We start from the raw sequence: 55,102 nt of genomic DNA on the forward strand, positions 1-55,102 counted from the left end.
CCCGCCCGAATCCGCTTCCTCGCCCCCTCATGTTTCGCCATGATCGGGCGACACCGCAAAAGGATGACCCCAGACGCATGACTATTCCGGCGGATCACGTTGTCCTGGCAAGGGATCTGGTGAAATCCTTTCAGACCGCAGGCGGTCAGGTGGCGGTGCTGAACGGCGTCGACCTGACGCTGCGGCGCGGCGAAAGCCTTGCCGTCACCGGCGAATCCGGCAGCGGCAAAAGCACGCTGCTGCATCTGATCGCGGGGCTGGATCTGCCCGATTCGGGGCAGTTGACCGTGCTGGGGCAGGACATCGCCCGGGGCGATGCCCGCGCCGATGATCGCACGCGGGCGGCGTTGCGGCGCGACCAAGTGGGCATGATCTTTCAGCAGTTCAACCTGATCCCCTCGCTGACCGTCGCCGCGAACCTGAGTTTTCAGGCGCGGCTGGCGGATCGCCACGACCCGGCGCGGCAGGCCGAACTGGCCGAGGCGCTGGGTCTCTCTGCCCTTCTCGACCGCTACCCCGAGCAGTTGTCCGGCGGCCAGCAGCAGCGTGTCGCCATCGGCCGCGCGTTGGGCGGCCAGCCGCCGCTGGTGCTGGCCGATGAGCCGACCGGCAACCTGGACGAGGCGACGGGCGACGCGGTGGCGGCGCTGATGCTGGCGCTGGTCCGCCAGCAGGGCACCTCGCTGGTGCTGGTCACCCATTCGCAGCGCCTCGCCGCGCTCTGCGACCGCCGCGTCCACCTGAGCGCCGGGCGTCTGGCGTGAGGCGCGCGGCGCTGATCGCGGGTGCGCTGATGTCGCATTGGCGGCGCCATCCGCTGCAACTGGCGATGCTGCTGGCCGGGATCATGCTGGCCACGGCGCTGTGGTCGGGCGTGCAGGCGATCAACGCCGAGGCCCGCGCCAGCTATGCCGCCGCCGCCGCGCAACTGGACGACAGCGCGCTCGACCGGTTCGAGGCCGCGCCGGGGCAACGCCTGACCACCGGCGATTTCGTGGCGCTGCGGCGGGCCGGCTGGCTCGTCTCGCCGGTGATCGAGGGGCAATTGACGGACAATACCGGGCGCGTCTCGGTTCTGGGCATCGAACCCGTCACCCGTCAAGCGGCGGGGACCGGCGGCCCGGCCGGGGCCATCGCGCCGGGCGATCTGCTCGCCTTCGTCGCCCCGCCGGGGCTGGGCTATGCCGACAGCGCCACCGCCGCGCGTCTGGCGGGGCAGGCGCTGAACGGGGTACAGGTCGCGGTGCGCGAGGGCGTGCCGCCCGGCACTCTGATCGTCGATGTCGGCATTGCGCAGGAATTGCTGGGGCTGGGCGACAGGCTGACCGCGCTGACCATTCTGCCCAACCAGCCCGACGGGCTGCTCGCCGCCACGCAAACCCTCCCACATCTGGTCCGCCGCGCCGCCGGCGAGCGCGCCGATCCCGCCGCGCTGACCGCGAGCTTTCACCTCAACCTGACCGCCTTCGCGCTGCTGTCCTTCATCGTCGGGCTGTTCATCACGCAATCGGCCGTCGGCCTCGCCTTCGAGCAGCGGCGCGGCACGGTCCGCACCTTGCGCGCACTGGGCGCGGCGCGGTCGCAGGTGCTGGCGGTGATGGCGGCAGAGCTGGTGATCCTCGCCCTCGTCGCCGGGGCGGCGGGGATCGTGCTGGGCTGGGCGATGGCGGCGGCGCTGATGCCGGACGTGGCGGCGACGCTGTCGGGCCTCTATGGCGCCGATGTCGCCGGCAGCCTGGCGCTGCGGCCGGTCTGGGTGCTGTCGGGGCTGGGCATGGCGCTGGCCGGGACGGCGGTGGCGGGGCTGCGCGGGCTGGCGCAGACGGCGCAGATGCCGCTGCTGGCGGCGGGGCAGTCGGCCCCTTGGGCGCTGGCCGCCGCGCGCGGGCTGCGCTGGCAGGCGGGCGCGGCGCTGCTGTTGCTGGCCGCGCTGCCGCTGGCCCTGCTGGCGGGCGGGCTGGTCGGCGGCTTTGTGGCGCTCGCCTGCGGTCTGCTGGCCGCCGCCCTGCTGCTGCCGGTGCTGCTGGACGCGATGCTGCGCGCCTCGGCACGGCTGGCGCGGGGGGTGCTGACGCAGTGGTTCGTGGCCGATACGCGGCAGCAGCTGGGCGGGCTGTCGCTGGCGCTGATGGCGCTGATGCTGGCGCTGGCGACCAATATCGGCGTCGGCACCATGGTCAGCAGCTTTCGCGGCACCTTCACCGGGTGGCTCGATCAACGGCTGGTGGCCGAGCTTTACGTCAACGCCCGCTCGGACCCCGAGGCCGCCGCGATCCGCGACTGGCTCGCCCCCCGCGCCGATGCCGTCCTGCCGATCTGGAGCGTCGATGCCCCCCTGCGCGGCCAGCCCGGCCGCATCTTCGGCGTGGCCGACCACGCCACCTATCGCGAGCATTGGCCGCTGCTGTCGGCGCAGGACGATGTCTGGGACCGGGTGGCGGCGGGGACGGGCGTCCTGATCAACGAGCAACTGGCGCGGCGCGAAAAGCTGGCGTTGGATCAGCAACTGGACCTGCCACAGGGCGCGCTGCCGGTGGTGGGCGTCTATTCCGATTACGGCAACCCGAACCCGCAGGCGATCATCGGGCTCGACGATTTCCTGCAACGCTTCCCCGACGCGCCGCGGCTGAACCAGGCGGTGCGCGTCGCGCCCGAGCGTGCGCAGCCGCTGGCCCAGGCGCTGCGGGCGCAGTTCGATCTGCCCAGCGGCGCGGTGACCGATCAGGCCCGCGCCAAGGCCGTGTCGCTGCAGATTTTCGAGCGCACCTTCGCCGTCACCGCAGCGCTGAACGTGCTTACGCTGGGGGTGGCGGGGATCGCGCTGCTGACCGGGCTGCTGACCCTCGCCTCGATGCGGCTGCCGCAACTGGCGCCGGTCTGGGCGGCCGGGCTGACGCGGGCGCGGCTGGCCCGGCTGGAGCTGGCGCGGACGCTGGTGCTGGCGGCGCTGACCGCGGCCTATGCGGTGCCGGTGGGGCTGGCGCTGGCCTGGATGCTGCTCGCGGTGGTCAATGTCGCAGCCTTTGGCTGGCGGCTGCCCATGCAGCTGGCGCCGGGGCTGATCCTGAACATGGGGCTGGCGGCGCTGGTGACTGCGCTGGCCGCCGGGGCCCTGCCCGCGCTGCGGCTGGCCCGGATCACGCCCGCGCAATTGCTGAGGGTTTTCGCCGATGAACGCTAGCTGGCTGCTCGCCCTGTGCCTCGCCGCCCTGCCCGCCGCCGCGCAAGAGCGCGGCTTTGCCGGGCTGGGCGCCGAATCGAGCGGTTTCGCCATCCCCGACCCCGCCCGTGCGCCGATTTTCCCCCGCGACCACGGCCCGCATGAGGATTTCCGGATCGAGTGGTGGTATCTGACCGCGAACCTGCAGGGCAGCGACGGGCGCGATTACGGGGTGCAATGGACGCTGTTCCGCTCGGCCCTGTCGCCGCAGGGGGCAAGCGAGGGCTGGGCCAGCCCGCAGGTCTGGATGGCCCATGCCGCGCTGACGACGCCCGACGCGCATCACGTCGCGGAACGCTTTGCCCGCGGCGGGATCGGACAGGCCGGCGTCACAGCCCAGCCCTTTCGCGCCTGGATCGACGAATGGTCGATGCAGGCCATGCCCGACTCCGACGGCATCGGCGATTTGACCCTGACCGCGCGCGGCCCCGATTTCGCCTATGATCTGACCGCGACGGCGGACGGCCCGCTGGTCCTGCACGGGCAGAACGGCTACTCGGTCAAGGGTCCGGGCGGGCAGGCGAGCCGCTATTACAGCCAGCCCTTTTACCGCGTCACTGGCCATCTGGCGCTGCCGCAGGGGGCGGTCGAGGTGACCGGGCAGGCGTGGCTGGACCGCGAGTGGTCCTCGCAACCGCTCGACCGCAGCCAGAGCGGCTGGGACTGGTTCGCGCTGCATCTGGACGACGGCCGCAAGCTGATGGCGGCCCGCGTGCGCGGCGAGACGCCCTTTGTCTTCGGCAGCCTGATCGAGCCCACCGGCGCGGTGATCCCGCTGGACGGAGAGACGCTGTTGATGACCCCGGATGCGGGCGCGCCGCCGGTGTCGTGGCGGATCGGGGTGCCGGATCAAGGGGTGGATGTGACGGTCACGGCGATCAACCCGCGCAGCTACATGACCACCTCGGTCCCCTATTGGGAGGGGCCGGTGACGGTCAGCGGATCGGTCGCGGGCAAGGGCTATCTGGAGATGACGGGGTATCCGGCGGAGTAGGACGAATGCGCGACCGGTCCTCTGCTGACCGATCTGTTCGGCACCGGGCTGGCGGTCAAACAGGTCAGCGGCCGGGATCTGGTGGTGCCGGCGTAGCCACCATCCCGGCGCCAGCAGTCAGAGGTCCCCTAACCCGCTTGCCCTGACCGGGCCGGGGCCTGTAACACTCGGTGGCGCGGGGCAGTCGCTGGCGAAAGGGCCGACCCATGTCGAAGACGATCTACATCCTGAACGGGCCGAACCTGAACCTGCTGGGGCAGCGAGAGCCAGAGATCTATGGCCACACCACGCTGGCCGATGTCGAACGCGCCTGCGCCGCCATTGCCGCCCAGCAGGGGTTTCAGCTCCGGCTGTTCCAGTCGAACCACGAGGGCGCGATCATCGACAGCATCCACGAGGCGCGGGCATCCGCCTGCGGCATCGTCATCAACCCCGGCGCCTTTACCCATACCTCCATCGCCATCCTCGATGCGCTGAACACCTTCGAGGGGCCGGTGATCGAGTGCCACATCTCGAACATCCACAAGCGCGAGGCGTTCCGCCACCACTCTTACGTCTCGCTGCGGGCCGATGGGGTGCTGGCCGGGATGGGGGTCGAGGGGTATGAGCTGGCGGTGCGGCGCATCTGCTCGCTCTGCGCCGCAAGCTGACGGGGCCCAGGGCGTCCCGGCTGGAACGAAGGCACCACCCCTCGCGTTCCCTGCAGACACCCCACAGCAAGCCGGAGGCGACATGTCCAAATTCTCGGTCGGCGACCATGTCAGCTGGAATTCCGAGGCCGGTCGCGTCTCGGGCAGGATCATCAAGGTCCATCACAGCGATTTCGATTACAAGGGTCACACCCACCGCGCGTCCAGGGATGACCCGCAATACGAGATCAAAAGCGACAAGACCGACCATATCGCAGCCCACAAGGAAACTGCGCTGACGAAGATCGACTGATGGTCGCGGCGTTCACCACCATCGGCCATTCCAACCGCAGTCTGGACGAGTTCATCGCCATGCTGACCGAGGCCGGGGTGCGGCTGCTGGTCGATGTGCGGTCCTTTCCGCGCTCGCGCACGAACCCGCAATTCAACACCGACAGCCTGCCCGACGCGCTGTCGCTGTATCAGATCGGCTATCGCCACATGCCGGATCTGGGCGGGCGTCGGCCGAAACAGCCCGAGGTCGATGACTGCCTGAACGACACCTGGCGCAACCGCAGCTTTCACAATTACGCCGACTATGCGCTTGGCGACAGCTTCGGCGCCGCGTTCGCCGAACTGCTGGAACTGGGCGCCGAACAGCGGGTCAGCCTGATGTGTTCAGAAGCCGTGTGGTGGCGCTGTCACCGGCGGATCATCACCGATTACCTGCTGCTAAGCGGGCATCCGGTCGACCACCTGATGGGGCCGGGCACGATCACGCCCGCCAAGCCCACGCCCGAGGCGCGGCTGACGAGCGATGGCCATGTCATCTATCCCGACTCGGACAATCACTGCGCGCCCGCAAGCAATCTGGTCGCGGGCAACTAACCGGCCCCGCCAGCGACCCCGTCAGCGGTTCAGATTGCGGGCGCGGTCGCGCAGCATGTATTTCTGCACCTTACCGGTCGAGGTCTTGGGCAATTCCTCAAAGATGAAGGTCCGCGGCACCTTGAAGCCCGCCATGTTCTCGCGGCAAAAGCGGATCAGATCGTCCTGGGTCAGGCTGCGGCCCGGCTTCAGCGTGACGAAGGCGCAGGGGCTTTCGCCCCACTTCTCGTCCGGGCGCGCGACCACGGCGGCTTCCAGCACGTCGGGATGACGATACAGCACATCCTCGACCTCGACCGAAGAGATATTCTCGCCGCCCGAGATGATGATGTCCTTCAGCCGGTCCTTGATCTCGATATATCCGTCCGGATGGACCACCCCCAGATCGCCCGAAGCGAACCAGCCGCCGCGGAACGCCTTGGCGGTGGCTGTGGGGTTCTTCAGATAGCCGCGCATGACGTTGTTGCCGCGCATGAAGATCTCGCCCATCGACTTGCCGTCCGGCGCGACCGGTTCCAGCGTCTCGGGGTCGGCGACCATCAGCCCTTCCAGCGCAGTATTCGGCACCCCCTGCCGCGCCTTCAGCCGGGCGCGCTGATCGGGATCCAGATCGTCCCATTTCGCCTGCCAGGCGCTGACGACCGAGGGGCCATAGGTCTCGGTCAGGCCATAGACCTGCGTCACCTCGACGCCCATCGCCTCCATATTGGCGATGACGGTGGCGGGGGGCGGGGCGCCGGCGGTCATCACCTTGACCGGGTGCGAGAAATCCTTGAACTCGGCGGCGGCGTTGACCAGCATGTTCAGCACGATGGGGGCGCCGCAGAAATGCGTCACCCGCTCGTCCCGGATCAGGCGGAAGATGTCGTCGGCACGCACCGCGCGCAGGCAGACGCTGATCCCGGCATTGGCGGCGATGGTCCAGGGAAAGCACCAGCCGTTGCAGTGGAACATCGGCAGCGTCCACAGGTAGCTGGCGTGATGCGGCATCCCCCAGGTCACGATGTTCGAGCTCGCGTTCAGCGCCGCGCCGCGATGGTGATAGACGACGCCCTTGGGATCGCCCGTCGTCCCCGAGGTATAGTTCAGGCTGATCGCGTCCCATTCATTCTCGGGCAGCTTCCAGTCGAATTCGGGGTCGCCCTCGGCCAGCAGCTCGTCATAGCTCAGCCGCCCGATGCGCTGCCCGCCCTCGAATGAGGGGTCGATGATGTCCACCACCAGCAGATCGGGCCGGTTCGCCATGCGCACGGCGCGGGCGACGGTGTCGGAAAACTCGGGATCGACCAGCAGCACGCGCGCCTCGGCGTGATCGAGGATGAAGCCGATCGCCTCGGCGTCGAGCCGGGTGTTGATGGTGTTCAGCACCGCGCCGGACATTGGGACGCCGAAATGCGCCTCGAACATCTCGGGGATATTGGCGGCGACGATGGACACGGTATCGCCGCGCCCGATCCCGCGCTGCGCCAGCGCCGAGGCCAGACGCCTTGTCCGGGCATAGGTCTCGCCCCAGTTGCGCCGCACCTCGCCATAGCTGACGGCGGGCAGGTCGGGATAGATCGCGGCGGTGCGCGCGATATAGGACAGCGGCGAAAGCTGCACGAAATTCGCGTCATTCGCGTCCAGTGCCAGATCGAAAATCGTCGGTTGTCCGGTCATCGGCCCTGCCCTTCCTGAAACGAATCGCCTGCTGACAGCATCCACGAAGCGCGCGCCATGACCAGACCGGATGTGACCCCACCCTGCGACCCGCCGCCGCGGCGTCAGACGCCCAGATAGCGGTCGCTGAGGTCGGCGGTCAGGTCGTCGATGGGTCCGGCCCAGGCGCTTTCGCCGCGTTCCAGGATCACCGCGCGGTCGGCCACGGCGCAGATTTCGCGCAGGGATTTGTCGACCAGCAGGATCGACAGCCCCTGCGCCTTCAGCGCGCGGACGCCGTCCCAGATTTCCTGCCGCACGACGGGGGCCAGCCCCTCGGTCGCCTCGTCCAGCACCAGCAGGCGCGGATTGGTCATCAGCGCGCGGCCGATGGCCAGCATCTGCTGCTCGCCCCCCGACAGCGTGGCCGACACCTGACCCATCCGCTCGGCCAGGCGCGGGAACAGCGTGCAGACGCGGGCCATGTCCCAGGGGCCGGGGCGGGCGGCGACGATCAGGTTCTCGGCCACGGTCAGCGGCGCGAAACAGCGCCGCCCCTCGGGGACCAGCCCGACCCCCAGCCGCGCGACGGCGGGGATGCTGAGACGCGCGATGTCCTGTCCGGCCACGCGAATGGTGCCGCCGGTCAGGGGCAGCAGGCGGCTGATGCAGCGGATGGTGGTGGTCTTGCCCATGCCGTTGCGGCCCATCAGCGCCACCACCTGCCCCTCCTCCATCCGCAGCGAGACGCCGAACAGCGCCTGCACCGGGCCATAACCGGCAGTGATCCGCTCGATCTCCAGCAGCGGGCTCATGCCTCTTCCCCCAGATACGAGGCGCGGACCTGCGGATCGGACCGGATCTCGGCCACGCTGCCCTGCGCGATGATCTGGCCGTAAACCAGAACCGAGATGCGGTCGGCCAGCGCAAACACCGCGTCCATGTCATGTTCGACCAGCAGGATCGGCGCGTCGGATTTCAACGCCGACAGGATCGCGGTCAACTGCCGCCCGCCTTCGGCCCCCATGCCCGCCATCGGCTCGTCCAGCAGAAAGGCGCGCGGCCGCAGCGCCAGCGCCATGGCGATTTCCAGCTTGCGCCGCTCGCCATGGGACAGCTCGGCTGCGGGGCTGTGGGCGCGGTCCTCCAACCCGGCATGGGCGATGTGATAGAGCGCGGGCGCGGTCAGGGCGTCATCGGCCAGCGCCGGGCGAAAGAAGCGAAAGACGTGGCCATCGGCGCCCGCCACGGCCAGCATGACGTTTTGCAGCACGCTGAAATCGGGAATGATGCTCGACACCTGAAAGCTGCGCGCCAGCCCCAGACGGGCGCGCGCCGCCCCGTCCAGCCGGTCGATCACCTGCCCGTCAAAGCGGATGGTGCCGGCATCGGGGCGGATCTCGCCCGTGATCTGCTTGATCAGCGTAGATTTCCCCGCGCCATTCGGGCCGATCAGGGCGTGGATCTCGCCCGGGCGCAGGGTCAGGCTGACATTGTCGGTCGCGACCAGCGCGCCGAAGCGTTTGCGCAGCCCGCTGATCTCCAGCACCGGTTCGTCGGTCAAGGGCTTAGCCATGTCGCGCCCTTCCGGTCAGGATGCCGATCAGCCCGCCGGGCGAGAAGAGCACGATGACCAGCAGCAGCAGCCCCAGCAGCGCCTGCCAATATTCGCTGACGCCGCCCAGCAGATGTTCCAGCAGGATGAAGATCGCGGCCCCCGCCACCGGCCCGCACAGCCGCCCGACCCCGCCCAGGATGACCAGCACCATGATCTCGCCCGACATGTGCCAGGACAGCATCGCCGGGCTGACAAAGCGGTTGAGATCGGCGTACAGCGACCCCGCCAGCCCGGTCAGCATCCCCGACAGCACAAAGGCGGTCAGCCGGATCGCATAGGGGCGGATGCCCACCGCGGCGGCGCGCAGGCTGTTCTGCCGCACCGCCTGCAGCGCGAGCCCATAGCGTGACTGCGTGACCATCGCCGTCAGCAGCAGCGCCAGCGCCAACAGCCCGGCGCAGATGGCGAAATACTGGATCGGGTCAAAAGTGTTCATGCCCGGAAAGTTGTTGCGGACATAAAAGCTCAGCCCGTCCTCGCCGCCATAGCGCGACCAGCTGAGCGCGAAGTAGAAGATCATCTGCGCGAAGGCGAGCGTGACCATGATGAAATAGACGCCCTTGGTCCGCAGCGACAGCGCCCCGATCAGCCCGGCTGCCGCCCCCGCGACCAGCATCGCCATGGGCCAGATGCCCAGCATGTCGTTGCTGCCCATCACCGTGAAGGGCAGCGTGAAGACCGGCGTGCCGTCCGCGGCATGGCTGGCGAGGATGCCGGTCACATAGCCGCCGATGCCGAAAAACGCCGCATGACCGAACGAGATCATGCCGCCATAGCCAAGCGCGAGGTTCAGCCCCACGCCGGCCAGCGCGAGGATCGCGACCTTGGTCGCCAGCGTCACGGTGAAGCCCTGCCCGGCCAGATGGGCGGCGATGGCCACCCCCACCAGCAGCAGCAGGATGGCAAGGTTGATCAGCGCCTCGCGCAGGGCGCCCGGTCGCTTCATGGTCTGGCCGGCGCTGTGGGTGGGTTCCTGCATGGTCACGCCCCTGTCCCGAACAAGCCCTGCGGCCGCAGGATCAGCACCAGCGCCATGAGGATATAGATCAGCATCGAGGCCAGCGACGCCCCGATCGCGTCACCGCCCGGCGCCTGACTGAAGCGCGCGAAGAGATCGGGCAGCAAGGCCTTGCCCAGCGTGTCGGTCATGCCGACCAGCAGCGCGCCGATCAGCGCCCCCTTGATCGAGCCGATGCCGCCGATCACGACGACGACAAAGGCAAGGATCAGCACCGGCTCGCCCATGCCGACCTGCACCGACTGGATCGACCCCACCAGCGCCCCCGCCAGCCCGGCCAGCGCCGCGCCAAGGGCAAAGACGATGGTGTAAAGCCGGGCGATGTCGACCCCGAGGGCCGCGATCATTTCGCGGTCGGCCTCGCCCGCGCGGATGCGGATGCCAAGCCGCGTGCGGGTGATCAGCAGCCACAGGCCCACCGCCACCGCCGCCCCGACCGCGATAATGACCAGCCGGAACAGCGGATAGACCAGCCCGCCGGGCAGCGTGACCGCGCCCGACAGCGCCGACGGCAGGTTCAGATAGAGCGGGAAAGAGCCGAAGACCCAGCGCGTCCCCTCGGAAAACACCAGGATCAGCGCGAATGTCGCCAGCACCTGATCCAGATGGTCGCGCCGATACAGGCGACGGATCACCAGCATCTCGACCAGCGCGCCGGCCCCTGCGGCGGCGACAAGGCTGGCCAGCAGGCCCAGCCAGAACCACCCCGTCGCGGCCGCCACCCAGGCGCAGGCGAAGGCGCCCACCATGAACAGCGAGCCATGCGCCAGATTGATCAGCCCCATGACGCCGAAGACCAGCGTCAGCCCCGCTGCCATCAGGAACAGCATCATCCCGTATTGCAGGCCATTCAGCGCCTGCTCGGCCACAAGTAGCACATTGCCCCCTTCAGCGAGCTTGCTTGGCGCAGAGGCGGAGCGCCGCCCCCGCGTCAGACGGGATTACATCTTGCACTGCTCGGCATAGGCATCGGCATGGTCGGTCAGCACCGGCTCGATGATGTCATTGGTCAGAGTGTCGCCGTCGCGGACGACCTCGCGGACATAGAAATCCTGAATCGGGTGCTGGTTGGACCCAAAGCGGAAATTGCCGCGCACGCTGTCGAAATCGGCCTTGGCCAGCGCCGCGCGGAAGGCGTCGGCGTCGCCCACATCGGCCGCTTGCATCGCCGACAGCAGCAGGTTCGCGGTGTCATATCCCTGCGCCGCATAAAGCGAGGGCAGACGGCCATATTCGGCCTGGAAGCTTTCGACGAATTTCGCGTTGGCCGGATTGTCCAGATCGCGCGACCAGTTGGCGGTGTTCTTGACCCCCAGCGCGGCATCGCCGGCGGCGGGCAGGATGTCCTGGCTGAAGCTGAAGGCGGGGCCGATCAGCGCGGTATCGACGCCGGATTCGGCATATTGCTTCATGAAGGCGATGCCCATGCCGCCGGGCAGGAAGAAGAACACCGCATCCGCGCCGCTGTTGCGGATCTGTGCGATCTCGCCCGCATAATCGGTCTGGCCGACCTGGGTATAGATCTCTTGCACCACCTCGCCGTCATAGAACCGCTTGAAGCCGGTCAGCGAGTCCTTCCCGGCAGGATAGTTCGGCGCCATGATCAGCACCTTGCCGATCCCGGCCTTGCTGGCATAGGCGCCCGCCGCCTCGTGCATGTTGTCGTTCTGATACGAGACCGAGAAATATTTCGGATCACACCCCGCCCCGCCAGCGCCGAGGGCGCGGCGTTGGTGGACAGGTAGAACTTGCCCTGCGCGACCGCCGCCGGCACCACCGCCATGGCGAGGTTCGACCACACGATGCCGGTCAGCACATCGACCTGATCGGACTGGATCATCTTGTCGGCGATCTGGACGGCGACATCGGGCTTTTGCTGGTCGTCCTCGATGTGCAGCTCGACCTCGGACGCGGCGTCGCCGGCGTTTTTCAGCGCCAGTTGAAAGCCGTCGCGGGTGTCGATCCCCAGACCGGCACCGCCGCCGGACAGCGTGGTGATCATCCCGACCTTGACCGGCGCGGCCAGCGCAGCCCCGGCCCCCGTCAGCGTCGCCAGCGTCAGCGCCACGGCGCTGACCCCGGCCAGATGCATCTTTGTCTTCTGCATGTTCGTCTCCCTGTTGTGTCATGGGCCGGGGCCGGGTCTGTGCCCGGTTTTGCCGGCGGGTCGTCAGTCGCGGTCTTCCAGCAGCCGGAAGCGCTGGATCTTGCCGCTTTCGGTCTTGGGCAGGCTATCCTGAAACACGATCTTGCGCGGATATTTATAGGGCGCAATCTCTTGCTTGACGTGATCCTGCAGGATGCGCGCCATGTTGGGGCCGGTCCCGACCCCCGGCCGCATCACCACATGGGCGCGCACGATCTGCCCGCGATCCGGGTCGGGCGCGCCGACCACGGCACATTCCAGCACGTCGGGATGGGCCAGCAAGGCGGCCTCGACCTCGGGTCCGGCGATGTTGTAGCCCGCCGACAGGATGATGCCGTCATTGCGGGCGGCAAAGTGGAAACGCCCCTCGTCATCCTGCAAGAAGGTGTCGCCGGTCAGGTTCCAGCCATCCAGCACATAGTTCCGCTGCTTGTCGTGGTCGTCCAGATAGCGGCAGCCGACCGGGCCGCGCACCGCCAGCCGCCCCAGCTCGCCCGGCGGCAGTTCCTGCCCGTCGGGCCCGATGATCCGCGCGCGATAGCCGCTGACCGGACGCCCGGTGCAGCCCGGATGGGAATCGTCGAAACGGTTCGAGATGAAGATATGCAGCATCTCGGTGGAGCCGATCCCGTCCAGCATCGGCTTGCCCGTCTTCTGTTTCCACTCCTCATAGACCGGGGCCGGCAGCGTCTCGCCCGCCGAGACGGCGGCGCGCAGGCTGGACAGATCGGCGCCCGCATCCATCGCCTGCATCATCACCCGATAGGCGGTCGGCGCGGTAAAGCAGATGGTCGCGCGGTGGGCCTGAATGATCTCGATCAGGTTCGGCGGCGAGGCGTTTTCCAGCAGCGCCGCCGAGGCCCCGAAGCGCAGCGGAAAGATCGCCAGCCCGCCCAGCCCAAAGGTAAACGCAAGCGGCGGCGAGCCGACGAACACGTCCTCGGGCTGCACGTCCAGCACCTCGCGCGCATAGGCGTCGGCGATGATCAGCAGGTCGCGGTGGAAATGCATCGTGGCCTTCGGCTCGCCCGTCGTGCCCGAGGTGAAGCCCAGCAGCGCCACGTCGTCGCGCCCGGTGCGGATGGCGTCGAACTGCACCGGCTTGGTCAGCGCGGCGCGGTCCAGCTCGGCATCGTGGTTGGCGCTGCCGTCAAAGCCGATGACGGTGTCCAGATAGTCGCTTTCCTGCGCGACGCGGGTCAGGTCGTCCATCAGCCGCGTGTCGCACAGCGCGTGGCTGATCTGCGCCTTGTCCACGATCCGCGACAACTCGCCCCGGCGCAGCATTGGCATGGTGTTGACCACCACCGCACCCGCCTTGGTGGCGGCCAGCCAGCAGGCGACCATGGCTGGGTTGTTGGGTGAGCGGATCAGCACGCGGTTGCCCGGCTTGACGCCGTAATCCTCGACCAGCGCATGGGCGATGCGGTTGGTCCAGTCGGTCAGTTCCTTGTAGGTGCGGATGCGGCCATTGCCGATCAGCGCCACGCGGTCGCCAAACCCCTGCTCCACCATCCGGTCGGTCAGCTCGACCGCGGCATTCAGATATTCCGGGTATTGAAAGCGCCCCAGTTCCAGTTCCGGCCACAGATCGGGCGGAGGCAGGTTGTCGCGCGTGAAGCTGTCAACATGCGCGGTCGGTCCCAGTTGCGGCTGTCGACTCATGTGGTGATGGTCCTGCTTTGCTTGGTCATGGGGGCGCGGTGCAGGTCAGCCTGACATGTTTTCGGCAAATCTCAAACATGAAATATTTGAACGCAAAGCATGTTGCCGCTCACCCGGCCTCGGCAAAGACATGGGGGTGCAGGATGATATCGTAATGATGCAGCCCCGGCTGAAGCTGAAACCCCACATCGCAGCCGGCGCGGCGCAGATGCTCGGCATAGTCGCGGCTCTGGCGGATGAACTCGGCCGTGTCGCGCTCGCCCACGGTAATGCGGTAGCGAAGCCCGGGCGCGGCGCTGCGGCGCAGGGGGACAGCGCGTCGATTTCGGCGTCAGTCAGTTGCAGCTTGTCGTTGACCGACATCAGCGCGATGGGTTCCAGATCATAGACGCCGCTGATCAACACCGCCTCGGTCACTTGCAGGCCGGACGCCGCCAGCGCCTGACCGTGATCGGCCAGCACCATCGCCACCAGATGCGCGCCGGCGCTATGCCCCGACAGCGTGACCCGCTGCGGATCGAAGCCCAGCGTCTCGGCCTGCCTCCCCAGCCAGCACAGCGCCTGCAGGCATTCCGCCAGCATCTGCCCCAGCCGCGCATCGGGGGCGAGGGTATAGTTCAGCGTCGCAAAGGCGTGACCCTGTTCATGCAGCGCGGGCGCCATGGCGGCCGAATCGCGCTGGCTCAGCGCCTGCCAGTAACCGCCGTGGATAAAGACATGCAGCCCGGCAGCGGGGTTGGGCGCGGGGAAATAATCCAGCACATGCTGCGGATCGGAGCCATAGCGCAGGTTTTCGGCCACCTGCATCCCGGCCCGCGCCTCGGTGCTGAGCGCGCGATAGGCGGCCAGATAGGGCGAGATATCGCCGCCCACCATCGAGCCGGGCGAATATTCACGCTGCAACTCGGCCTGCGTGAAACCGCGATAGAGCATCTGCGCCCCCTGCCCTGCCACGCTGTCCATAAGCGCCCCCCGATCCTGCCCCCAACGCGAAAGGTTTGACGCCCGGCCGCGCTGTTGTAAAGCTGCCGGCGCAACGCCAGAGGGGGGCCGGGGTCATGCTTAGTCGCGAGGAATGTGCCGATCTGGACCGGGACGATCCGCTGGCCTATATGCGCGACCGCTTTATTCTGCCCGAGGGCGTGATCTATCTGGACGGCAACTCGCTGGGGCCGCTGCCCAAGGCGGCGGTGGCGACGCTGTCGCACACGGTCGAGCAGGAATGGGGTCAGGGGCTGATCCGCAGCTGGGACGATGCCGGCTGGTTCGACCTGCCGCAGCGGTTGGGCGACCGGCTGGGGCGATTGATCGGGGCGGCACCGGGGCAGGTGGTGGCCTGCGACGGCACCTCGATCAACCTTTACAAGACTTTGCGGGCGGCGCTGTCGCTGCGCCCCGACCGGCGCACGATCCTGGCCGAGGCGGGCAGCTTCCCGACCGATCTCTATATCATCGAAGGCGCGGCCGAGGGGCATCGGACCCGCCTGCTGGGCCGGGACGGCGACACGCTTGACGATCTGCTGGATGACGATGTCGCCGTCGTCGTGCTGTCCCATGTCGATTACCGCAGCGGTGCGCTGCTGGACATGCGCGAGCTCACCCACAAGGCGCATCGCGCGGGCGCGCTGGTGATCTGGGATCTCTGCCACTCGGCCGGGGTGGTGCCGGTGGAACTGGACGCGTGCGAGGTCGATTTTGCGGTCGGGTGCAGCTATAAATACCTCAATGGCGGGCCAGGCGCGCCGGCGTTTCTCTATGCCGCGCACCGCCACCATGAGGCGTCGCGCCACCCGCTGACCGGCTGGTGGGGCCATGCCGCCCCCTTCGCGTTCGAGCGTGATTTCCGCCCGCAGGACGGCATCCGCCGCTTTCTGACCGGCACCCAGCCCATCCTTGGCCTGAAGGGAGTCGAGGCCGCACTGCAGCTTTACGACGATGTGGACCTTGCCGCCCTTCGCGCCAAAAGCCGCGCGCTTGGCGACAGCTTCATCGCGCTGGTCGAGCAGCATCCCGATTGCGCGGCGCTGCAACTCGCTTCGCCACGCGACAGTGCTGTGCGGGGCAGTCAGGTGGCCTTCACCTTCCCGCACGGCTATGCCGTCATCCGCGCCATGATCGAGCAGGGCGTGATCGGCGATTTCCGCGAGCCGGGGCTGATGCGCTTCGGCCTCGCGCCGCTCTATCTGCGCCATACCGACCTGTTCGACGCCGTCGAAATCATGGCGGACTGCCTGCGCCGTCAGGTATGGACCGACCCGAAATACCAGACCCGCGCCGCCGTCACCTGAGCCGCGCCCCATGATCCGCTGAAAGGCCCGCAAGATGTCAGACCCCGTCAAAGCCGAAATCCGCGACCGCGCCCTGATCCTGACCATCGACAATCCGCCCGTCAACGTGATCTCGCAGGCCGTCCGCAGCGCCCTGCTGGACGCCTGCGCCAAGGCGCGCGCGGATCTGGAGGCAGGCCGCATCGACCGCGTGGTGCTGACCGGGGCGGGACGCGCCTTTGTCGCCGGGGCCGATGCCAGGGAATTCGACGGCCCGGCGCTGGAACCGCATCTGCCCGAGGTGCTGGACGCGCTGTCGGACCTGCCCGCCATCGCCGCGATCAACGGCGCGGCCTTGGGCGGCGGCTATGAAATCGCGCTCGCCTGCCGCTATCGCATCGCCGCGCCGGATGCGGTGCTGGGCCTGCCCGAGGTGACGCTGGGGGTCGTGCCCGGCGCGGGCGGCACGCAGCGCCTGCCGCGGCTGATCGGGCTTGAACGCGCGCTGCCGCTGATCTCGACCGGGCGCACGCTGAAGGGGCGGCAGGCATTGGCCGAAGGCATGGTCGACGCCGTGGCCGACGATCCGCTGGCCGAGGCGCTGGCGCTCGACCTGTCGCGCCTGCATCCCGCCATTGCCGACATGCCCGCCCCTGCCCCCGCAGCCGAGGCCGCGCAAGCCGCCCGCGACCACGCGGCGCGGCGACTGCGCGGCCAGATCGCGCCGCTGCGGGCCATCGAACTGGTCGAGGCCGCCGCCGAACTGCCGCTGGCCGAGGGGCTGTCGCGCGAGCGTCAGACCTTCCTTGAATTGCGCCAAGGCGCGCAGGCCCGGGCGCTGCGCCACGTCTTTTTCGCCGAACGCGGCGCGGGCGCCTCACCCGCGCTGAAGCGGGTCGAGCCGGCCCCGGTCGATCATGTCCTGGTCGTCGGCGGCGGGACCATGGGCGCCGGGATCGCCTATGCGCTGAACTCGGCCGGGCTGCGCGTGACCCTGCTGGAAAACGACACCGACGCCGAAACCCGCGCCCGCGCCAATCTGGGCAAGCTGTTCGACGAGGCGGTGTCGCGGGGCAAGCTGTCGCAGGCCGAATCGGACCGTCGGCAGTCCGACACGCTCGCCTTCCTGAACGGCCCCGACGCCGCGCTGCCACAGGTCGATATGGCGATCGAGGCGGTGTTCGAGGATCTGCAGGTCAAGCGGACGCTGTTCGAGCGGCTCGGCAAATCCCTGCCCGAGGACACTATCCTTGCCACCAACACCTCTTATCTGGACGTGAACCGCATCGCCGAGGTGGTGCCGAACCCGCAGCGTTTCCTGGGGCTGCATTTCTTCGCGCCCGCCCATCTAATGAAGCTGGTCGAGGTGATCCGCGCCAGCGAGACCTCGGCCCAGACCCTCGCCACCACCTTTGCCCTGACCCGTAGGCTGGGCAAGATCGCGGTCGAGGCCGGGGTCTGCGACGGCTTCATCGGCAACCGCATCCTGACCCGCTATCGCCAGACCGCCGACGTGACCCTGCTGGAAGGCGCGCTGCCGGCGCAGGTCGATGCCGCGATGGTCGATTTCGGCATGGCGATGGGGCCTTATGCCACCCAGGACCTGTCCGGGCTGGACATCGCCTATGCCAACCGCAAGCGCAAACGCGATGCGGGCGAGGCCATCCGCGGCCGCTATATCCCCGTCGCCGACCGCATGGTCGAGGATCTGAACCGGCTCGGCCGCAAGACCAAGGCGGGCTGGTATGATTATGTCGACGGCAAGCCGGTGGCGTCTTCGGTTGTCGATGACGAGGTGCGCCGTGCCTCGACCGAGGCGGGCGTCACCCGGCGCGCTTTCGCGCCGGACGAGATCTCGCGCCGGCTGGCGCTGTCGATGATCGCCGAGGGGGCCGATATCGTGGCCGAGGGCATCGCCAACCGCCCCGCCGATGTCGATCTGGTGATGATCCACGGCTATGGCTTCCCGCGCTGGCGCGGTGGGCCGATGAAGCTGGCGGATGAATGGGGCCTGCCCGAACTGCTGCGCGAGTTCGAGGAACTGGCGGCGAGCGATCCGCAAAGCTGGACCGTCCCCGCGCTGATCCGCCAGCTGGCGAAGGAAGGGCGCAGCTTCGCCGATCTGAACGGCTGAGGGAAACGCCCGGCGCGAGTCGTTAAGTCGCGTCGGGCTGACCTGCCGGTTGGGCATCGATTGCCAAAGGGCCAGCCCGGCGCCGATCCGGTGTCAGGACAGGCCGCGTGAAACCTGATCCGCCTATAGCGACCAGTCGGGGGCCAGTTCCTTCGGCTCGACAATGCGGCCATCGGGGCGGGCGAGGCTGCCGATCTCGCGCATCTCGGCCGGGGTCAGGTCAAAGTCGAACAGGTCGAAATTCTCGGCCAGCCGCTCTTTCGTCGCGGTCTTGGTCAGCACGATATGACCCAGTTTCAGCGCCCAACGCAGCGCCACCTGCGCGGCAGTCTTGCCATGCGCCTCGCCGATGCGCTGCATCAGCGGGTCGTTGGGGATGTGGCCATTGGCCATGACGAAATAGGCGGTCAGCATGACGTCCAGCCGCTGCGCGGTGTCAGCCAGCGCGGACTGGTCCAGATAGGGATGGATCTCGACCTGGTTCGTCAGGATCGGCGCGGCGCTGAGTTCGACGCTTTCGCGCAGCTGCGCGCGGTTCTGGTTGCTGACGCCGATAAAGTTGGTGCGGCCGGTGCTCTGCATCTCGTTCAGCATCTCGATCTGCTCGGCGATCGGCACCTGATGGCCGGGCCAGTGCAGCAGCAGCAGATCGACCTGATCGACGCCCAGCCGTTCCAGGCTTTCATCGACGGAATTGGCGAAATCGCCGGGGCTGTAGCGGTTCACCCAGACCTTGGTGGTCAGGAACAGCTCTTCCCGCGGCACCTTGGCGGCGTGCAGCGCGCGGCCCAGTGCGGCCTCGTTGTCATAGATCTGCGCGGTGTCGAAATGCCGGAACCCGACTTCGAGCGCGGCGGGCACGATCTCTTCGACCTCGGCATCGGACATGCGAAAGACGCCGAAGCCAAGGGCCGGGACGCGCGCGCCGTGGGAAGTCACGTAATCCATCACTCTCTCCTGTTTGGGGCAGCGGTCATTGTGCCGGGCCATAGTCGCGGGCGCCGAAGATCGCGCTTCCGACGCGGATATGCGTCGCACCCTCGGCCACGGCGGTTTCGAAATCGGCGCTCATCCCCATCGACAGGGCGGGCAGCCCCGCATCCTGCGCCAGCTTGCGCAACACGCGGAAATGCGGCTGCGGATCGGCGTGTTCGGGGGGGATGCACATCAGCCCCTGCGGGATCAGGTCCATCGGGCGAAGCTGGTCCAGAAAGCCGGGCAGTTCATCGGCGAGGATGCCGGCCTTTTGCGGCTCGTCCCCGGTGTTGACCTGCACGAAGAGCGCGGGCGAGCGGCCCTGCGCCTGAACCGCCTGCGCCAGCTTGCGGGCCAGCGACATGCGGTCGAGCGTGTGGATCGCGTCGAACAGCGCCACGGCCTGCTTGGCCTTGTTGGATTGCAGCGGGCCGATCATGTGCAGTTCGACATCGGGCCATGTCTCGCGCCAGTCCGGCCACTTGGCCTGCGCCTCTTGCACATAGTTCTCGCCAAAGACGCGGTGGCCCTGCTTCAGCACGTCCAGAACCCGGTCGGGCGGCTGCACCTTGCTGACCGCGATCAGCTTGACGGCGCCGGGCTTTCGGCCCGCGTCCTGTTCTGCCGCGCGCAGGCGGCGGGTGATGTCATCCAGTCCCATGCGCGCAGAGTCACAAAAGAAAAGAGCGGGCGCAAGGCCCGCTCTTTGCTTCGTTCATCCGATCAGACGATCAGAATTTGAACTCGAGACCGAAGTCGGCCAGCGTGTTGTCGATGTCGTAGGAACCGACGTTGATCTTGGAGTCGACCACGCCACCCTTGATGGTCGCGCCGCCGCCCAGATCGTAGGAGGCGCCAAGACCGAACGCACGACCGTCAACGTCGACGTTCTTGAAGTCGTTCTTGCGGTAGAAGGCGGTCAGGCCGACGCCGTTCGACATCTCGTAGCCCATGCCGAGACCGTACTGGGCGTAGTCCAGAAGATCGTCATCCGACGAGGTCTTCAGGTAGGCAGCCTTGAAGGTGATGCCGTTCCAGGACGTGCCACCCGAGATACCCCAGGTATCCGAAGGCGCGGCGAAGCCGAGCGGGCCAACGGCGACCGATTCGATCCCATCGTCATCGATCACGAAGGGGTTGATCGTGTATTCGGCGCTCTCGTAGCCGATACCGAAGGTGTAGTCGCCCAGGTCGTAGCCGAGACCGATGGCCCAAGCGTTGTCGTCACGCTTGATCGAGGTGTTGCCGATGTAGCCATCGCTGAACGAGGCGTAGATGTTGGCGTTGCCGAAGCTGTATTCATACAGCAGCGAGGCGTCGCCACCGACTTCTTCCGAGGTCGCGTAGGCGAATTCGTTCCAGAAATCGAGCCCGGTCAGGCCGACTTCCGGCAGGTCGCCAACGGCTTTTTCCAGCGCGCCGTCGATGTCGCCCGCGGTCAGCTTGCCATAGGCGCCCGACACGTAGACTTCACCAGCGGTGGACGAGTTGTTGTCGCCGCGGTTGGCGCGAGCAGCCTGGTCGGCACGCACTTTGGCGCCGAAGGTGATGCCAGCATCCGATTCACCGGTCATGTGAAACTTGACGCGGGCACGGTTGACGACGTTCCACGAGCTGTCGCCCTCGTCGTAGCCGATGATGTCGCCAGCAGCATTGCGGGCGAAATCGCCGTAGTTGGTGTTGCTCTCGTAGCGCAGACCGATACGGGCGTCGCCCGACACGGCGACTTCAGCAGCAGCGACGCCGGCGGTCATGACGAGCGCGGTGGTCGCAAACAGAACCTTTTTCATGGTGTTCCCTCTTGTCTCTCGAAGTAACCCCCAAAGGCATGTCTGCCCCTTGGGTATGCTGACCATTTCGCGCTTTCCCCCGTTCTTTGCAACGGAAACGCCCGGCCCGGAACGGGATTGCCGCATCTGTGGTGCTTATTGGTCACACATCGGTGATCGCCCCGTCATCGCGCCCGCTTCCGAGCGGATAAAGCGGCAGACGCGGCCCCTGCGCGCCCGGCCGCCCCGCCTGCCGCCGGCGCTCTTGCCGCGCGGGAATTGCTTGTCCGCCCAGCCTGTTCTGCGCTAACTAGCGGCAAGGCCCGCAGGGGCGAGACAAGATAAGGACAGTGCCATGACCCGTTTTGCGTTCCGCGCCGCTGCGATCCTTGTGGCGACACTGTCGCTGTCGGCCTGTGGCGGGGGCCGGGTGTTCGGCGGGGGGAAGTCGGCGCAGGCCCAGGCCCAGCAGCAGGGCACCCGCGCAAGCGAGGCACGCGAATCGACCATCTGGGACCTGTTCTCGAACCGGCAGTCGCCCAACAACACCGTCGCGGTGAACAAGTATCTGTGGAACGCCAGCCTCGATGTGCTGAACTTTCTGCCCATCCAGTCCATCGACCCCTATACCGGCGTGATCGTCACCGGCTATGGCACCCCGCCCGGCGGCGGGCGCAGCTATCGCGCGACCATTCACATCACCGATCCGGCGCTGGATGCGCGCTCGTTGCGGCTGTCGCTGCAGGGGCCGGGGGGCGCGGCGGTCGCACCGGGCACCGCCGCCGCGGTCGAGGATGCGATCCTGACCCGTGCCCGGCAGTTGCGCGTCGCCGACGGCAAGCTGTAGCACCAAGCTGTCGCACCGGACTGCAAGCGCCCGCTGGACCCTCACGCGCGGCTTGGCTAAACCCGCGGGGCAATCTCATGCCCTCCGGAGCCACCATGCCCTATGATCCCGCCCGCAGCGAACCCCATTGGCAACAGGAATGGGCCAAGGCCGACAGCTTTCGCGCCGTGCGGGACGAGCGGCCGAAATACTATGTCCTCGAGATGTTCCCCTACCCCTCGGGCCGGGTGCATATGGGCCATGTCCGCAACTATGCGATGGGCGATGTCGTGGCCCGCTTCAAGCGCGCGCAGGGATATTCCGTGCTGCATCCGATGGGCTGGGACGCCTTCGGGATGCCGGCCGAGAACGCGGCGATGGAACAGGGCGGCCACCCTCGCGACTGGACCTATGCCAACATCGTCACCATGCGCGACCAGCTGAAGCCGCTGGGCCTGTCCATCGACTGGAGCCGAGAATTCGCCACCTGCGACGATTCCTATGTCCATCAGCAGCAGGCCATGTTCCTCGACATGCTCAAGGCCGGGCTGATCACGCGCAAATCGGCGCAGGTGAACTGGGACCCGGTCGACATGACGGTGCTGGCCAACGAGCAGGTGATCGACGGCAAGGGCTGGCGCTCGGGCGCGCCGGTCGAGCGCAAGGAGCTGACGCAGTGGTTCTTCCGCATCTCGGACCATGCCGAAGAGCTGCTGGAGGCGCTGGACGATCTGGACGGCTGGCCGGAAAAGGTCCGGCTGATGCAGGCCAACTGGATCGGCCGGTCGCGCGGGCTGGAATTCAGCTTTGATCTGGTCGACGCCCCCGCAGGCGCCAAGCCGATCGAGGTCTATACCACCCGCCCCGACACGCTGATGGGTGCGTCCTTCGTGGCGCTGTCGCCGGATCATCCCCTGATCCGCGATCTGGCGGCGCAGCAGCCGGAACTGTCGGCCTTCATCGCCGAATGCAAGCGCGTCGGCACCACCGAAGAAGCCATCGAAACGGCGCCCAAGCTGGGCTTCGACACCGGGCTGCGGGTGAAGCATCCGCTTGATCCGGCGTGGGAATTGCCGGTCTGGGTGGCGAATTTCGTGCTGATGGATTACGGCACCGGCGCGATCTTCGGCAGCCCCGCCCATGACGAGCGTGACCACGAATTCGCGCAGAAATACGACCTGCCGATTCGCGCCGCCTTCGGCCAGCCCGGCATGACCACGGCGCAGGCCGATGAACTGGTCGCGGCCGAACCCTATGTCCCGACCCGCAGCGAGGCGGTGGAATATGTCCGCCCCCTCGCTGGCGAGGCCGTGCAGACCGGCGACGCCGCCGTGGCCGCCGCCATCGAACTGGCCGAGGCGCAGGGCTGGGGCCGCGGCGTGACTCGCTTCCGGCTGCGCGACTGGGGCATCTCGCGGCAGCGCTATTGGGGCTGTCCGATCCCGGTCGTCCATTGCGCGGATTGCGGGACCGTGCCGGAAGCGCGCGAGAACCTGCCGGTGCTGCTGCCGCTGGATGTCAGCTTTGACCGCCCCGGCAACCCGCTGGACCGGCACCCAAGCTGGGCGCAGACCACCTGCCCGCAATGCGGCGGCGCGGCGCGGCGCGAGACCGACACCATGGACACCTTTGTCGATTCGTCCTGGTATTACGCGCGCTTCACCTCGCCCAATGCCAACACGCCCACCGACCGGGCGGATGCGGATTACTGGATGAATGTCGACCAGTATATCGGCGGCATCGAACACGCGATCCTGCACCTGCTCTATTCCCGGTTCTTCGCCAGGGCGATGGTGCAGACCGGCCACCTGCCCGAATCCGCGCGCGAGCCGTTCAACGCGCTGTTCACCCAAGGCATGGTCACGCATGAGATCTACAAGACCACCGACGCGCGCGGCCGGCCGGTCTATCACCTGCCCGAAGATGTTCAGGACGGCCATCTGGCTGACGGCACGCCGGTCCAGATCGTGCCCTCGGCCAAGATGTCGAAATCCAAGAAGAACGTCGTCGATCCGGTGAACATCGTGCAAAGCTTCGGGGCTGACACCGCGCGCTGGTTCATGCTGTCCGACAGCCCGCCCGAACGGGACGTGGAATGGACCGCCGCCGGGGCCGAGGCGGCCAACAAGTTCCTCGCCCGCGTCTGGCGCATGGCCGCCGAGACGCCCGAGGTCGGCGACGATCCCGACCTCGCCAAGGCCGCCCACCGCGCGATTGCCGATGTCACCGCGTCGATCGAGGGTTTCGCCTTCAACAAGGCCGTGGCCCGGATCTACAGCCTCGCCAACAGCATCGCGAAGTCGCCTGCCGGCGGCGCGCAGCGGCAAGAGGCGCTGCGGATCCTCGCCGTGCTGATGTCGCCGATGGTGCCGCATCTGGCCGAGGATGTCTGGGCCAAGGCGGGCGGTCAGGGGCTGGTGGTCGACGCGCCCTGGCCGCAGGTCGATCCGGCGATGCTGGAAGATGACAGCGTCACCCTGCCGGTCCAGATCAACGGCAAGCGCCGGGCCGAGATCACCGTGCCCAAGGACATGCCCAAGGACCAGATCGAACAGCTGGTGCTGGCCGATCCCACCGTGCAGCGTTTCCTGGAAGGCGCCAGCCCGAAAAAGCTGATCGTGGTGCCGGGGCGGATCGTCAATGTCGTTGCCTGACGGCCTGACCCGGCGCGGCCTGTTGCTCGGCGCCGGCGCCTGGGCCGGGCTGGCGCTGACCGGTTGCGCGCTGACCCCGGCCTATGGGCCGGGCGGCAGCGGGCGCGCGCTGTATGGCCGGGTGGCGCTGCGGGCGCCGGACGATGTCGACAGTTTTGCCATGAATGGCCGGATGATCGAGCGGCTGGGGCCGGAAAACGACGCCGAATTCGCGCTCGATTACCGGCTAACCACCGCCTCGCTGGCCCAAGGCATCACGCGGGACGAGGTGACGACGCGCTATTCGCTGAACGGCACCGCCGATTTCTCGCTGAGCCGGCTGGATACCGGCGCGGTGGTGGCCGGCGGGCGGGTCAGCAGCTTTACCAGCTATTCCGCCATCGGCACCTCGATCGCGACGCTCTCGGCGGAACGCGACGCGCATGAGCGGCTGATGGTGATGCTGGCCGACCAGATCGTGACCCGGCTGCTGGCCAGCAAGCTGACGCCATGATCCTGAAGGGGGCCGAGATCAACCGCTATCTCGCCCGGCCCGACCCGACCCGGCCGGCGCTGCTGATCTATGGGCAGGACGCCATGCGCGTGGCGCTGAAGCGGGCCGAGGCGGTGGCCGCCCTGACCGGCCCGAACGCGGACGAGGAGATGCGCCTGACCCGCATCGCCGGCAGCGAGCTACGCAAGGACCAGACCCTGCTGCGCGACGCGATCAAAGAGGTCGGCTTCTTCCCCGGTCAGCGCGTGGTGCTGGTCGAGGACGCGCCCGATGCCACCGCCCCCGCGGTCGAGGCCGCGATCAATGACTGGTCCCATGGCGACGCGGCCATTGTCGTGACGGCGGGCGGGCTGACCAAGTCATCGGCGCTGCGAAAGCTGTTCCAGACCCACAAGACCGCCGTGACCGCGCCGATCTATGACGACCCGCCCGGTCAGGACGAGATCGCCGCCTGGCTGTCCGCCGCCGGTCTGCGCGAGGTGCCGCAGGCCGCGATGCGCGATCTGGTGACGCTGTCGCGCGCGCTCGACCCCGGCGATTTCCGGCAGATGGTGGAGAAGATCGGGCTCTACAAGCATGGCGATTCGACACCCCTGGAACCGGCCGAGATCGCGCTGCTGGCCCCCAGCACGGTCGAGGCCGAGGTCGACGACCTGATCGACATCGTGGCCGAGGGGCGGACCGGCGATTTCGGCCCGCTGATGCGCCGGATCGAGGCGCAGGGCATCCTGCCGGTGACGATCTGCATCGCCGCGCTGCGCCATTTCCGCGCGCTGCACGCCGCCAGCGCCGATCCGGGCGGGGCGCAGGCGGGGCTTTCGCGGCTGCGCCCGCCGGTCTTTGGCCCGCGCCGCGACCGCATGGCGCGGCAGGTGCAGGCCTGGGGGATGCGCAACCTGGAAGACGCGCTGCATCATCTGCTGGAAACCGACCTGCAACTGCGCAGCGCCACCCGCGCGCCCCAGATGCCGCTGATCGAACGCGCGCTGATTCGCCTCGCGATGATGCCGCGCGGGTCGCGCTAGCGGATGGATGGCGCGGCCCTGGTCATCGGCGCCGGCCCGGCGGGGCTGATGGCGGCCGAGGAACTGGCCCGCGCCGGCCATCAGGTCATTGTGGCCGAGGCGATGCCCACCCCCGCGCGCAAGCTGCTGATGGCCGGGAAATCCGGGCTGAACCTGACCCGCGACGAGCCGCTGCCGCTGTTTTCCCGCCACATCGCCCTTGGCAGCACGCCTGCAGGGCAGGGTTATTTCGCGGGCGCCGAGGGCGCTTTCGGCCCGGCGCAGGTGATGGATTGGGCGCGGGGGCTGGGGATCGAGCTGTTCACCGGCTCGACCGGGCGGGTGTTTCCTGTGGGCATGAAAGCCTCGCCCCTGCTGCGGGCCTGGCTGGCGCGGCTGCGGGGCATGGGCGTCGATCTGCGCACCCGCTGGCGCTGGCAGGGGTTCCGCGACGATGCCCTCGCCTTCGACACGCCCGAGGGCGCGCGCCTGCTGCGCCCCGGCGTCACGGTTCTGGCGCTTGGCGGGGCAAGCTGGCCGCGCCTGGGGTCGGACGCCGCATGGGTGCCGTTTCTGGCCGAACGCGGCGTGCCGATCGCGCCCTTCCGGCCCGCGAACATGGGGCTGCGCGTCGACTGGTCGCCCGCCATGCAGCGGCAGTTTGGCCAGCCGGTCAAGGGCGTGGCGATCCATGCCGGCGACCAGACCAGCCGGGGCGAGTGGGTGATTTCGTCCAAGGGGATCGAGGGCGGGGGCGTCTATGCCGTCGCCGCAGCGATCCGCGACGGGGCAGACGCGACGCTGGATCTGGCGCCCGATCTGGACCACCAACGGCTGGCGGCGCGGTTCCAGCGGCCGCGCGGCAAGCTGTCGCTCGGCAACTGGCTGCGCCGGGTCATGGGCGATCCGGTGCGGGTGGCGCTGCTGCTGGAGTGGGGGGGCCCGCTGCCCACAACCCCGCAAGGCTGGGCCGCGCGCTGCAAGGCGCTGCCGCTGCGCCATGCCGGGCCGATCGGCCTCGACCGGGCGATTTCATCGGCGGGCGGCATCCGGCTGGACGCCCTGACCGAGGGGCTGGAGTTGCGCGCCCTGCCCGGCATGTTTGCCGCCGGCGAGATGCTGGATTGGGAGGCGCCGACCGGGGGATACCTGCTGACCCACTGCCTCGGCTCGGGAAGATGGGCGGGACAGGCAGCGGTGCGGCGGCTGGCTTCGGAGCGTTGAAAGCCTGACCCGAACGATTCGACCCGCGCCTTCGCCGCTAGAGAGACGCGTCCTCAACCGGCATCGACGGGCGGCTATCTTAAACTGCCCGCGTCAGCTGGCCTCGGCGCGCTGGAAGGCCGGGCGGGCGCGCATGCGTTGGTGATAGTCCGACAGCCAGTCCTCGGCGATCTCGAAGCGGGCGACCTGCGCCCAACCGAGGCAATGGGTCAGGATGATGTCGGGCACCGTCATCGTCTCGCCCATCAGGAAGGGCCCGTTGCCGACGCGGCGGGTCAAAGTCTGCTGGCTGTTGCGGAACTCCCACCGCAGGGTGTCCTTGATGCCGGCGATGCGCAGCTCTTCGGGCAGGATGAAGGTGTGACGCGCGGCGGTCCACAGCAGCGCGTCGAATTCGTCCAGCAGGAACTGGGTCAGGCTGTCCTGCCGGGCGCGTTCCAGCGTGCCGGCGGGATAGGTCAGCGCGCCGTGGCGGTCGGCGAGATATTGGATGATCGCCGTCGAATCCGAGATCGGCGTCCCGTCCGCGACCAGCACCGGCACCTTGCCGCCGGGGTTGAGGCTGACCACGCTGTCCGACTGCGGCGCGGCCGGTGTCACCTGATAGGGCCGGTCCAACTCTTCCAGCATCCAGATCACCCGGAAGCTGCGCGTCGTTCGCGCGCCGATCACCTGATACATGCCGTCCCCCATTCTTGTCATGCGCCGGAACGCTAGAACGCGAGGCGGCGGGCTGCAAGGCGGGTCGTGCCGGGCAGATCAGCGCAGCACGGGCCCGGTCAGGCGGGCGTGGCGCAGACGGGCGCTGGATGGCACCAGCTTGCCCGGATCAGCCGGCAGGCACCGGGGCGGGGTCTTTCCACGCCAGCGTCATCTGGGTCTGGGTCACGCGGGCGGCGACCTTGCCGTCGCCGCGGGTCACGGTGATCTCCCAGATCTGGGTGGTGCTGCCGATATGGACGGGCACGGCCACGGCGCGGGCGACATCGTCGATGCGGATCGGGCGCAGGAAATTGACCTTGGATTCGATGGTCACGGTATTTTCGTCCGGGGCGAGGTTGATCGACGCCGCCGTGCCGCCCGCATTGTCCGTCAGCCCCAGGATCGCGCCGCCATGCATGACCCCGTTGCGGTTCGACAATGCCATGGTGACCGGCAGCTCCATCTCGACCCGGTTCTGCTCGGCGCTGACCAGACGGATGCCCAGATGGCGGGCGAATTCGGGCTGATTGTCAGAGATTTCGCGAAGGCGCGCAGGGTCGATCATGGCGGTTCTTTCGTCGCAAGGGCCGGGTCAGGCGCGGTGATAACACCCCTTATCAGGCGGGGAAAGCCGCGCTAATCAGGGCCGATGATCCTGGACGTGCTGCAGAATATCCCGACCGCCTCGCTGCTGACCTTCGTCGGCGGCGGCCTGCTTTTGAACCTCGCGCCGGGGCAGGACGTGATGTTCGCCTCGGCCTGCGGAATCCGGGGCGGACCGCGCGCGGGCGCCTTGGCGGGGCTGGGCGTGGGGCTGGGGGTGGCGTTTCACCTGATGCTGGCAACGGTGGGGCTGGGCGCGATCGCGGCCTCGCATCCGGGGCTGTTGGTGGCGGTGCGCTATCTGGGGGCGGGCTATCTGCTGTATCTGGCCTGGCAGGCCTGGCACGAGACGCCCACGGCCCCGACCGCGCGGACGCCCGAAAACCCGTGGCGGATCGTGCGGCGCGGGGCGCTGTCGAACATCCTGAACCCCAAGCCGGTGCTGTTCCTGCTGGCCTTCCTGCCGCAATTCACCCGGCCCGACTACGGCCCGGTCTGGCAGCAGGTGTTGGGGCTGGGGCTGATCTTTACCGTCACCGGCACGCTGATCACGATGGGCTACGGGCTGGTCGCGGGCTGGCTGGGGCTGCGGCTGGGGCGGCATCTGCGGGCGCTGAACCGGCTGGCGGCGGTGATCTTTGGCGGGCTGGCGCTGCGGCTGGTGCTGAAATGAGCTTTGTCTACACTCCGCCGTCCGATCCGCCGGTGATCCTGCATCACGACCATCAGGTGCTGGTCGTGGACAAGCAGGCCGGGCTGCTGTCGGTGCCGGGCCGGGGCGAGGACCGCGCCGACTGCCTGATCGCGCGGTTGCGGCTGGCCTTTCCGACGGTGCTTCTGGTGCATCGGCTGGACCTCGACACCTCGGGGGTGATGGTCTTTGCGCTGACGCCGCACGCGCAGCGCGACCTGTCGCGCCAGTTCGAAGAGCGGAAGACCAAAAAGACCTATGTGGCCCGCGTCGCCGGGCGGGTGGCCGACAAGACCGGTAGCGTCGAATTGCCGCTGATCGTGGACTGGCCGAACCGGCCCCGGCAAAAGGTCGATCACGATCAGGGCCGCCCGGCCCGGACCGAGTGGCGGGTCGACCGCGCCAGCGATGCCGAGACCCGCATCAGGCTGTTCCCGATCACCGGGCGCAGCCATCAATTGCGCGTCCACATGGCCGAGATCGGGCACCCGATCCTGGGCGACAGCCTTTACGCCACAGGCGCGGACGCCGACCATCCGCGCCTGATGCTGCATGCCGAGTCGCTGCGCTTTCGCCACCCCGAAAGCGGCATCCAGCAGGGCTTTTCCGCGCCTGCCCCGTTCTAGCCGCCGACGCGGGACGCTTGCCCCCAAGCCCCTTGCCCCGATACGGTGCGGGTTCAGTCCTGTGGGGGAAGCGGCCATGTTTCTGTCGGTGTTCGACATGTTCAAGATCGGCATCGGTCCCAGCAGTTCGCACACCATGGGGCCGATGACGGCGGCGGCACTGTTTCTGGACGATCTGGCGCGCCTCGACCCGCCGGCGGATGCGGTGGCGGTCAGCCTGCACGGCTCGCTTGCCTTCACCGGGATCGGCCATGCTTCGGACCGGGCGGTGATCCTGGGCCTGTCGGGCGAGACACCCGATCAGGTCGATCCCGACGGAATGGAGGCGATTGCCGCCCGCGTGCGGACCCGGCACCGCGTCACCCCGCCCGGCCATGACGGCTATCGCTTCGATCCCGCCGTCGATCTGCGGCTGGACCGCAAGATCCCCCTGCCCGCACATCCCAACGGCATGATCTTCACCGCCACGCGCGACGGGGCCGAGGTGCTGCGGCGGGTCTATTACTCGGTCGGTGGCGGCTTCGTGCTGCCCGAGGATCAGCTCGACTGTCCGCAGCGGGCGCGCGCCGAACGGCTGGCGGTAGTGCCCTATCCCTTCACCTCGGCCGAGGAAATGCTGGCCTTGGCCGCCGAAAGCGGGCTGTCGATTGCCGAGATGAAGCGGCAGAACGAGCTGCGCTTTACCGATGAAGCCGATCTGGACGCGAGGCTGGACCGGATCGCGCAGACGATGATGGACTGTATCGACCGTGGCATCAGCCAGGACGGCATCCTGCCGGGCGGGCTGAAGGTGCCGCGCCGCGCCCGCGCGCTGCATGACCGGCTGCAGGCCGACCGCCAGCTGAATCGCCCCAACCCGCTGCTGGCGAATGACTGGCTGGCGGTCTTTGCCATGGCGGTGAACGAGGAAAACGCCGCCGGCGGCCGCGTCGTCACCGCGCCCACCAATGGCGCGGCGGGGGTCATTCCGGCGGTGCTGCGTTATTTCCGGCAGTTCCACCCCGACCTGGACGCCGAGGCGCATCGCGTCTTTCTGCTGACGGCGGCGGCGATCGGCGGGCTGATCAAGCACAACGCCTCGATCTCGGGCGCCGAGGTCGGCTGTCAGGGCGAGATCGGCTCGGCCTCGGCCATGGCGGCGGGCGGGCTGGCGGCGGTCATGGGCGGCACGCCCCCGCAGATCGAGAACGCAGCCGAAATCGCGCTCGAGCATCACCTCGGCATGACCTGCGACCCCATCGGCGGGCTGGTGCAGGTGCCCTGCATCGAACGCAACGCATTCGGCGCGGTCAAGGCGGTGACGGCGGCCTCTATCGCGGTCAAGGCGGACGGGGTGCATTTCGTGCCGCTGGACGCCTGCATCCGCACCATGCGCCAGACCGGCCTGGACATGGCCGATAAATACAAGGAAACCAGCCTTGGCGGGCTGGCGACCAGCGTGCCGGTCAGCCTGCCCGACTGCTGACCCCGCCAAGGCCCCCGGCGCCGCTGCCGCCCGCTTACCTTGACTTTCCGCCCCCCCGGCATCATGCAGCCGGGATTGAAAAGCCCCAAAGGACGGATGATGGCGGTCAAGGCAGAGAAGAAGGAAGGCATCTGGGAGACGGTCAAGACCGTATTCTGGGCGCTGCTGATCGCGGGCGTGTTTCGCACGCTGTTCTTCCAGCCGTTCTGGATCCCCTCCGGCAGCATGAAGGACACGCTGCTGATCGGCGATTTCCTGTTCGTCAACAAGATGGCCTATGGCTATGCCGCCGTGTCCTGCCCCTTCTCGATCTGCCCGATCGAGGATCGGATCATGGGCCGCGAACCCGGGCGCGGCGATGTCGTGGTCTTTCGCCACCCGACCCGCGGCGTCGATTTCATCAAGCGCGTCATCGGCCTGCCCGGCGACACCGTGCAGATGGTCGATGGCCGGCTGATCATCAATGATGAGCCGGTGGCCTATGAACAGCAGCCCGATTTCATCGAGGTCAAGGCCCCGCAGGGCAGCCAGCAGTTGATGCCGCGCTGCGCCAATGAACCCGTCCCGCCCGGCGGCGACTGCATCAAGCACCGCTTCACCGAAACGCTGCCTAACGGCGTCAGCCATGACGTGCTGGACATCTCGCCCAACTGGATCGCGGACAACACGCCCGTCTATACCGTCCCCGAAGGCAATTACTTCTTCATGGGCGACAACCGCGACAATTCCGAGGATTCGCGGTTCGAGGCCGCCCGCGGCGGGCTGGGCATGGTCCCGGCGAAATATCTGATCGGACGCGCCGATCGGATCATGTTCTCGTCAGCGGGGAAATCGCTGCTTTACGTCTGGACCTGGCGTCCGGACAGGCTGTTCAAGGCGATCCGGTGAAGGTCGGCAACGATCTGCGCGCCTTCATGGCGCGGCTGGGTCACGAATTTGCCCGACCCGAACTGCTGCTGCGCGCGCTGACCCACGGCTCGGTCGCCTCGGTGACGCGGCCCGACAATCAGCGGCTGGAATTTCTGGGCGACCGCGTGCTGGGCCTGATCATCGCCGAGGCGCTGTTCGCCGCCGACCGCAGCGCGACCGAGGGCCAGCTTGCCCCGCGCTACAACGCGCTGGTGCGCGGCGAGACCTGCGCCGCGATCGCGCGCGAGATCGGGCTGGGCGATGTCCTGAAACTCGGCCGGTCCGAGATGCTGTCGGGCGGCCGGCGCAAGGACGCGCTGCTTGCCGACGGGATGGAGGCGGTTCTGGCCGCGATCTACCTCGACGCCGGGTTCGAGACCGCCAAGGCCGTCGCGCTGCGGCTGTGGGCGGAACGGCTCGACTCGGTCGATGACGATGCCCGCGACCCCAAGACCGCGTTGCAGGAATGGGCGCAGGCCCATGGCATGACCCCGCCGCGCTATCAGGTCACCGACCGCAGCGGCCCCGACCACGCGCCGCAATTCGAGATCACCGTGACGCTGGACGATGGCCGCTCGGCCGCCGCGACCGGTCAGGGCACCAAGCGCAGCATCGAACAGGCCGCCGCCCGCGCCTTGCTGAGCACGGTCAGCGCATGACGGCCCCGCGCCCGACGCCCTGCCCCTGCTGCCCCATCATCCGCAGGCGCAATGCCTGCCCGCCCCCTTTCTCCGCACAGACGGGAACCACGCCATGACCGATGTCACCATCACCCCCGAAACCCCGCAGCGCGCCGGCTTTGTCGCGCTGATCGGCGAGCCGAATGCCGGGAAATCGACGCTTCTGAACCGGATGGTGGGGGCCAAGGTGTCCATCGTCACCCACAAGGTCCAGACCACCCGCACCCGGATTCGCGGCATCGCCATGGAAGGCGACGCGCAGATCGTCTTTGTCGACACGCCGGGCATCTTCCGGCCCCGCCGCCGGCTGGACCGTTCCATGGTCGCGGCGGCCTGGGGCGGTGTGTCGGATGCCGACATCATCGTGCTGCTGATCGAGGCCCATCGCGGCATGACCGACGGCGTCCAGACCATCCTGACCCAGCTGCGCGACAGCGTCGGCGACCGGCCGGTGGCGCTGGCGATCAACAAGATCGACCGCGTCAAGGCCGAGCATCTGCTGGCGCTGTCGAAACAGATGAACGAGGCGTTTCCCTTTACCAGGACCTTCATGATCTCGGCCGAAAAGGGCTATGGCACCGACGATCTGCGCGGCTGGCTGGCCTCTGAACTGCCGGTCGGACCGTGGCTCTACCCCGAGGATCAGATCGCCGACCTGCCGATGCGGATGATCGCGGCCGAGATCACGCGCGAGAAGCTGACCCTGCGCCTGCACGAGGAACTGCCCTATCAGCTGACGGTGGAAACCGAGGCGTGGGAGGATCGCAAGGACGGCTCGGCCAAGATCGACCAGATCATCTATGTCGCCCGCGAGGGGCACAAGGGCATCGTCCTGGGCCACAAGGGCGAGGCGATCCGCGCCGTCGGCAAGGCCGCCCGCGAGGAACTGTCCGAGTTCCTGGGCCGCCCGGTGCATCTGTTCCTGACTGTGAAAGTGCGCGAGAAATGGCTGGACGAGGCCGAACGCTTCCGCGAAATGGGCCTCGATTTCAATGACGGCTGACGCCGGCCTTGGCTGAACCGAGGCTGGCCACCCATGTCTGGGTCGGCGCCTATCTGGCGCGGCTGGGTCAGGCCGGCATCCCGGCCTATGTGCTGCGGCGCGGCGACGCGACGGCGGGCAGCGTGCTGGTCAAATGCGCGACGCTTGACGGGCAGGCGGTGCTGTGGCGCCACGAATGGAACCTCGACAGCGACCGCCGCGAATGGGTCCGCGCCGCCACCGGCGCCGAGGCGCAGATCGACACCGCCATCGCGCGAGAGGCGCGTTTCGACCCCGATTTATGGGTGATCGAACTCGAAAGCCGCGAGGGGGTTACGCTTCTGGACCAGCCGGGGCTGGAGTAGCGGGGCCGGTCAGACGGCTTGTTGCCGTCACCGCAATGGTTCAGTTTGCACCGCCATTGTCGGTCGTCTCTGCGTCACTCCCCGCCTCTGCGGCTGCGTCCGATTGACTCTCAGCATCTTGGTCTGGATCGGGCTGCGCATCGGCAGCCGGTTCGGCCTCTGCACCCGGCGCGGACTCCAACTTCTCCTCCGGCGCTTCCTCTTGCGGCGTCGCTTCCGCGCCATCTGCGGCTGGCGCGTCCGCTTCCGCCGCGCCTGCGTCCGGCGCAGCGGCCCGTCCCTCTGCCGCCGTATCCTTGGGCAGCGCCGATGCCGCCTCGATCACCATTGCTTCGAGCTGCTGGCACATGGTGGCGACGTCGGTGTTCTGCAACTGCGCCGCCTCGACCAGCGATTGCTCGACGCCAAGCGCCGACACCACGCCCTCGCGCCCCTTGGCATAGGCCGCATCCGCCGCCGCCGCATCGCCCGGCGCGGGCAGCATCGAGATCATCCGCGTCTGGCTTGCCGCCGCCTCGGGGCCGATATGGCCGTGGGTCTGGCAGTATTCGACCACCCCAAGCTGGTTGCGCGCCGCAGCGACGGCGTCGTCCAGCCCGGCCTGCGCCGGCTGCTGCGCCGAGGCCGCGCTCGCCACGAAACCGACCGAGGCGGCAAGAAATGCGATCTTGAACATGGTCTGCCTTTCTTTCAACGTCACCCGACCAACGCCTGCCGACGGGGCCGGTTGCATCGCCGCGCTTGCCCCGGTTGCTGCCAGTGAAATCTTGCCGGTTCAAGCATTTCCGCTCTGCCCTTTCCCGCGCCGCTTGCCTATCGTCCGGCCATGACCCACGCCCCCCAGCCCGCCGATTCCCCGAAAGGCTTTGCCTATGCCCTTGCCGCCTATGGCAGCTGGGGGCTGCTGCCGCTGTATATGAAGGCCGTGGCCCACATCCCGCCGACCGAGGTGATCGCGCATCGGGTGATCTGGTCGCTGCCGGTGGCGGCGGCGGTCCTGATCCAGCAGCGGCGCGGCGCGGACCTGCGGCAGGCGCTTGGCCGGCCGCGGCTGCTGGCGATGGCGGCGCTGACGGCGGTGCTGATCACGATCAACTGGCTGATCTATGTCTGGTCGATCGGCAATGACCGCGCGCTCGAGGCGGCGCTTGGCTATTACATCAACCCGCTCTTCTCGATCTGCCTGGGCGCGCTGCTGCTGGGCGAACGGCTCAGCCGGATGCAGCTTGTCGCGGTGGCGCTGGCGGCGCTGGCGGTGGTGATCATGACGGCGGAAAACGGCAGCCTGCCGGCGGTGGCGGTCGGGCTGACCTTTTCCTGGGGGCTTTACGCCTTCTTCAAGCGCAGCCTGCCGCTGGGACCGAATCAGGGCTTTACGCTCGAGGTGATGTTGCTGCTGCTGCCCGCGCTTGCCTATCTGGCCTGGCTGCACAGCCATGGCGGCGGGCATTTCGGCGGAAGCTGGTCCGATACGCTGCTGCTGATCGGCTGCGGGCCGGTGACCGCGATCCCGCTGATGTTCTATGCCAACGGCGCCAAGCTGCTACGGCTGTCGACCATCGGCGTGCTGCAATACATCACGCCGACGATGATCTTCCTGATCGCGGTCTGGCTGTTCGATGAACCGTTCGAGGGCGCACGGCGCATCGCCTTCCCGATGATCTGGGCGGCGCTGGTGATCTATTCCGTGACCCTGATCCAGTCCGCCCGCGCCCGGCGCCGCGCCGCGCGGCTGCCGACCGCGCTGCGGCCCGATTAACGCAGCGAATCGGGCAGGGGCTGGTCCGGCAGCGCCTCGATCACCACGAAGGCCTGCGCCCAGGGGTGATCGTCGGTCAGCGTGACATGGACAAGCGCCGAATAGCCCGCCGGGGTCATCGTGGCCAGCCGCTCGGCCGCCCATCCGCTGAGCGTCATCACCGGCTGGCCCGAGCGTAGGTTGTCCACCGCCATGTCGCGCCAGCTGATCCCCATGCGCAACCCGGTGCCGAGCGCCTTGGAACACGCCTCTTTCGCCGCCCATCGCTTGGCCAGCGTCCCGGCCTCGTCCTTGCGGCGGGCGGCCTTGGCGAGTTCGGTCGCGGTAAAGACGCGGTTGCGAAAGCGGTCGCCGTGACGGTCCAGCACGCCCTGGATCCGTTCGATATTCGCCAGATCGGTGCCGATCCCCAGGATCACGCGCCCGCCCTCTTGCGCCGCCCGCGGGCCGACAAAGCCATGCCCGCCGTCATGCCCGCGCGGCGTCCATGCGGCGGCGCATCTCGCGAATCGCGCCGTCGAGGCCTACGAACACGGATTCCGAGATCAGGAAATGGCCGATATTCAGCTCCATGATCTGCGGGATGGCGGCGATGGGGGCGACGGTGTCAAAGGTCAGCCCGTGGCCGGCATGAACCTCTAGCCCCAGATCATGGGCGCGGGCGGCACCTTCGCGCAGGGCGGCCAGTTCGGCGTCGCGTTTGTCGTGGCGGCCTTCGGTGTCGTAATCGCAATAGGCGCCGGTATGCAGCTCGACCACCGCCGCGCCGATCCGGGCCGCGGCCTCGATCTGGCGCTTTTCGTGGCTGATGAACAGCGAGACGCGGCTGCCCATCTCGCGCAGCGGCGCGATATAGCGGCCAAGCGCGGCCTCGTTTCCGGCCACGTCCAGCCCGCCTTCGGTGGTGCGTTCCTCGCGCTTTTCGGGAACGACGCAGATCGCGTGCGGGCGGTGGCGCAGGGCGATGGTCTGCATCTCGGCGGTCGCGGCCATTTCTAGGTTCAGCGGCAGGCGCAGCCCGGCCATGAGCGCGTCGATATCAGCGTCGCTGATGTGGCGGCGATCTTCGCGCAGATGGGCGGTGATGCCGTCGGCGCCGGCTTCCTCGGCCAGTTGGGCCGCCCGCAGCGGGTCGGGCCAGGGCGTGCCGCGCGCGTTGCGGATGGTGGCGACGTGGTCGATATTGACGCCGAGTCTCAGCATGTCAGACCTCCTGTTCAGGCCGGATGATGTCAGCGGCCAGTCTATCCCGCGCCGGGGGCGGATGCCAGTTTGGTCGCGGTGATCCACCAGCCGTCATGGACGGTGCCGATCCGATAGGCCGCCAGCCCGGCCGCGCCCACATCCGCGAAGATCCCGAAGCAGGTCGCGCCAGAGCCGGACATCCGCGCCAGCAGCGCGCCTTCGGCGTCGAGCGCGTCGAGGCAGTCGCGGATCGGCGGGAACAGCGCCACCGCAGGCGCCTGCAGGTCATTGCGGCAGCGATGCAGGTGGTCCACCAGCCGGGCCAGATCGGGGCGGTCGGGAAAGGGCGGCAGCGGGGGGTTGGTCTTGGTCGGCAGGGCGGCAAAGACCTGCGGGGTCGGCACCGCGATGCCGGGATTGACCAGCACCAGATGCAGTTCCGGCAGGGGCGGCAGCGGTATCAGGATCTCGCCCACGCCCTGCATCCGCAGCGGGCGGGGGTGCAGGCAGACCGGCACATCGGCACCCAGACGCTCGGGCGCCGGGGGCAGCGGGTGCCCCATCCGCGCCAGCCCGCGCAGCACGGCGGCCGCATCGGCCGACCCGCCGCCGATCCCCGAGGCCACCGGCAGGTTTTTTTCCAGCGTGATCGCCACCTCGGCCCCGACCAGCCGCGCGGCGTCGAGACACAGGTTGTCATTCGGCGACAGCCCGGCCGCGAACTGGCCGGTGATCTGCAGCGACAGCGGCGCTTGTGTCAGGGTCACGCGGTCGCCGACCTCGGCAAAGGCCACCAGCGAATCGAGCAGGTGATACCCATCCGGCCGCTGCCCGGTCACATGCAGCGCAAGGTTCAGCTTGGCGGGGGCGAATTCGGTGACGCTCATGCGCTGATCGCCGCCGCTGCGCCGGTCCGGCCCTGCATCACTCGGCCGGCGGCAGGTCGGCGTCATCCCCGGTCGCGTCATCCCCGGTCGCGGCATCCCGAGTCGCGGCATTCTCGGGCGTGGCGTCGGCGGGGGTTGCGTCGGCGCTGGTCTCCTCCGGGACAGCCGGCGGGGGCGGCAGCTTGCCGCCATTCGCGGCCTCTTCTTCCAGCACCGCGTCCAGCCCGCGATCCAGCTTGGCGCGGATGCGGTAAGCCTCGTCCTCGGTCTCGGGCTTGAAGCTCAGCGCGCGCTGCCACTGCATCCGCGCCTCGCGCTTGCGCCCGACTTTCCAATAGATGTCGCCCATGTGGTCGTTGACCAGCGGGTCATTGCTCATCTGCGCCAGCGCGCGTTCCTGCGGTTCGACCGCTTCCTGATAGCGGCCCAGCCGATACAGAACCCAGCCCAGCGAATCGAGGATATAGCCGTCATCCGGCGACAGCTCGACCGCCTGCTCGATCAGCCGCAGCGCGAGGTCGAGGTTCTCGCCCCGGTCGACATAGGAATAGCCCAGATAATTCAGCATCTGCGCGTTGTCGGGGCGGATTTCGAGGGCGGCTTTCAGATCCGTCTCGGCCCGTTCGAAATTGCCGCTGCGCTCGAAGGCGATGGCGCGGGCATAGAGCGGGAACCACAGCGAATCGGTGTCGGCGGGGTCGATCAGCGCGATGGCGCGGTCATAGGGGGCGACGGCCTCGGCCCAGCGGTCCTGCTGGCGCAGCAGGTCGCCAAGCGCGATCCAGCCCTGCGCGATCTGGGGGCGAGCCTCGGTCAGGGTGCGGGCGGCGCGTTCGGCATCCTCGATCCGCCCGGCGCGGGCCAGCGTGTCGATCCGCACCAGTTCCGCCAGCGGGCGCATGTCGCCCGATTCGCGCAGCCTGTCGAACTGCGCCTCGGCCGCGTCGAACTGCCCGGCGAGTTGCAGCATCTGCGCCACCATCAGCCGCGCATCGGCTATGTCGGGCGCGATGTGGCTGGCCAGCCGCGCATGGACAAGCGCCAGCGGCCCCGGATCGACGTCGTTCGACAGCAGCGTGGCAAAGGTCAGAAAGACCTGCGCGATCCCGTCGCGCGGGCCGCTGACCACGTCGAACTGCACCGGCTCGCCGGATCTTAGCAGCGCCAGCTTTTCTCCGGCGATGTCGTCCAGCCCTTCCTGCTGGACCTGTTCCAGCAGGGCGATGGCCTCGTCCCGGCGGTCGAGCAAGGCGAGGATCTCGGCATGGGCGATCAGGCCGACAAGGCTCTGCTCGGCCGAATCGCCCGCCAGCAGCCCGGCGGCGGCTTCCAGATCGCCGACCAGCGCCTTGGACAGCGCGCGGTGATAGCCGACCAGAGTTTCAACGCCACGGATCTTGGCGGTCTCGACGAAGGCCGCATCCGCCTCGGCCGCGCGGCCGGCACCCAGCAGGGCCCAGGCCCGCAACATGCCGTCGAGCAGTTTTTCCTGCTGTTCACCCTTGCTGCGCTCGGCCTCGATCACCGCCAGCAGCGCGTCCCAGTCCTGCTCTTCCGCCAGCCGGGCACGCTGGATCAGCCGTGCGATGGGCGATTTCGCGCCCGCGCCTTCGGCCGCGAACTGATCGACCAGCGCGATCGCCCGATCCACCCGCCCCGCCGCGACCAGCGAGATCAAGGTGCTGTCGTTCAGAAACGGCGAGTTCCGATCGGTCTCGAGCGCGCGCAGATAGTAATCCGACGCCGCCTCAAACGCGTTGTCGGTGGCGGCGACGCGCCCGGCCAGATAGGGACCGGCCAGCGAGCGGGTCAGCGGGGTGTCGCGTTTCGGCGCAACGGGCGCTTGCGTCGGCGCGTCCAGAACCGGGCGCGGCGGTGGCGGCGTGTCGTCCTGCGCCGCCGCAGGCAGGGTGGCGGGCAGGGCAATCAGCGCAGCAAGCGCCAGAAGATGCAGAAGCTTCATCGACAGGTCCACATGACGAATTCTTGCCGACCCTAACGACGCACCGCCCCGCACGCAACGCCGGCCCGGCCCCCGCGGGCGGTCCGGCGGCGGGAAGCGCGGCCCGGTCGATCACATGTTCGGGTAGTTCGGCCCGTCGCCCCCCTGCGGCGTCGTCCAGACGATGTTCTGCAGCGGGTCCTTGATGTCGCAGGTCTTGCAGTGGACGCAGTTCTGGAAGTTGATGACGAAACGCGGCCCCTGCGCGTCCTCGACCACCTCATAGACCCCGGCCGGGCAGTAGCGCTGCGCGGGTTCGGCATAGACCGGCAGGTTGACGCCGATGGGGATCGAGGGGTCTTTCAGCTTCAGATGCGAGGGCTGGTTTTCCTCGTGATTGGTAAAGCTGTAGGCGACGTTGGTCAGCCGGTCGAAGGACAGCTTTCCGTCCGGGCGCGGATAGACGATGGGCTTGAAATCCTCGGCCTTGCCGGTGGCCTCGGCGTCGGTCTTGCCGTGCTTCCAGGTCCCCAGCGGGTTCCAGCCAGTCAGGTTCGCCATCCACATGTCCAGCCCGCCCAGCGCCAGCGAGGCGGTCAGCCCCAGCTTGGACCATAGCGGCTTGACGTTGCGGACCGGGCGCAGATCGCTGGCGATGGGGCCGCTGCGGACGTCGTCCTCATAGCGGGTCAGCTCGTCGCCCTCGCGCCCTTCGGCAATGGCGGCGGCGGCGGCATTGGCGGCCGCGAGGCCCGAGAACATGGCGTTGTGGTTGCCCTTGATGCGCGGGACGTTGACCATCCCCGCCGCGCACCCCAGCAGCGCGCCGCCGGGGAAGGTCAGCTTGGGCAGCGACTGCCAGCCGCCCTCGCTGATCGCGCGGGCGCCATAGGCGACGCGCTTGCCGCCCTCCAGCAGCTCGGCCACCATCGGGTGATGCTTGAAGCGCTGGAACTCGGCATAGGGATACACATAGGGGTTGGCGTAGTTCAGATGGACCACGAAGCCGATCAACACCTGATTGTTTTCAAAGTGATAGATGAACGACCCGCCGCCGGCATTCTTGCCCAGCGGCCAGCCCATCGTGTGCACGATCTTGCCGGGCTGGAACTTGTCGGGCGAAACCTCCCAGATCTCCTTCATGCCGAGGCCGTATTTCTGCGGCTCGTGCCCGTCCGACAGGCCGTAATGCAGGATCACCTGCCGCGACAGCGAGCCACGCACCCCTTCGGCCAGCAGCACATATTTGCCGCGCAGCTCCATCCCCGGCTCGTATTGCGGGCCGGGCGTGCCATCGGGGTTCAGCCCCATCTCGCCCGCGACGACGCCGGCGACACGCTCGCCCTCCATCACCAGGGCCGAGCAGGCCATGGCGGGGAACACCTCGACGCCCAGCGCCTCGGCCTGTTCGGCCATCCAGCGGCAGACATTGCCCATGCTGACGACGTAATTTCCGTGATTGTTCATCAGGGGCGGCATCGGCCAGTTCGGCACGCGGATCTCGCCCGCCTCGCCCATCAGGTAGAAATTGTCCTGCGTCACCTCTTGGCGGATGGGGGCGCCGCGCTCGCGCCAGTCGGGCATCAGCGCGTCCAGCCCCGAGGTGTCCAGCACCGCGCCCGACAGGATATGCGCCCCGATCTCCGATCCCTTTTCCAGCACGACCACGTTCAGCTCGGGGTCGATCTGTTTCAGCCGGATCGCGGCAGACAGCCCCGCAGGCCCGCCGCCCACGATGACCACGTCGAAATCCATCGATTCGCGTTCGATGATGCTGTCCTGCTGGGCCATGGGCTTGCCTCCCGCTTGCGAATTGCCAACATTGTCCTAGCCCGTGCCAGCGCCGCGGGCAATCGTGACGCGACGCTTCTGGCGCATATCGCGCGGTTTTCGCGGCAAAAGCCGCCCTGGCCGCACGGTTGCGCGGCACCTTGCGCATGTGACGCCGTTTGACTTGCAATGCGACGCCGGATCGGGGAACGCTGTCGGCAACGCAATCGTAACGCCTCTGCCAAGAAATTGGCGGGGGCGTTTCCCAACCACCGTCCGGTCCGGGCGGCGAAGGCAGAGACAGGTAGAGACATGGAAAAGATTCCGATGACCCGCGCGGGCTATGACCAGCTTGACGCCGAACTGCGCGATTTGCGGTCGAATGAGCGGCCGGCGATCATCGCCGCGATTTCCGAGGCGCGCGAGCATGGCGATCTGTCCGAGAACGCCGAATATCACTCGGCCCGCGAAAAGCAGAGCTTCATCGAGGGCCGCATCAAGGAGCTTGAGCAGGTTCTGTCGCGGGCCGAGGTGATCGACCCGGCCAAGCTGTCGGGCGGCATCAAGTTCGGCGCCACCGTGGTCCTGCTGGACGAGGATACGGAAGAGGAAAAGACCTATCAGATCGTGGGCGAGCACGAGGCGAGCCTGGAAAAGGGGCTGCTGAACCTGCGCTCGCCGCTGGCGCGGTCGCTGATCGGCAAGGAAGATGGCGACGTGGTCGAGGTGCAGACCCCCGGCGGGCTGAAGACCTTCGAGATCCTGTCGGTCCGGTTCGAGTGATGCGTCCACGCGGCCGCGGCATGTGGGATTCGCAGGGCCGCTTCGGGCTGGACATGACCCGGCCCGGCGGTCGCGCGGTCTTGGTCGGCGCGGTGCTGACCCTGCTGTGGCTGCTGGCGCTGCTGCTGTTTCCGTCTGGCAGCGGGGGCTGGGGCTGGGTGGCGGGGGCCAGCGCGCTGGTGCCGCCGGTGCTGATCTGGATCGCGGTCGGGCTGATCCGCAGCATCGACGCCTTGCGGGCCGAGGCCGAAAGCCTGCGCGCGCTGCTGGACCAGCACCCTGACAGGCCGGATTCCTTGGGCGTCGATGCGCCACGCCCCGCGCCCCGCGCGCCTGCCGCGCAGGCGGCTTACGCGCCGGCCGCTCAGGTCGTCCGCAGCACCCCTACCAGTGCACCCCGCGCCGCCGCCCCACGCGCCATCGCGCCGCAGACCGCGGTCCCTGCGCCCCAGCCGGTGCCGGGCGATCCGCGGCAGACGAGCCTCGGTTTCGACGCGCCGTCAGCCGTGGAACTGCCGCCCGAGATCGTGATCCAGGCGCTGAACTTTCCCGACGGACCCGAGGACCATTCCGCCATCGCCGCCCTGCGCGAGGCGCTGCGCGACCCCGACCATGCGCGGCTGATCCGCAGCGCGCAGGATGTCGTCACCCTGCTGGCCGATCGCGGGATCATCACCGACGAACTGCCCGCCGGCCCCACCGACGCCTCGGCCTGGCGGCGCTTTGCCGATGGGCAGCGCGGGCAGGCGGTCAGCGCTATGGGCGCGATCACCGATCCGGCAGTGATCGAGGCCGCCACCCTCGCCATGCGCGGCGATGACGTGTTCCGCGACGCGGTCCACCATTTCCTGCGCCTGTTCGACCGGGGTGCGACGGCGCTGATCCCGCGCCTGAGCGATGAAGAGATCGTCTGGCTGGCCGAAACCCGCTCGGCCCGCGCCTTCATGTTACTAGCCCGCGCCGCCGGTCTGTTCGGCGCGACCTGAGCCGAGCGGCGGCTCCGGCCCGGCGAGATCAATCACTGCCCCTGCCGTTGTTGGTTGCCTTCGGCTCCAGTCCAGAATGCCAAAGGCGTCGTCGATGATGCTCCGCCGATTGCCTCCGGCTAAAAGCTTATGAGCCGCTGACGCCCTCGCCGTCGTCGCCGATTCGTCGCTGCCTGCGCCCACCCTCTCTGCCTTTGCTTGCGCCCGCCAACGCCTCGGCTTAGTTGGAGAATTGCCTTGCTCGCGGACTGCCATGACCCACACCTCCGACCCGAAAACCCGCCGCAGCGCCGCGCTGGCCGCCAGCCGCGCCCGCGCCCTGGCCCGCAGCCCGATGCAAAGCGTGTGGCACGGCATGGTCCAGTCCCTGCCCTTCCTGCTGGTGATGGTCCCCTTCGGACTGCTGTTCGGCGTGGTCGCGGATGCGGCGGGGTATGATCTGGCGCAGATCACCGGCTTCACCGTCCTCGTCCTTGCCGGGGCGTCGCAGTTCACCGCGATCCAGCTTCTCAGCGACAACGCGCCGATCTGGCTGGTGCTGCTGTCCTCGCTGGCGGTCAATCTGCGGATGGCGATGTATTCGGCCTCGCTGGTGCCGTGGCTGGGCGGGGCGTCGCAGCCGGCGCGCATGGCGGTAGCCTATGCGCTGGTCGATCAGACCTTTGCGCTGTCGGTCGATTATTTCCAGAACACGCCGCAACTGCGGATGGCGCAGCGGCTGGGATATTTCACCGGCACCGCCATCCTGATCTGCGGGTCGTGGATGCTGTTTTCGCTGCTGGGCGCCACGCTGGGACGCGCCATTCCCGACACGATCCCGCTGGATTTCGCCGTGCCGATCACCTTTCTGGCCATGATCGCGCCGGCGCTGCGCAGCCTGCCCCATGCAGCGGCGGCCGGGGTGGCCGTGGTGATGTCGTTGCTGCTGGTCGGGCTGCCCGCGGGCGTCGGGCCGATGATCGCGGCGCTGCTGGCGATGCTGACCGGCGCGGCGGTCGAACTGCGGTTGAACCGCCAGCGAGGGGCTGCGGCATGACCCAGAGCAGCGTCACAATCTGGACCACGATCCTGCTGCTGGGGCTGGGCACCTTCCTGATCCGCTACAGCTTTCTGGGCGCCATCGGCAACCGCCGGATGCCAGCGTGGTTTCTGCGGATGCTGCGCTATACGGCGGTGGCGGTGCTGCCGGCGCTGGCCGCGCCGCTGGCCATGTGGCCCGACGCGACCGGCGGGCAGTTCGACCCGGCGCGGATGGCGGCGGGGATCGCGACCGTGGGCGCGGGGGCCGCGACCCGCAATACGCTGGCCGCCATCCTTGCGGGGGCGGCCACGCTGATCATCGGGCTTTACCTGTCATAGGTCCGCAGCGACCCGTCCTTCATCCGCAGCAGATCGCCATGCACCAGCCGGGGATCGCCGTCATAGAAGGTCGAGGTCTGCACCCCCGGCAGGGTCAGGAACCATTCCCGCGTCCGCAGCGGGCTGAACCCGCCCGGCGCCTGCTGGAACCCCGGCACCCGGCGCAGCACGCTGGTCGTGGCATTGGCGCAGAACGCCTTGTTCGCCGGGCCCTGCATCTCGGCCGAGCGGATCGCGGCATCGGCGACCTCCAGCGGCACCTGCACGGTGTCGAGCGTGACATAGTAACGCTCTTTCCCGACATCGCGGGCGTGATAGTCGATATAGACGTTCCGCATCTGCGGCGTGATGCCATAGAGCACGTCGTGACGTTCAGGCGCGCGGGGGTGCGAGAAGCTGCCGGCCGGGTCCCAGATCACCTGCTGGCTGCCGTTCAGCAGCAGCGCGGTATGCCCGCCTTCGCCCCGCGGGATGCCGATGACGGTCAGCAGCGAGATCGACGGCGGCTCGTCCGAGCGATAACGCGCGGCGCGCACGGCATCGTCGCTGGCCCAGATATTGTCGGCACCGCAGGCCGCCAGAAGCAGCGGCAGTGCCAGCGCGATCAGAATGCGGCGCAGCATGTCAGGCGTTGGTCAGTGCCATGAACACCAGCACCAGCAGCGAGATGATGCAGGCCCACATCGCCAGCCGGACAAAGCCGGCAAAGGTTTTCTGGTGTTCGCGGATTTCCATCTCGCCGTGAACGTGGTCGGTCTGGTTGTGTTCGGCCATGCGCTGCCCCTGATCGCGGTTGGTTTTGCCGTTCAATACCCGATCATTCGCGCGCTGTCACGCCACCGCGCGCCAAAGCGTCGCACCCGTGTCATCGCTGCCAGCCCGCTCGATCCGGTCGCGGGCCGCGAGCCAGTTCAGATGCGCCACCGCCTCGACCAGCGCCAGCGTCATCTCTCCGGGACCGATGGGGCGCTTGAACAGCGCCGGAAAGCAGCCGACGGCGGTGTTGGGCGCCTGCGCCAGCAGCGCCTGCACGCGGTCGAGCGCGCCGATGTGGTTCTCGCTCATCTGCGTCAGGCGCAGCGGCAGGCCGGTGAAGGGCAGCTTGTGGCCCGGCAGCACCAGATGGTCGGGCCGGGCCAACGTGGCAAAGCGGTCGCAGCTGTCCAGCCACTCGGCAACCGGATCGGCGCCGGGCTCGGTGGCATAGACGCCGAGATTGGGCGAGATGCCGGGCAACAGCTGGTCGCCGCCGATCACCAGATCATCGTCCTGCGACCAGAAGGTGGCGTGTTCGGGGGCATGGCCGTCGCCGGTTGCGATCCGCCAGTCGCGCCCGGCCAGACGGATGGTCTGCCCCTCGACCAGTCGGGTATAGCCCTGCGGGATCGGATGCACGCAATCGGCAAAGTTGAAGGGCCGCTCGGTCGCGCGCTGCGCCAGCAGGTCGGGCGGCATCCCGGCGGCGCGCCAGAACGCCACCGCCTGCGGGGTCGGCGCGGGTTGTTCGTCCAGCACCAGCATCCGCGCGGTCAGCCAAGCCGTGCGCGTGGTCCATAACTCGGCCCCATGTTCCATGAACCAGCCGGCCAGCCCGATATGGTCGGGGTGGTGATGGGTGGCGATGACGCGGCGCACCGGCCGGCCATGCAGCGGGCCGTCCAGCAGCATCTGCCAGATCGCCCGGCTCTTGCCGGTGTCAAAGCCGGTGTCGATGATCGTCCAGCCGTCCGGGTCATCCAGCGCATAGACGTTGACGTGGTCCAGCCGCATCGGCAGCGGCAGGCGCATCCACAGCACGCCCGGCGCCACCTCGGTCGCCTGACCCGGCGCCGGCGGCTCGGGCCAAGGGTAACGGATCTGCTCGGTCATTCAGGCGAGACCGAGCGCCGAATCGCTGATCGCCTGCAGATCGTCGAAGCCGGCCTCGACCTCGATCAGCTCGGCGCGGTAGCGGGGCAGGACGCGGTCGACATAGATCCAGGCCAGCCGCTTGTCGTCCTCGTTCCCGGCGGCGGCGGCGCGCAGGTGGTGATAAGCCCCCAGCACGCGGGCGAAGGCCGACAGATAGGGCACTGCGCCGGCGTTGCGGTCGTTCATGCCCCGCTCGACCAGCCGATTCGTCGCCTCGGACAGCGTCTGCGCGGCCTTCCACACCGCCTCGACGCGGGTGCCGTCCATCTGGCTGTGGGCGCGGGCGTCGTCCATGATCTCGTCCAGCAGGGCTTGGGCGGCGGTGCCGCCATCCATCATCTTGCGTCCGACTAGATCCATCGCCTGAATCCCGTTGGTGCCTTCATAGATGGGCGTGATGCGGACGTCGCGCAGATATTGGGCGATGCCGGTTTCCTCGATATAGCCCATGCCGCCATGGACCTGCACCGCGGTATCGGCGACCCGGCAGCCGACGTCGGTGCCATAGGCCTTGGCGATCGGGGTCAGCAGCGCCGCGCGTGCCGCCCAGTCTCGATCGCCGGTGGCCCGCGCCATGTCGAGCGCCGTGGCGCAGGACAGGCAGATCGCGCGGGCGGCAAAGATCTCGGCCCGCGAGGTCGCCAGCATCCGGCGCACATCGGCGTGGCGGATGATCGGGCCGAACTGCTCGCGCTCGGCGGCATAGGCGGCGGCCTGCTGCAGCGCGGCTTCGCCCACGCCCACGCCCTGCACACCGACGGCGAGGCGGGCGTTGTTCATCATCGTGAACATCGCCGCCATGCCGCCATTCTCGTTCCCGATCAGCCAGCCCTTGGCGTTTTCATAGGCCATGACGCAGGTCGGGCTGCCATGGATGCCCAACTTGTGTTCCAGCGAGACGACCTTGACGCCGTTCGGCTCGGTCGGGTTGCCATCGGCGTCGGGCAGGTATTTCGGCACCATGAACAGGCTGATGCCCTTGGTCCCCTGCACCCCGTCGGGCAGGCGGGCCAGCACCGCGTGGCAGGTGTTTTCGGTCACGTCGCTGTCGCCCCAGGTGATGAAGATCTTCTGCCCGGTGATCGAGAAGCTGCCATCGCCATTCGGCTCTGCCCTGGTCTTCAGCGCGCCGACATCGGACCCCGCGCCCGGCTCGGTCAGGTTCATGGTCCCGTTCCACGCCCCGCCGATCAGCTTGGGCAGGTATTGCGCCTTCATCTCGTCGCTGGCGTGGTGTTCCAGCGCCTCGATCTGGCCCTGGGTCAGCAGCGGGTTCAGTTGCAGCGCCAGACAGGCCCCGGCCATCATCTCGCCCACGGCCATGTTCAGCGCCTGCGGCAGCCCGGCGCCGCCATGTTCGGGATCGGCCGACAGCCCGATCCAGCCGCCCTCGGCAATCGCCTGAAAGCCCCGGTCGAAGCCGGGCGAGGACCGAACGACGCCGTTTTCCAGACGCGCGGGATGTTCGTCGCCGGCGCGGTTCAGGGGCGCCAGCACCTCGGACGACATGCGCCCGGCCTCGGTCAGGATCGCCTCGACCATGTCGGGCGAGGCTTCGGCAAAGCGGTCGGTCGCGGCGACTTCGGCAAAGGGCACGACATGGTCCAGAATGAAACGGATCTGCTTGACGGGGGCTCGGTAGGTCATGGTTCTTCCCTGGCTGTCTTGCCCGATCGGCGCGAGGCATCTATGAAATGGTTGCGTTCCCGCCAGATTAGCCGCACCCGGTGCTGTGGCAATGCGTCGCGACAAAAACCCTGCGTAACGCCACGTCACCGCTGGCGCGCGCCCTGCCCCGTCCCGGTGCCGCCGGGCCTATCCAGCGTTGGTGATGACCCAGAGCCCCATCGAAACCCGCCTGCTGTCCCCTGATTCCGAACATATCGCCTATGCCGCGATGATGCTGGCCAAGGGGCGGCTGGTCGGGATGCCGACCGAAACCGTTTACGGCCTTGCCGCCGATGCCCGCAATCCGCAGGCCGTGGCCGGAATCTACGCCGCCAAGGGGCGGCCGTCCTTCAACCCCCTGATCGTGCACGCCCCGGATCTGGAGGCGGCGCAGAGGATCGGCCGGTTCTCGCCCGATGCCGAGCGCTTGGCGCAGGCCTTCTGGCCCGGCGCGCTGACGCTGGTGGTGCCGCTGCAGGACGGCGCGGGGATCGCCCGGCTGGTGACGGCGGGGCTGGATACCATCGCCATCCGCGTGCCCGCCCATCCGGTCGCGCAGGATCTGCTGCACGCCTTCGGCGGCATGGTGGCCGCGCCCTCGGCCAATCCGTCGGGGCGGATCAGCCCGACGCGGCCCGCGCATGTCATGGCCGGCTTGGGTGGGCGGCTGTCGGTGGTGCTGGATGCGGGGGCCTGCCCGGTCGGGGTCGAATCGACCATCATCGGCTGGCAGCAGGGCCGCCCGGTGCTGCTGCGCCCCGGTGGCATCCCGGCCGAGGCGCTGGCCGAGGCGCTTGGCCAGCCCATCGCCACCGCCCCGCCCGTCACCGACACCGCCCAGCCCCTGGCGCCGGGGATGCTGGCCAGCCACTACGCCCCCCGCGCGCCGCTGCGGCTGAACGCGATCGAGGCGCAGGGTGATGAAATCCTGATCGGCTTCGGGCAGGTGCGGGGCGAGTTCTCGCTGTCAGAGCGCGGCGATCTGGTGCAGGCGGCGGCCAACCTGTTCGACGCGCTGCACCGCGCCGACGCGACCGGGCGGCCCATCGCCATCGCCCCGATTCCCGATCACGGCTTGGGTCAGGCGATCAACAACCGGCTGGAACGCGCCGCCGCCCCAAGGTGAAAGCGCGGCGGAGCGTTGTTTAGGTTCGCTTGTCCGGCCCCGCGCCGCTCAGGCCCGGCCCGCCGCGCCGGACAGCAGCAGCGGATCGACGCCCAGCGATTGCAGCGCCCGCGTCCACAGCGTGCCGGGATCGCCAAAGGCGTAATCCGCCTGCATCCCCGCCGTCAGCCAGCCATTGGCGCGGATCTCGTGGTCGAGCTGCCCCGGCCCCCAGCCCGCATAGCCAAGCGCCAGCATGGCCTGCCCCGGCCCCTTGCCCTGCGCCAACTCCTCGAGGATGTTGCGCGTCGTGGTCAGCGCCAGCCCCGCGCCGACCGGCATGGTGCCGTCATCGGGCGGGCGGTCGGCGCTGTGCAGCACGAACCCACGCCCCGGCTCGACCGGGCCGCCGCTGCGGATGGGAATGTCGCGGGCCTCGGATTCGGTCTCGATATCCAGCAGTTCCAGAAGCGAGGCAAAGCTGGTGTCGGTGACCGGGCGGTTCAGCACCAGACCCATCGCGCCCTCGTCGGAATAGGCGCAGACCAGCACCACCGCGCGGCGAAAGCGCGGGTCGCCCATATCGGGCATGGCGATCAGGATCTTGCCGGTCAGGTCGCTGTCTTGGGTCATCGGGGCCTCCTGTCCTTAAACTTGGCGCTTTGGCGCGCTTCGGCAAGGGTGTCGGCGCGGGCTCTGGCAAAAAGGTGATTTCCAGCCGCAGGGCGCGGGGGCTAGGCTGACTGCATGAAACACCTGACCCTTCTTGCCTGTCTGGCCCTGCCCCTCGCCGGTCTGGGGCTGTCGGCCGCCGCCCTGCCCACGATATCGCCCGCCACCGGCGCCGCGCAATCCCGGGCGCCAAAGGCGCTGCCGCAGGGGCTGCGGTCGGCCCGGCTGCTGCCGGGCTGGACGGACGCGCAGGGGCAGCGGATTTCGGCGCTGGAACTGGTGCTTGCGCCCGGCTGGAAGACCTATTGGCGCAGCCCCGGCGATGCCGGTCTGCCCCCGCAATTCGACTGGCGGGGCGAGAATATCGGCGCGGTCACGCTGCATTGGCCCGCGCCTGAAATCGTCATCTCGGACGGCGTCCGCACGCTGGGCTATCACGACCGGCTGGTGCTGCCGTTTTCGGTGATGCCCGCGCAACAGGGGCAACCGGTTGAACTGGCAGCGCATCTGGAACTGGGCCTGTGTGAAAGTGTGTGCGTGCCGGCCAGCCTCGATCTGGCCGCGCCGGCCGCAGGTGACACGCCCGACCCCGCCATTCTTGCGGCGATGAAACTGGTCCCGCAACAGGGCGCGCATCTGCCCGCCTGCGAGATTGCCGAGATCGAGGACGGCATGACCGTCACCCTGTCGCTGCCCGAAGCCGGCGCCGATCTGGCCATCGAACACGCGGCGGACGAGTCGATCTGGGTCTCGGCCCCGCAGCTTTCCGCCGACGGGACCGAGGCGAGCGCCGATTTCGTCGCACCCAGCGGCAAGCCCTTTCCGCTCGACCCCGATGCCGTGGTCATGACCCTGATCGGCGCGCAGGGCGCGGTCGAATATCAGGGCTGCGCGGCGGGCTAGGCCGGGGCTACAGCCCCAGACACCAGCGCATCACCGCCTTTTGCGCGTGCAGGCGGTTCTCGGCCTCGTCGAAGACGACGGAGTGTGGACCGTCCATGACCGCGCTCGTCACCTCGTCATTGCGGTGGGCGGGCAGGCAATGCATGAACAGCGCGTCGGGCCGCGCCTTGGCCATCAGCGCCTCGTTCACCTGATAGGGGCGCAGCAGGTTGTGACGACGCTCCTTGGCCGATTCGGGATCGTGCATGCTGACCCAGGTGTCGGTGACGACCAGATCGGCGCCCTCGACCGCCTTGGCGGGGTCACGCTCGATCACCGCCTGAACACCCTTGCTGCGCGCGAACTCGATCCAGTCCGGTTCGGGGTCCAGCCGCGCCGGGCCGGTGAAGGTGAAGTCGAACCCGAACTGCCCGGCGGCATGCAGGAAGGAGGCGCAGACATTGTTGCCGTCGCCCGACCAGACCACCTTCTTGCCGGTGATCGGGCCGCGATGTTCCTCATAGGTCAGGATGTCGGCCATGATCTGACAGGGATGGGTGCGGTTGGTCAGCCCGTTGATGACCGGCACGCTGGCATATTCGGCCATCTCGTGCAGCGTCGCCTCCTCGAAGGTGCGGATCATGATCAGGTCGACATAGCGCGACAGCACGCGGGCGGTGTCGGCGATGGTCTCGCCATGGCCAAGCTGCATCTCCTTGCCGGACAGCACCATCGTCTCGCCGCCCATCTGGCGCACGCCGACGTCGAAGCTGACGCGGGTCCGGGTCGAGGGCTTTTCAAAGATCAGCGCCACCATCCGCCCGGCCAGCGGCTGGCTGTCGTCGGGCGTGCCGCGCGGGCGGCTGTTGCGCGCGGCCTTCATGTCGCGGGCGGAATCGATGATGTGGCGCAGATCGTCGGGCGCGGTGCAGTGGATATCGAGGAAATCGTTCATAAGAATCCGTCTTTCGGCTGATCGGGACAGAGGGCCTGCTTGGCGCAGGCGCGTCAAGCGGAATGGCAGGCGACCGCGCAGGCGCGCCGTCGCCGCCCGCTATCGTCGGCGCCCGATCCGCAACGCGGTGCCGCGGGACGCAACCTGCGACGCCCCCACCCTGTGCTGCGCGTTTCTGCCGCGATCACTCATCTGCCGTTCCGTCCAGCATCGCCGCGACCCGGTCCAGCCGCGTCACTGCCTCGGCGATCTCGTCGTCCGAGATGTTCAGCGGCGGCAGCAGGCGCAGCGTGTTGTCGGCAGCGGCCACGGTCAGGATCTGCTCTTGATAGCCCACGGCCACCAGATCGGCGGGGGCGACGCGGCATTTCAACCCCAGCATCAGCCCGACGCCCCGCACCGCCTCGAAAATATCGGGATGCGAGGCGACCAGCCCTTCGAGCTTTTGGCGCATCAGGGCGCCCTTGCGGCCGACCTCGGCCAGAAACTCGGGATCGGCCACGATCTCGACCACCCGCGCGCCCACCGCGCAGGCCAAGGGGTTGCCGCCATAGGTCGAGCCATGCGTGCCCGCGACCATCCCCGCCGCGGCCTTGGCCGTAGCCAGCACCGCGCCCAGCGGAAAGCCGCCGCCGATGCCCTTGGCGATCATCATGATGTCGGGCACGATCCCGGCCCACTCATGCGCGAACAGCCGCCCGGTCCGGCCCATGCCGCATTGCACCTCGTCCAGGATCAGCAGCGCGCCGGTCTGGTCGCACAGCGCGCGGATCTCGCGCAGCGTCTCGTCGGACAGCGGGCGGATGCCGCCCTCGCCCTGGATCGGCTCGATCATCACCGCGCAGCTTTTGTCGCTGACCGCCTCGCGCAGCGCGTCCAGATCGCCAAAGGGCACCTGCCGGAAGCCGGGCATCAGCGGACCGAAGCCCTTGACCATCTTTTCCGCCCCCGAGGCCGCGATGGCGCCGGTGGAGCGGCCGTGGAAGGCGCCCTCGAAGGTCACGATCTCGACCCGCTCGGGCTGGCCGTTGCTGTCGTGGTATTTGCGCGCCATCTTGATCGCCAGCTCGGCCGCCTCGGTGCCCGAATTGGTAAAGAACACCGTCTCGGCAAAGCTGTGCTCGACCAGCAGCGCGGCCAGCTTTTCCTGTTCGGGGATCTGATACAGGTTCGAGACATGCCAGATCCGCTGCGCCTGCGCGGTCAGCGCCGCGACCAGTTCCGGATTGGCGTGACCCAGCGCGTTGACCGCGATGCCCGCCCCCAGATCCAGAAAGCGCGTCCCGTCCGCCGTGATCGCCCAGACGCCCTCGCCTCGCTCGAAGGCCAGAGAGGCGCGGTTATAGGTCGGCAGGACATGCGGAAAAGCGGACATGATAAGCCTCAAGCTGAAATGGTCATGATGGTGCAGGGAATGGCCCGTTGACCGCCGGACATGCGGGATCGCGCCTTAGCGGCGTCGGGAACGGTCGGTCTGGGCAAGCCGTGCGATCATGGCGGGATTGTTGCGGCAAAACCCGGCGGGCGGCAAGGGCGATTCCGCGCCGCGCGACGTTTTGCGCGCCGCCCTCATGGCTTCAGCCGATAGCCGCTGCGCAGCAGCGCCCAAGCCAGCGCGCAGACCGCCGCCGCGCAGCCCGCCGACACCGCCAGCCCCAGCACCGGATCGGCGTCGCTGACCCCGGTAAAGCCGAAACGCGCCCCGTCGATCAGGTAGAAGATCGGGTTGATGTGGCTGATCGCATAGAAGACCGGCGGCAGCGCCTGAATGGAATAGAACGTCCCCGACAGAAAGCTGAGCGGCGTCACGATGAAGTTCGTGATCACGGCCATCTGGTCGAATTTCTGCGCGATGATGCCGCCGACCAGTCCCAGCCCGCCCATCAGCACCGCCGCCAGCAGCACGAACAGCACCGCCCATAGCGGGTTCTGCGGCAGCTGCCCCAGCAGCAGCGCCATGCCAGCCCCGATCGAGACCGCGACCAGCCCGGCCCGCGCCACCGCGCCGATCAGATAGCCGGTCAGGATCTCGCCCGGCGACAGGGGCGGCATCAGCGTGTCGATGATATTGCCCTGCATCTTGCTGCTGATCATGCTGGACGAGGTGTTGGCAAACGCGTTCTGGATCACCGACATCATCAGGATGCCCGGCCCCAGAAAGGCCAGATAGGGCAGGCCCATCACCTCGCGGTCGCCGCGGCCAAGCGCCACGGTAAACACGGTGACGAACAGCCCCGCCGTCATCAGCGGCGCGAATACGGTCTGCTGCCAGACCGACATGAATCGCGCGATTTCGCGCAGCGCCAGCGTATACAGCCCCAGCCAGTTGACGCGGCCGAAACGGCGCGCGCCCATGGGGCGGCGGGTGGTCGGATGGGTCTTGGTCAGGTCGGTCTGGTGCTCTGTCACGGCGGGCTTCTTGAATTGGCGGGCTTGACGGGATATTTCTGGTCATTCCCCGGAAGGTCCGGGCACGTCTGACCCGGTGTGACCGGGCACGTCTGAAAAAGCAAGATGGGGCGGGTGACCGCCGGAAAGGTCGAAATGTCCTGGACTGAGGAACGCGTCGAGACGCTCAAGCGGATGTGGGCGGACGGGCAGTCCGCCAGCCAGATCGCCAAGGAACTGGGCGATGTCACCCGCAACGCGGTGATCGGCAAGGTCCACCGGCTGGGCTTGTCGAACCGCGACGAACCCGAGGCCGCGCAGCCCGCAGCCGCCGCCGCAGCCCCCGCGCCCGAGGCCGAAGCGCCGCGCGCCAAGGCCAAGCCCGCCGCGCGCAGCCGCGCCGGCGGCAAGCCCGCCGCCGCAGCCCCGGCAGCCGCCGCACCCGCCGCCGAACCGGCCGAGGCCGCCGCGCCCGCCGCAGCCGAGGCAGAGCCCGAACCCGCGACCGAATCGGCCGCGCCCCCGCCGGTGGCGGCACCCGCCAATTTCGGCCGCCGCCCGATCGTGCCGGCCGGCCAGCCGCTGCCGCCCCAGCCTTCGGCCAACGAGATCAGCCCCGAGGCGCTCGCCACCGTCCGCGAGGTCGAGAAGAAGGCCCGCAAGCT

At 68.4% G+C, this 55,102-nt stretch carries 54 protein-coding genes and 1 pseudogene (1 of these 55 only partly in view); 28 read left to right on the forward strand and 27 right to left on the reverse strand.

Going from position 1 to position 55,102, the window contains the following annotated elements:
- Window positions 1-77 precede the first annotated feature (77 nt).
- The 6 genes from CYR75_RS10885 (at window position 78) to CYR75_RS10910 (ending at window position 5,731) form a co-directional block, all read left to right on the forward strand.
- Window positions 78-764: an ABC transporter ATP-binding protein gene (locus CYR75_RS10885; protein ID WP_101500064.1), complete on the forward strand. Its 687-nt coding sequence runs from the start codon at window positions 78-80 to the stop codon at window positions 762-764.
- Between the two features lie 29 nt (window positions 765-793).
- Entirely contained in the window at window positions 794-3,181 is a 2,388-nt protein-coding gene (locus CYR75_RS10890; protein WP_101501001.1) for an ABC transporter permease, read from the forward strand.
- Window positions 3,171-4,214 carry a lipocalin-like domain-containing protein gene (locus CYR75_RS10895; RefSeq protein WP_101500065.1) on the forward strand — a complete coding sequence of 348 codons (1,044 nt, stop codon included), beginning with the start codon at window positions 3,171-3,173 and terminating at the stop codon, window positions 4,212-4,214. The genes CYR75_RS10890 and CYR75_RS10895 overlap by 11 nt, the downstream gene beginning before the upstream one ends.
- Before the next feature lie 206 nt (window positions 4,215-4,420).
- Window positions 4,421-4,864 carry a type II 3-dehydroquinate dehydratase gene (gene aroQ, locus CYR75_RS10900; protein WP_101500066.1) on the forward strand — a complete coding sequence of 148 codons (444 nt, stop codon included), beginning with the start codon at window positions 4,421-4,423 and terminating at the stop codon, window positions 4,862-4,864.
- Between the two features lie 82 nt (window positions 4,865-4,946).
- Window positions 4,947-5,156, forward strand: a complete 210-nt coding sequence (locus CYR75_RS10905) for a hypervirulence associated TUDOR domain-containing protein (RefSeq protein WP_101500067.1) — start codon at window positions 4,947-4,949, stop codon at window positions 5,154-5,156.
- Window positions 5,156-5,731 (forward strand): DUF488 domain-containing protein, encoded by a 576-nt coding sequence (locus CYR75_RS10910; protein ID WP_101500068.1) that lies wholly within the window; start codon window positions 5,156-5,158, stop codon window positions 5,729-5,731. Before CYR75_RS10905 ends, CYR75_RS10910 begins: the two co-directional genes overlap by 1 nt.
- Before the next feature lie 21 nt (window positions 5,732-5,752).
- Here the strand turns inward: CYR75_RS10910 and CYR75_RS10915 are convergent, their stop codons facing one another.
- From CYR75_RS10915 to CYR75_RS10950, 8 genes and pseudogenes are all read right to left on the reverse strand, one after another.
- The gene (locus tag CYR75_RS10915; protein WP_101500069.1) at window positions 5,753-7,390 is read right to left on the reverse strand and encodes an acyl-CoA synthetase; all 1,638 of its coding nucleotides are present in this window, start codon (window positions 7,388-7,390) and stop codon (window positions 5,753-5,755) included.
- A 104-nt stretch (window positions 7,391-7,494) separates the two neighbouring features.
- On the reverse strand, window positions 7,495-8,184 hold the full coding sequence (locus CYR75_RS10920) for an ABC transporter ATP-binding protein (RefSeq protein WP_101500070.1): 690 nt from the start codon (window positions 8,182-8,184) through the stop codon (window positions 7,495-7,497).
- Complete coding sequence (locus CYR75_RS10925) at window positions 8,181-8,945, reverse strand: ABC transporter ATP-binding protein (protein WP_101500071.1); 765 nt, start codon at window positions 8,943-8,945, stop codon at window positions 8,181-8,183. Before CYR75_RS10925 ends, CYR75_RS10920 begins: the two co-directional genes overlap by 4 nt.
- Complete coding sequence (locus CYR75_RS10930; RefSeq protein WP_225972694.1) at window positions 8,938-9,966, reverse strand: branched-chain amino acid ABC transporter permease; 1,029 nt, start codon at window positions 9,964-9,966, stop codon at window positions 8,938-8,940. Before CYR75_RS10930 ends, CYR75_RS10925 begins: the two co-directional genes overlap by 8 nt.
- A gap of 2 nt (window positions 9,967-9,968) precedes the next feature.
- Window positions 9,969-10,838, reverse strand: coding sequence for a branched-chain amino acid ABC transporter permease (locus tag CYR75_RS10935; RefSeq protein ID WP_264080921.1), 870 nt, complete (start codon window positions 10,836-10,838; stop codon window positions 9,969-9,971).
- A gap of 108 nt (window positions 10,839-10,946) precedes the next feature.
- Window positions 10,947-12,097: pseudogene (locus CYR75_RS10940) on the reverse strand (ABC transporter substrate-binding protein).
- A gap of 78 nt (window positions 12,098-12,175) precedes the next feature.
- Entirely contained in the window at window positions 12,176-13,816 is a 1,641-nt protein-coding gene (locus tag CYR75_RS10945) for an AMP-binding protein (RefSeq protein ID WP_101500073.1), read from the reverse strand.
- 45 nt (window positions 13,817-13,861) lie between these two features.
- On the reverse strand, window positions 13,862-14,779 hold the full coding sequence (locus CYR75_RS10950; protein ID WP_225972695.1) for an alpha/beta hydrolase: 918 nt from the start codon (window positions 14,777-14,779) through the stop codon (window positions 13,862-13,864).
- A gap of 95 nt (window positions 14,780-14,874) precedes the next feature.
- On the opposite strand from CYR75_RS10950, the gene kynU reads away from it, so the two are divergent.
- Window positions 14,875-16,104 carry a kynureninase gene (gene kynU / locus CYR75_RS10955; RefSeq protein ID WP_101500074.1) on the forward strand — a complete coding sequence of 410 codons (1,230 nt, stop codon included), beginning with the start codon at window positions 14,875-14,877 and terminating at the stop codon, window positions 16,102-16,104.
- 34 nt (window positions 16,105-16,138) lie between these two features.
- A complete protein-coding gene (locus CYR75_RS10960) occupies window positions 16,139-18,217 on the forward strand; it encodes an FAD-dependent oxidoreductase (RefSeq protein ID WP_101500075.1) in 2,079 nt (692 codons plus the stop codon).
- Window positions 18,218-18,340: 123 nt separating this feature from the next.
- Here CYR75_RS10960 and CYR75_RS10965 read toward each other — a convergent pair whose 3' ends face one another.
- The 3 genes from CYR75_RS10965 to CYR75_RS10975 all read right to left on the reverse strand — a co-directional run bounded on the left by CYR75_RS10965 (window position 18,341) and on the right by CYR75_RS10975 (window position 20,982).
- Window positions 18,341-19,165: an aldo/keto reductase gene (locus CYR75_RS10965; RefSeq protein WP_101500076.1), complete on the reverse strand. Its 825-nt coding sequence runs from the start codon at window positions 19,163-19,165 to the stop codon at window positions 18,341-18,343.
- A gap of 25 nt (window positions 19,166-19,190) precedes the next feature.
- Complete coding sequence (locus CYR75_RS10970) at window positions 19,191-19,853, reverse strand: YggS family pyridoxal phosphate-dependent enzyme (RefSeq protein WP_101500077.1); 663 nt, start codon at window positions 19,851-19,853, stop codon at window positions 19,191-19,193.
- Between the two features lie 70 nt (window positions 19,854-19,923).
- A complete protein-coding gene (locus CYR75_RS10975) occupies window positions 19,924-20,982 on the reverse strand; it encodes a porin (RefSeq protein WP_158644643.1) in 1,059 nt (352 codons plus the stop codon).
- A 334-nt stretch (window positions 20,983-21,316) separates the two neighbouring features.
- On the opposite strand from CYR75_RS10975, the gene CYR75_RS10980 reads away from it, so the two are divergent.
- The 5 genes from CYR75_RS10980 to CYR75_RS11000 all read left to right on the forward strand — a co-directional run bounded on the left by CYR75_RS10980 (window position 21,317) and on the right by CYR75_RS11000 (window position 27,162).
- Window positions 21,317-21,808, forward strand: coding sequence for a DUF3576 domain-containing protein (locus tag CYR75_RS10980; RefSeq protein WP_101500079.1), 492 nt, complete (start codon window positions 21,317-21,319; stop codon window positions 21,806-21,808).
- Between the two features lie 95 nt (window positions 21,809-21,903).
- A complete protein-coding gene (gene leuS / locus CYR75_RS10985; RefSeq protein WP_101500080.1) occupies window positions 21,904-24,441 on the forward strand; it encodes a leucine--tRNA ligase in 2,538 nt (845 codons plus the stop codon).
- A complete protein-coding gene (gene lptE, locus CYR75_RS10990; RefSeq protein WP_101500081.1) occupies window positions 24,428-24,934 on the forward strand; it encodes an LPS assembly lipoprotein LptE in 507 nt (168 codons plus the stop codon). The genes leuS and lptE overlap by 14 nt, the downstream gene beginning before the upstream one ends.
- Window positions 24,931-25,959: a DNA polymerase III subunit delta gene (holA, locus tag CYR75_RS10995; protein ID WP_101500082.1), complete on the forward strand. Its 1,029-nt coding sequence runs from the start codon at window positions 24,931-24,933 to the stop codon at window positions 25,957-25,959. Before lptE ends, holA begins: the two co-directional genes overlap by 4 nt.
- Before the next feature lie 3 nt (window positions 25,960-25,962).
- Window positions 25,963-27,162, forward strand: a complete 1,200-nt coding sequence (locus CYR75_RS11000) for a TIGR03862 family flavoprotein (protein WP_101500083.1) — start codon at window positions 25,963-25,965, stop codon at window positions 27,160-27,162.
- Between the two features lie 93 nt (window positions 27,163-27,255).
- Here the strand turns inward: CYR75_RS11000 and CYR75_RS11005 are convergent, their stop codons facing one another.
- Window positions 27,256-27,843: a glutathione S-transferase family protein gene (locus CYR75_RS11005; RefSeq protein WP_101500084.1), complete on the reverse strand. Its 588-nt coding sequence runs from the start codon at window positions 27,841-27,843 to the stop codon at window positions 27,256-27,258.
- Between the two features lie 148 nt (window positions 27,844-27,991).
- A complete protein-coding gene (locus CYR75_RS11010) occupies window positions 27,992-28,429 on the reverse strand; it encodes a PaaI family thioesterase (protein ID WP_101500085.1) in 438 nt (145 codons plus the stop codon).
- An 84-nt stretch (window positions 28,430-28,513) separates the two neighbouring features.
- On the opposite strand from CYR75_RS11010, the gene CYR75_RS11015 reads away from it, so the two are divergent.
- The 7 genes from CYR75_RS11015 (at window position 28,514) to CYR75_RS11045 (ending at window position 34,185) form a co-directional block, all read left to right on the forward strand.
- Window positions 28,514-29,140: a LysE family translocator gene (locus CYR75_RS11015; RefSeq protein WP_101500086.1), complete on the forward strand. Its 627-nt coding sequence runs from the start codon at window positions 28,514-28,516 to the stop codon at window positions 29,138-29,140.
- Window positions 29,137-29,784: a pseudouridine synthase gene (locus CYR75_RS11020; RefSeq protein WP_101500087.1), complete on the forward strand. Its 648-nt coding sequence runs from the start codon at window positions 29,137-29,139 to the stop codon at window positions 29,782-29,784. Before CYR75_RS11015 ends, CYR75_RS11020 begins: the two co-directional genes overlap by 4 nt.
- Window positions 29,785-29,860: 76 nt before the next feature.
- Window positions 29,861-31,249, forward strand: coding sequence for an L-serine ammonia-lyase (locus CYR75_RS11025; RefSeq protein WP_101500088.1), 1,389 nt, complete (start codon window positions 29,861-29,863; stop codon window positions 31,247-31,249).
- A 99-nt stretch (window positions 31,250-31,348) separates the two neighbouring features.
- A complete protein-coding gene (lepB, locus tag CYR75_RS11030) occupies window positions 31,349-32,137 on the forward strand; it encodes a signal peptidase I (protein ID WP_101501003.1) in 789 nt (262 codons plus the stop codon).
- Window positions 32,134-32,817 carry a ribonuclease III gene (gene rnc / locus CYR75_RS11035; protein ID WP_101500089.1) on the forward strand — a complete coding sequence of 228 codons (684 nt, stop codon included), beginning with the start codon at window positions 32,134-32,136 and terminating at the stop codon, window positions 32,815-32,817. Before lepB ends, rnc begins: the two co-directional genes overlap by 4 nt.
- Window positions 32,818-32,911: 94 nt before the next feature.
- On the forward strand, window positions 32,912-33,841 hold the full coding sequence (gene era / locus CYR75_RS11040; RefSeq protein ID WP_101500090.1) for a GTPase Era: 930 nt from the start codon (window positions 32,912-32,914) through the stop codon (window positions 33,839-33,841).
- 8 nt (window positions 33,842-33,849) lie between these two features.
- Complete coding sequence (locus CYR75_RS11045; protein ID WP_101500091.1) at window positions 33,850-34,185, forward strand: DUF1491 family protein; 336 nt, start codon at window positions 33,850-33,852, stop codon at window positions 34,183-34,185.
- 40 nt (window positions 34,186-34,225) lie between these two features.
- On the opposite strand, the gene CYR75_RS16235 is transcribed toward CYR75_RS11045, so the two are convergent.
- The gene (locus tag CYR75_RS16235) at window positions 34,226-34,861 is read right to left on the reverse strand and encodes a pore-forming ESAT-6 family protein (protein ID WP_192876653.1); all 636 of its coding nucleotides are present in this window, start codon (window positions 34,859-34,861) and stop codon (window positions 34,226-34,228) included.
- Window positions 34,862-35,011: 150 nt separating this feature from the next.
- Between CYR75_RS16235 and rarD the strand changes: the two genes are divergently transcribed.
- A complete protein-coding gene (rarD, locus tag CYR75_RS11055) occupies window positions 35,012-35,944 on the forward strand; it encodes an EamA family transporter RarD (RefSeq protein WP_101500092.1) in 933 nt (310 codons plus the stop codon).
- Here the strand turns inward: rarD and acpS are convergent.
- The 5 genes from acpS to CYR75_RS11080 all read right to left on the reverse strand — a co-directional run bounded on the left by acpS (window position 35,941) and on the right by CYR75_RS11080 (window position 41,749).
- Window positions 35,941-36,363, reverse strand: coding sequence for a holo-ACP synthase (acpS, locus tag CYR75_RS11060; protein WP_101500093.1), 423 nt, complete (start codon window positions 36,361-36,363; stop codon window positions 35,941-35,943). The two genes, rarD and acpS, sit on opposite strands and share 4 nt — an antisense overlap.
- A 49-nt stretch (window positions 36,364-36,412) precedes the next feature.
- The gene (locus CYR75_RS11065) at window positions 36,413-37,147 is read right to left on the reverse strand and encodes a pyridoxine 5'-phosphate synthase (RefSeq protein ID WP_101500094.1); all 735 of its coding nucleotides are present in this window, start codon (window positions 37,145-37,147) and stop codon (window positions 36,413-36,415) included.
- A 41-nt stretch (window positions 37,148-37,188) separates the two neighbouring features.
- A complete protein-coding gene (locus tag CYR75_RS11070) occupies window positions 37,189-38,016 on the reverse strand; it encodes a 4-(cytidine 5'-diphospho)-2-C-methyl-D-erythritol kinase (protein ID WP_101501004.1) in 828 nt (275 codons plus the stop codon).
- 37 nt (window positions 38,017-38,053) lie between these two features.
- Window positions 38,054-39,979: a tetratricopeptide repeat protein gene (locus CYR75_RS11075; RefSeq protein ID WP_225972696.1), complete on the reverse strand. Its 1,926-nt coding sequence runs from the start codon at window positions 39,977-39,979 to the stop codon at window positions 38,054-38,056.
- A gap of 111 nt (window positions 39,980-40,090) precedes the next feature.
- Window positions 40,091-41,749, reverse strand: coding sequence for an electron transfer flavoprotein-ubiquinone oxidoreductase (locus tag CYR75_RS11080; protein ID WP_101500095.1), 1,659 nt, complete (start codon window positions 41,747-41,749; stop codon window positions 40,091-40,093).
- Window positions 41,750-42,040: 291 nt separating this feature from the next.
- On the opposite strand from CYR75_RS11080, the gene greA reads away from it, so the two are divergent.
- The 4 genes from greA to CYR75_RS11100 all read left to right on the forward strand — a co-directional run bounded on the left by greA (window position 42,041) and on the right by CYR75_RS11100 (window position 44,856).
- The gene (gene greA / locus CYR75_RS11085; RefSeq protein WP_101500096.1) at window positions 42,041-42,511 is read left to right on the forward strand and encodes a transcription elongation factor GreA; all 471 of its coding nucleotides are present in this window, start codon (window positions 42,041-42,043) and stop codon (window positions 42,509-42,511) included.
- The gene (locus CYR75_RS11090) at window positions 42,511-43,497 is read left to right on the forward strand and encodes a hypothetical protein (RefSeq protein ID WP_101500097.1); all 987 of its coding nucleotides are present in this window, start codon (window positions 42,511-42,513) and stop codon (window positions 43,495-43,497) included. Before greA ends, CYR75_RS11090 begins: the two co-directional genes overlap by 1 nt.
- A gap of 253 nt (window positions 43,498-43,750) precedes the next feature.
- Window positions 43,751-44,533: an AzlC family ABC transporter permease gene (locus tag CYR75_RS11095; protein WP_225972697.1), complete on the forward strand. Its 783-nt coding sequence runs from the start codon at window positions 43,751-43,753 to the stop codon at window positions 44,531-44,533.
- The gene (locus CYR75_RS11100) at window positions 44,530-44,856 is read left to right on the forward strand and encodes an AzlD domain-containing protein (RefSeq protein ID WP_101500098.1); all 327 of its coding nucleotides are present in this window, start codon (window positions 44,530-44,532) and stop codon (window positions 44,854-44,856) included. The genes CYR75_RS11095 and CYR75_RS11100 overlap by 4 nt, the downstream gene beginning before the upstream one ends.
- Here the strand turns inward: CYR75_RS11100 and CYR75_RS11105 are convergent.
- The 4 genes from CYR75_RS11105 to CYR75_RS11120 are packed head-to-tail and all read right to left on the reverse strand — an operon-like array spanning window position 44,844 to window position 48,414.
- Window positions 44,844-45,479 carry a hypothetical protein gene (locus tag CYR75_RS11105; protein ID WP_101500099.1) on the reverse strand — a complete coding sequence of 212 codons (636 nt, stop codon included), beginning with the start codon at window positions 45,477-45,479 and terminating at the stop codon, window positions 44,844-44,846. The genes CYR75_RS11100 and CYR75_RS11105 overlap by 13 nt on opposite strands.
- Window position 45,480: 1 nt before the next feature.
- Entirely contained in the window at window positions 45,481-45,666 is a 186-nt protein-coding gene (locus CYR75_RS11110; protein WP_225972698.1) for an aa3-type cytochrome c oxidase subunit IV, read from the reverse strand.
- 21 nt (window positions 45,667-45,687) lie between these two features.
- Complete coding sequence (locus CYR75_RS11115; RefSeq protein WP_101500100.1) at window positions 45,688-46,725, reverse strand: MBL fold metallo-hydrolase; 1,038 nt, start codon at window positions 46,723-46,725, stop codon at window positions 45,688-45,690.
- Window positions 46,726-48,414, reverse strand: coding sequence for an acyl-CoA dehydrogenase (locus CYR75_RS11120; protein ID WP_101500101.1), 1,689 nt, complete (start codon window positions 48,412-48,414; stop codon window positions 46,726-46,728).
- Window positions 48,415-48,598: 184 nt separating this feature from the next.
- Here CYR75_RS11120 and CYR75_RS11125 point away from each other — a divergent pair, with 184 nt between their 5' ends.
- A complete protein-coding gene (locus tag CYR75_RS11125; protein WP_101500102.1) occupies window positions 48,599-49,561 on the forward strand; it encodes an L-threonylcarbamoyladenylate synthase in 963 nt (320 codons plus the stop codon).
- 48 nt (window positions 49,562-49,609) lie between these two features.
- Here CYR75_RS11125 and CYR75_RS11130 read toward each other — a convergent pair whose 3' ends face one another.
- Window positions 49,610-50,173 carry a YqgE/AlgH family protein gene (locus CYR75_RS11130; protein ID WP_101500103.1) on the reverse strand — a complete coding sequence of 188 codons (564 nt, stop codon included), beginning with the start codon at window positions 50,171-50,173 and terminating at the stop codon, window positions 49,610-49,612.
- Window positions 50,174-50,287: 114 nt separating this feature from the next.
- On the opposite strand from CYR75_RS11130, the gene CYR75_RS11135 reads away from it, so the two are divergent.
- Window positions 50,288-51,115: a protein-disulfide reductase DsbD domain-containing protein gene (locus tag CYR75_RS11135; RefSeq protein WP_101500104.1), complete on the forward strand. Its 828-nt coding sequence runs from the start codon at window positions 50,288-50,290 to the stop codon at window positions 51,113-51,115.
- Window positions 51,116-51,122: 7 nt separating this feature from the next.
- On the opposite strand, the gene argF is transcribed toward CYR75_RS11135, so the two are convergent.
- The 3 genes from argF to CYR75_RS11150 all read right to left on the reverse strand — a co-directional run bounded on the left by argF (window position 51,123) and on the right by CYR75_RS11150 (window position 54,404).
- Complete coding sequence (gene argF / locus CYR75_RS11140; protein WP_101500105.1) at window positions 51,123-52,049, reverse strand: ornithine carbamoyltransferase; 927 nt, start codon at window positions 52,047-52,049, stop codon at window positions 51,123-51,125.
- 184 nt (window positions 52,050-52,233) lie between these two features.
- The gene (locus CYR75_RS11145) at window positions 52,234-53,424 is read right to left on the reverse strand and encodes an aspartate aminotransferase family protein (RefSeq protein ID WP_101500106.1); all 1,191 of its coding nucleotides are present in this window, start codon (window positions 53,422-53,424) and stop codon (window positions 52,234-52,236) included.
- A 194-nt stretch (window positions 53,425-53,618) separates the two neighbouring features.
- Window positions 53,619-54,404, reverse strand: coding sequence for an ABC transporter permease (locus tag CYR75_RS11150; RefSeq protein WP_101501008.1), 786 nt, complete (start codon window positions 54,402-54,404; stop codon window positions 53,619-53,621).
- 189 nt (window positions 54,405-54,593) lie between these two features.
- On the opposite strand from CYR75_RS11150, the gene CYR75_RS11155 reads away from it, so the two are divergent.
- A protein-coding gene (locus CYR75_RS11155; RefSeq protein ID WP_101501009.1) for a GcrA family cell cycle regulator crosses the window boundary here: on the forward strand, window positions 54,594-55,102 show its 5' portion. 169 nt of this gene lie beyond the right edge of the window; 509 of the gene's 678 nt are visible here — the first part of the coding sequence; it begins with the start codon at window positions 54,594-54,596; its stop codon lies off the right edge, out of view.

The sequence above is a fragment of the Paracoccus jeotgali genome, from assembly GCF_002865605.1.
Taxonomy (GTDB): Bacteria; Pseudomonadota; Alphaproteobacteria; order Rhodobacterales; family Rhodobacteraceae; genus Paracoccus; species Paracoccus jeotgali.

Excerpts from the sequence above, each read along its gene's own strand:
- CYR75_RS11135 (WP_101500104.1), top strand. The coding sequence starts at position 50,288 with ATGAAACACCTGACCCTTCTTGCCTGTCTGGCCCTGCCCCTCGCCGGT.
- CYR75_RS11015 (WP_101500086.1), top strand. The coding sequence starts at position 28,514 with ATGATCCTGGACGTGCTGCAGAATATCCCGACCGCCTCGCTGCTGACC.
- CYR75_RS10950 (WP_225972695.1), bottom strand. The coding sequence starts at position 14,779 with ATGGACAGCGTGGCAGGGCAGGGGGCGCAGATGCTCTATCGCGGTTTC.
- CYR75_RS10945 (WP_101500073.1), bottom strand. The coding sequence starts at position 13,816 with ATGAGTCGACAGCCGCAACTGGGACCGACCGCGCATGTTGACAGCTTC.
- CYR75_RS10885 (WP_101500064.1), top strand. The coding sequence starts at position 78 with ATGACTATTCCGGCGGATCACGTTGTCCTGGCAAGGGATCTGGTGAAA.
- CYR75_RS11120 (WP_101500101.1), bottom strand. The coding sequence starts at position 48,414 with ATGACCTACCGAGCCCCCGTCAAGCAGATCCGTTTCATTCTGGACCAT.
- CYR75_RS16235 (WP_192876653.1), bottom strand. The coding sequence starts at position 34,861 with ATGTTCAAGATCGCATTTCTTGCCGCCTCGGTCGGTTTCGTGGCGAGC.
- CYR75_RS10910 (WP_101500068.1), top strand. The coding sequence starts at position 5,156 with ATGGTCGCGGCGTTCACCACCATCGGCCATTCCAACCGCAGTCTGGAC.
- holA (WP_101500082.1), top strand. The coding sequence starts at position 24,931 with ATGATCCTGAAGGGGGCCGAGATCAACCGCTATCTCGCCCGGCCCGAC.
- CYR75_RS11010 (WP_101500085.1), bottom strand. The coding sequence starts at position 28,429 with ATGATCGACCCTGCGCGCCTTCGCGAAATCTCTGACAATCAGCCCGAA.
- CYR75_RS11070 (WP_101501004.1), bottom strand. The coding sequence starts at position 38,016 with ATGAGCGTCACCGAATTCGCCCCCGCCAAGCTGAACCTTGCGCTGCAT.
- CYR75_RS11005 (WP_101500084.1), bottom strand. The coding sequence starts at position 27,843 with ATGTATCAGGTGATCGGCGCGCGAACGACGCGCAGCTTCCGGGTGATC.
- CYR75_RS11000 (WP_101500083.1), top strand. The coding sequence starts at position 25,963 with ATGGATGGCGCGGCCCTGGTCATCGGCGCCGGCCCGGCGGGGCTGATG.
- CYR75_RS11025 (WP_101500088.1), top strand. The coding sequence starts at position 29,861 with ATGTTTCTGTCGGTGTTCGACATGTTCAAGATCGGCATCGGTCCCAGC.
- CYR75_RS10920 (WP_101500070.1), bottom strand. The coding sequence starts at position 8,184 with ATGAGCCCGCTGCTGGAGATCGAGCGGATCACTGCCGGTTATGGCCCG.
- CYR75_RS10965 (WP_101500076.1), bottom strand. The coding sequence starts at position 19,165 with ATGGATTACGTGACTTCCCACGGCGCGCGCGTCCCGGCCCTTGGCTTC.
- CYR75_RS10890 (WP_101501001.1), top strand. The coding sequence starts at position 794 with ATGTCGCATTGGCGGCGCCATCCGCTGCAACTGGCGATGCTGCTGGCC.
- CYR75_RS10935 (WP_264080921.1), bottom strand. The coding sequence starts at position 10,838 with ATGATGCTGTTCCTGATGGCAGCGGGGCTGACGCTGGTCTTCGGCGTC.
- CYR75_RS11105 (WP_101500099.1), bottom strand. The coding sequence starts at position 45,479 with ATGCTGCGCCGCATTCTGATCGCGCTGGCACTGCCGCTGCTTCTGGCG.
- CYR75_RS11100 (WP_101500098.1), top strand. The coding sequence starts at position 44,530 with ATGACCCAGAGCAGCGTCACAATCTGGACCACGATCCTGCTGCTGGGG.
- CYR75_RS11130 (WP_101500103.1), bottom strand. The coding sequence starts at position 50,173 with ATGACCCAAGACAGCGACCTGACCGGCAAGATCCTGATCGCCATGCCC.
- aroQ (WP_101500066.1), top strand. The coding sequence starts at position 4,421 with ATGTCGAAGACGATCTACATCCTGAACGGGCCGAACCTGAACCTGCTG.
- CYR75_RS10970 (WP_101500077.1), bottom strand. The coding sequence starts at position 19,853 with ATGGGACTGGATGACATCACCCGCCGCCTGCGCGCGGCAGAACAGGAC.
- CYR75_RS11075 (WP_225972696.1), bottom strand. The coding sequence starts at position 39,979 with ATGAAGCTTCTGCATCTTCTGGCGCTTGCTGCGCTGATTGCCCTGCCC.
- CYR75_RS10975 (WP_158644643.1), bottom strand. The coding sequence starts at position 20,982 with ATGAAAAAGGTTCTGTTTGCGACCACCGCGCTCGTCATGACCGCCGGC.
- CYR75_RS10960 (WP_101500075.1), top strand. The coding sequence starts at position 16,139 with ATGTCAGACCCCGTCAAAGCCGAAATCCGCGACCGCGCCCTGATCCTG.
- CYR75_RS11095 (WP_225972697.1), top strand. The coding sequence starts at position 43,751 with ATGACCCACACCTCCGACCCGAAAACCCGCCGCAGCGCCGCGCTGGCC.
- CYR75_RS11145 (WP_101500106.1), bottom strand. The coding sequence starts at position 53,424 with ATGTCCGCTTTTCCGCATGTCCTGCCGACCTATAACCGCGCCTCTCTG.
- CYR75_RS10925 (WP_101500071.1), bottom strand. The coding sequence starts at position 8,945 with ATGGCTAAGCCCTTGACCGACGAACCGGTGCTGGAGATCAGCGGGCTG.
- rarD (WP_101500092.1), top strand. The coding sequence starts at position 35,012 with ATGACCCACGCCCCCCAGCCCGCCGATTCCCCGAAAGGCTTTGCCTAT.
- leuS (WP_101500080.1), top strand. The coding sequence starts at position 21,904 with ATGCCCTATGATCCCGCCCGCAGCGAACCCCATTGGCAACAGGAATGG.
- era (WP_101500090.1), top strand. The coding sequence starts at position 32,912 with ATGACCGATGTCACCATCACCCCCGAAACCCCGCAGCGCGCCGGCTTT.
- CYR75_RS10930 (WP_225972694.1), bottom strand. The coding sequence starts at position 9,966 with ATGCAGGAACCCACCCACAGCGCCGGCCAGACCATGAAGCGACCGGGC.
- CYR75_RS11125 (WP_101500102.1), top strand. The coding sequence starts at position 48,599 with ATGACCCAGAGCCCCATCGAAACCCGCCTGCTGTCCCCTGATTCCGAA.
- CYR75_RS10915 (WP_101500069.1), bottom strand. The coding sequence starts at position 7,390 with ATGACCGGACAACCGACGATTTTCGATCTGGCACTGGACGCGAATGAC.
- CYR75_RS11150 (WP_101501008.1), bottom strand. The coding sequence starts at position 54,404 with ATGGGCGCGCGCCGTTTCGGCCGCGTCAACTGGCTGGGGCTGTATACG.
- CYR75_RS10895 (WP_101500065.1), top strand. The coding sequence starts at position 3,171 with ATGAACGCTAGCTGGCTGCTCGCCCTGTGCCTCGCCGCCCTGCCCGCC.
- CYR75_RS10905 (WP_101500067.1), top strand. The coding sequence starts at position 4,947 with ATGTCCAAATTCTCGGTCGGCGACCATGTCAGCTGGAATTCCGAGGCC.
- CYR75_RS11115 (WP_101500100.1), bottom strand. The coding sequence starts at position 46,725 with ATGACCGAGCAGATCCGTTACCCTTGGCCCGAGCCGCCGGCGCCGGGT.
- kynU (WP_101500074.1), top strand. The coding sequence starts at position 14,875 with ATGCTTAGTCGCGAGGAATGTGCCGATCTGGACCGGGACGATCCGCTG.
- argF (WP_101500105.1), bottom strand. The coding sequence starts at position 52,049 with ATGAACGATTTCCTCGATATCCACTGCACCGCGCCCGACGATCTGCGC.
- CYR75_RS11065 (WP_101500094.1), bottom strand. The coding sequence starts at position 37,147 with ATGCTGAGACTCGGCGTCAATATCGACCACGTCGCCACCATCCGCAAC.
- CYR75_RS10980 (WP_101500079.1), top strand. The coding sequence starts at position 21,317 with ATGACCCGTTTTGCGTTCCGCGCCGCTGCGATCCTTGTGGCGACACTG.
- CYR75_RS11090 (WP_101500097.1), top strand. The coding sequence starts at position 42,511 with ATGCGTCCACGCGGCCGCGGCATGTGGGATTCGCAGGGCCGCTTCGGG.
- CYR75_RS11080 (WP_101500095.1), bottom strand. The coding sequence starts at position 41,749 with ATGGCCCAGCAGGACAGCATCATCGAACGCGAATCGATGGATTTCGAC.
- lepB (WP_101501003.1), top strand. The coding sequence starts at position 31,349 with ATGGCGGTCAAGGCAGAGAAGAAGGAAGGCATCTGGGAGACGGTCAAG.
- lptE (WP_101500081.1), top strand. The coding sequence starts at position 24,428 with ATGTCGTTGCCTGACGGCCTGACCCGGCGCGGCCTGTTGCTCGGCGCC.
- CYR75_RS11020 (WP_101500087.1), top strand. The coding sequence starts at position 29,137 with ATGAGCTTTGTCTACACTCCGCCGTCCGATCCGCCGGTGATCCTGCAT.
- greA (WP_101500096.1), top strand. The coding sequence starts at position 42,041 with ATGGAAAAGATTCCGATGACCCGCGCGGGCTATGACCAGCTTGACGCC.